Below are 57,671 nucleotides of genomic sequence, written 5' to 3'. Positions count from 1 at the left end.
ACGGCGGAACAGACGCTCGCCCTCGTGCAGAAGCTCTACGAGGCGAAGCTCGTCACCTATCCGAGAACATCAAGCCGCTACATCCCGGAGGACGTGTTTGACGAAGTGCCCATGCTGTTCGACCGTCTGGCAACCCATTCTTCCTTTGCGGAGAAGATTGGAGCCTTGGACGGACTGAACCGCCGCAGCGTGGACGCCTCGAAAGTGACCGACCACCATGCCCTGTTGGTGACACCCAACCGTCCATTGGCGCTCTACAAGGACGAGCAGACCATCTACGACATGATTGTGGGGCGCATGGTGGAAGCGTTCTCCCCGGAGTGCGTCAAGGACACGACCACCGTCCGGGCGGAGTGTGAGGGCATAGCGTTCGAGACAAAAGGCTGCATCGTGCGCAAGGCGGGCTGGCGGTCGGTCTATGGCGAGGACAACATAGACACCGTTTTGCCCGACTGGAAAGAAGGTGATATATTGGCAATGAGCGGCTGTTCGATGAGTTCGGGCATGACACGCCCGAAGCCGTTGCATACCGAAAGCACCCTGCTGGCGGCGATGGAGACCGCCGGGCGCGAGGGCTTGGAGGACGAGGAAGCGCGGCAGGCGTTGAAGGACTGCGGCATCGGCACGCCCGCCACCCGTGCCGCCATCATCGAGACCCTGCTCAAAAGGGAATACATGGTGCGCGTGAAGAAGTCGCTCGTGCCGACGGAGAAAGGGCTTGCCCTGTATTCCATCGTCAGGGGCATGGACATCGCCGACGTGGAGATGACGGGACGCTGGGAGGCGGAACTGGCGGAGATAGAAAAAGGCAGGATGCCGCACGAGGCATTCATCCGCGACATTGAAAGCTATACCCGGAAAATCACCACGGAACTGCTTGCCTCGGACAAGTTGTTCGGGCACAAGGCATCGGACTGTGCCTGCCCCAAGTGCGGCAAGGGTACGATGCAGTTCTACGGCAAGGTGGTGCGCTGCGACAACCCGGACTGCGCCCTGCCCGTGTTCCGCCAGATGGCGGGCAGGACGCTCACCGACGCGGAAATGAACGAACTGCTGGCAAAAGGCAGCACGGGTGTCCTCAACGGCTTCAAGAGCAGGCAGGGCAAGCCGTTCAGCGCAATGGTCACATTCGATGCGGATTTCAATACAAAATTCGTGTTTCCCGAAGCCAAAGGCACAAAAAAATTCACTAACAGGAAAGGAGGAAGAAAATAATACGTACCTTTTAATAAAGTAAGCTGCATCTCGGAATAAAAAATAAGCGAGCTTATTTTGTTCTCCCCTCGATTTGCATTACTTTTGCCACTGATTCATGTCATAATCTGTTTCAATTCGTTGATACTCGTTATTCACATGGATTTAGTGGCGGCACTCGGAGGGATACCGGGTGCCTTTTTTCTTCTTTCCTATCCATTCCACAATCTGATTTTTCACCACTAAATCCATCAGAAAATGAAACAGAACAAGAAAACCGTCCCAGCGGAACTGTCCTACTACGGGCTGTACCTGCTGGACTACCTGAGAAAATACCATCCCGACAAAGTTTCCGACACGTACCTTATTGCAGAGAGGGAGGAAGCTGCCGCCACCACCTTTGAAAAAGAAAGGTCGGCAGGAAGTACGGTCGAGTATGCCCACGAGGAAGCCATGCGCGTCCTGCTGCACGGGCTGCACTTCTCGCCCTACGCCCTGCTGCGCGAGGTCGTGGAAAACGAGTTCGCCGACGAGGTGGCGGAATCCGGCCGCGAGGCGTTCTGCAACGAGCTTTATCCCTACTTGACAAACCTGTTCGCCGGTTACGACACGTCGGACGACACCTTCGCCCTGTCGCCCGGACACGACCTGCTCTACACGGAGCTGGTGGGAACCGTCATGCTTTATCTGGAGTCCTATGGCGTTCAATAGGAAACAGAAGATGCGCGACAACATCGAGGCGGTACGCACGGCGTTCACGCTGGACCGGGAGCGGCGCACACCCACCGAGAGGGAACGTGCGCTATTAGAGCGTTACTGCGGCTTCGGGGGCCTGAAGTGCATCCTGAACCCGGCAAGGGAACTGGCGGACGCCGCGCGTTGGGCGAAGTCCGACCTCGAACTGTTCGCGCCTACGGTGGAACTGCACCGAATCATTAGAGAGAACAGCAAGGATGAAACGGAGTACAAACGCTACGTGGACTCGCTTAAAGCCTCGGTGCTGACGGCGTTCTACACCCCGAAAGCAATAACCGACACCATCGCGGACGTGCTGCACGACAAGAAGGTGCGCCCCAACCTCGTGCTGGAGCCGTCAGCGGGCATGGGCGCGTTCATCGGCTCGGTGCTGTCGGACAACCCGCAGGCGGAGGTGATGGCCTTCGAGAAAGACCTGCTGACGGGCAAGATGCTGGGACACCTGTACCCGCAGCAGAAGATACGCACGGAGGGCTTCGAGAAGATAGAAAAGCCGTTCCTGAACCGTTTTGACCTTGCCATATCCAACATCCCTTTCGGGGACATCGCGGTGTTCGACCCGGAATATGCCAACGGCTCGGTGTTCAAGAAGATAGCGGCAAGGAAGGTGCATACCTATTTCTTCCTGAAAGGGCTGGACGCGGTGCGTGACGGCGGCATCGTGGCGTTCATCACCTCGCAGGGGGTATTGAATACGGAAAGCAACGGCGGCACACGCTACATGATGACAAGGAAAGCGGACTTGGTGTCCGCCATCCGCCTGCCGAACAACCTGTTCACGGAAGATGCCAACACGGAGGTGGGGTGTGACCTGATAATCCTGCAAAAGAATGAAGGCAAGGAGGAACTTTCCGAGGAAGACAAGAGGTTGGGCGATGTGGTAAAGAGCAACCACACGAACATTGTTTCCAACGGGTATTTCCTCGACCACCCGGAACGCATCATCCATACCGACGCGAAAAGGGACACCGACCCTTACGGTAAGCCCGCTATGGTTTATACGCACAGCGGTGGTGTGGAGGGCATCGCAACGGATTTGTACCAAATGCTGTCGGCGGACTTGTCGGCACGGCTGGACTTGGAACGCTATAATGGCATCAAGGAAAAAAGGCAGGAGACTCGGCAGACGATTGTCGTACAACCTATGCAGACGGAGGCGAAAAAAGAAGAAAAGTCGGTACAGTTGAAAGCGGAACCGGTGCAAGCCGTGGCTCAGGAGGTGGAAAGCAAACGCCCCGAAGCCCCGGTTATGGACTTGTACGACCTGTTCGGCTACACGCAGGAAGAGCGGCGGTTGGCGGAACGGGGGCTGAAACCGGAACGGAAGAAAAGCGGTAAGTCCAAAGGGAAGAAAGCCGTACAGCCAACATTGTTCTCCCTCCCGAAGAGCGGAAAGGAGGAAGCGGCGAAAAAAGAAAGCGGAAAAGTGAAAGCCAAATCCACAGAAGCGGCTTCCGACATCACGTCCTTGACTCCGGAAGAAGCGCAGGAAATGGAGGAAATTATCCGCAACAGGATGGATGTGCCGCAAGCGTCCCGACAGGAAACCGTTTCTGCCACTTCACCCGATGTGAAAGACGCTTCCGAAACCACAGAGGACGATGACCCGGAGGATGCCATCTACCGCAGTCTGGACTGGGAGACCAACCCGCCCATCAACGGCTTCTATGAAATGATGATGTCGCTCACGCCGGAACGCCGGGCGGAACTGCGCCGCCTCGGTCGGGAGAAGATGGATGCCAATGCAGCCAAACAGGCGGAAAGGGCGGCGGAGGCGAAAAAAGAAGAAAGACAGGCTACGGAAATGGAGCAACCATCGTCCGTGCGCCCATTTTATCCCGTTGAGAACGGTTTTGAGGCGGAAGGGAAAGCGCAAATCGAGCGTGTGGAAAGGGAAATGCGCGAGGAAGAAGCCGCCTTGACACCCGAAGAACGGCAACGCCGGAAAGAGGAAGCGATGATGCCACGCCCGTTCAAGGGCATCATGGAGCCGCACTTGAAAGACGGCTCTCTGGTATGGGAACACACAGGCGGCGTCCGCTTCCAAATCGGGGTGCTGAGGGATGTCACCAGGTACGGGGCGACTTTCCAGCCGCTCGACATGGAGGGGATGCAGGCGCAGAAGGCACAGTTGTACATCGACCTGCGTAACACCTACGAGCGGCTCTACGTCCACGAAGCGGAGAACCACGAGGAAAACGCCCTGCTGCGCCGCAACCTGAACACCTACTACGATGAGTTCGTCATGCGCTACGGCAACCTGAACGCCAAGCACAACGCAAAGTTCATCCTGATGGACGCTTCGGGGCGCAACATGCTCTCGTTGGAGCGCGGCGAGGACGGGCAGTTTGTCAAGGCGGACATCTTCGACCGTCCCGTTTCCTTTTCGCAGGAAACATTGGTCGAAGTGGAATCGCCCGAAGAAGCCCTGTCCGCCTCGCTCAACCTGTACGGCGGCGTGAACCTGCCCTACATGGAATCCCTCTGCGACCTGCCGCAAGCGGAGATGCTGGAAGCCCTGAAAGGGCGGGTGTTCTACAACCCGTTGGCGGAGGGCTACGAGATTGCCGACCGCTTCATCGCCGGGAACGTGGTGCAGAAAGTCGCCGACGTGGAGGGCTGGATTAGGGAACACGAGGGACACGCAATGCTGCCGCAGGCGCAGGAGTCATTGGCGGCTTTGCGCGAGAATGTGCCCGAACAAATCCCCTTCGAGGACTTGGACTTCAACTTCGGGGAGCGTTGGATACCCACGGGCGTGTATGCCGCCTACATGAGCCGCCTGTTCGACACGGACGTGCGGATAACCTACTCGGAAAGCCTTGACGAGTATTCCGTGAACTGTGCCTGCAAGACGATGAAAATCACAGACGAGTTTCTGGTAAAGGGCTATTACCGCAACTACGACGGCATGAACCTGCTGAAACACGCGCTGCACAACACCTGCCCGGACATGATGAAAAGCATCGGCAAGGACGAAAACGGGAACGACATCAAGGTGCGCGACAGCGAGGGCATCCAGCTCGCCAACGCGAAGATTGACGAAATCCGAAACGGCTTCACCGAATGGCTGGAAGAACAGTCGCCGGAGTTCAAGAAACGCCTGACAGATATGTACAACGGCAAGTTCAACTGCTTCGTGCGCCCGAAGTACGACGGCTCGCACCAGAAGTTCCCGGGCTTGGACCTGAAAGGCTTGGGCATAAAGGACTTGTACCCCTCGCAGAAGGATTGCGTATGGATGGTGAAACAGAACGGCGGCGGCATAGGCGACCAGGAAGTTGGCGGCGGCAAGACGCTGATAATGTGCGTCGCCTCCTACGAGATGAAGCGTCTGGGCTTGGCGCACAAGCCGATGATTATCGGGTTGAAAGCCAACGTGAGGGAGATTGCCGAGACCTACCGCAAGGCTTACCCCAACGCCCGCATCCTCTACGCCTCGGAGAAGGACTTTTCCGCCGCCAACCGGGTGCGCTTCTTCAACGACATCAAGAACAACGATTGGGATTGCGTCATCATGTCGCACGACCAGTTCGGAAAGATCCCGCAGTCGCCGGAGTTGCAGCAGCGCATCTTGCAGGCGGAACTGGACACGGTGGAGGAAAACCTTGAGGTATTGCGTAGTCAGGGCAAGGACGTGTCACGCGCCATGCTGCGGGGCTTGGAGAAACGCAAGTTCAACCTGCAAGCCAAATTGGAAAAGGTGGAACACGCCATCAAGACGAGGGCGGACGACGTGGCGGACTTCAAGCAGATGGGCATCGACCACCTCTTTGTCGATGAGAGCCACCAATTCAAGAACCTGACGTTCAACACGCGCCACGACCGAGTGGCGGGGCTGGGCAACTCCGAGGGGAGCCAGAAGGCGCTGATCCTGCTTTTCGCCATCCGCACCATACAGGAACGGACGGGCAGGGATTTGGGAGCCACGTTCCTCTCCGGCACGACCATATCCAATAGCCTCACGGAGTTATATCTGCTGTTCAAGTACCTGCGCCCGAAGGCGTTGGAGAAGCAGGACATCCGCTGTTTCGACGCATGGGCGGCGATATTCGCTAAGAAGACGACCGACTTTGAGTTCAACGTAACGAACAGCATCGTGCAGAAGGAACGTTTCCGCTACTTTATTAAAGTACCCGAACTGGCGGCGTTCTACAACGAGATAACCGACTACCGCACGGCGGAGGACATTGGCGTGGAACGTCCGAAGAAGAACGAGATACTGCACCACATTCCGCCCACGCCCGACCAAGAGGTGTTTATCGGAAAGCTGATGCAGTTCGCCAAGTCCGGCGATGCGACTATCTTAGGCAGGCCGCCGCTGTCGGAAACAGAGGAAAAGGCGAAGATGCTCATCGCCACGGACTATGCCCGGAAGATGGCATTGGACATGCGCATGATTGACCCGAATTACGAAGACCACCCCGACAACAAGGCGAGCCATTGCGCCAAGATGATAGCGGAATACTATCATAAATACGATGCGCAGAGGGGTACGCAGTTCGTGTTCAGCGACCTCGGTACATTCCAGCCGGGCGGCGGATGGAGCGTCTATACCGAAATCAAGCGCAAGCTGGTGGAGGACTACGGCATACCCGCCCATGAAATCCGCTTCATTCAGGAGTGCAAGACCGAGAAGGCAAGGAAGGCGGTCATCGAGGCGATGAACGAGGGGCAGGTGCGTGTGCTGTTCGGATCGACGAGTATGCTCGGCACGGGTGTGAATGCCCAGCGCAGGGCGGTCGCCATCCATCACCTCGACACGCCGTGGCGGCCGTCCGACCTCGCCCAGCGTGACGGACGGGCGGTCAGGAAAGGCAACGAGATTGCCAAGCTGTACGCGGACAACAAGGTGGACGTCATCATCTATGCCGTGGAGAAGTCGCTGGACTCGTACAAGTTCAACTTGTTGCACTGCAAGCAGACGTTCATATCGCAGTTGAAGTCCGGCGCGATGGGCGCACGAACCATCGACGAGGGGGCGATGGACGAGAAGTCGGGCATGAACTTCTCAGAATACATGGCGATACTGTCGGGCAACACGGACTTGCTGGACAAGGCGAAGCTCGAAAAGAAAATCGCCTCGCTGGAGGGTGAGCGCAAGTCGTTCAACAGGGGCAAGCGCGATTCTGAACTGAAGCTGGAAAGCAAGACAACCGCTCTGCGCAACAACCAAGCCATTATCGCCGCCATGACGGAGGATTGGGAGAAGTTCACCGCTGCCGCACAGATCGACAAGGACGGAAACCGGCTCAACCTGATAAAGATTGACGGGCTGGACACCACCGATGAAAAGGCCATCGGAAAGCGGTTGCAGGATATAGCCAAGAACGCCACGACAGGCGGAGTACCCCAGCGTATCGGTGAATTGTACGGCTTCCCCATCAAGGTGGTGAGCGAGCGGACGCTCAGCGAGGGGTTGGAGTTCATCGACAACCGTTTCCATGTCGAGGGTAACTACAAGTACACCTACAACAACGGGCATTTGGCGATGGCGGACACCCATGCCGCCGCCTTGAACTTCCTCAATGCGTTGGAGCGTATCCCGGCGATTATCAAGCAGTACGAGGAAAAGAACGAGGTGCTGGAGCGTGAGATACCGCAGTTGCAGGAGATAGCGGGCAAGACGTGGAAGAAGGAGGAGGAACTGAAACAACTGAAATCCGAACTTTCCGCTCTTGACCGCAAGATACAGTTGGAACTGGCTCCTAAACAAGAGCCAGTACTGGAAGAAGACGGAAAGGGAAAAGAATCCCAGAAAGAAAGTCTCCATGCCGGGGTATCTCATGAAATCGTCCCGACTCCGCCATCAGACAGGCACACTTGGCATATCCGTCCGGAAATGCAAACGGAGGCACCTTTACCGCAGGTAAAGAAAGTGAGGATTTGAGGCGCTTGGATAAAAACAGTTAAGGGGCATACGGGAGGACAACCGTATGTCCCCGGCTCACTTATATTTTATCAGCAAAAAAAACGATTATTATGGCAACAATAAAAATCAAGTTCAGGTCCTCTTCGGTCGCAGGCAAAGAGGGCACGTTATGTTATCAAGTGATACACGGGCGGCAGACCCGCCTGATTAGTACGGGGTATAAATTGCACCTTTATGAATGGGACAAGGAAGCGGGCAAAATCCGCAGCGTGAAAGGCAATCCGGACCGGGAACGCTATCTGGAAGCCTTGCGTTTCCGTATGGAGGAAGACCAGAAACGGTTGAACGGCATTATCCGGAAGCTGGAACAGTCAGGGAAACTTTCTTCCGAGCAGATAGTCCTTGCCTATCACAGTCCGGAAGGACATGACGACTGTTTCTTTGTCTATGCCCGGAAAGTCATCGACCAGACCAAACGCATGGGGAAAGAGCGGACATCCGAAGTCTATGCCAGTTCACTCAACAGTTTCATCCGTTTCCGGGGCGAAGCGGGAGATGTACCTTTGGATGCGATGGATTCCGTCATGATGATGGAATACGAGGCTTACCTGAAGCAGAACGGGAAATGCCCGAATACGGTATCTTTTTACTTGCGCAATCTGCGTACCTTATATAATAGGGCATCGGAGGAAGGATTGGTGGAAAACCGCAGTCCGTTCCGCCATGTCCATACGGGAGTTGAGAAGACGGTCAAAAGGGGCGTATCCTCAGAAATCATCGGACGGATCAAGAATCTGGATTTGGAATTATATCCGGCCTTGGCTTTCGCCCGGAACCTGTTCCTGCTCTGCTTTTATCTTCGCGGCATGTCTTTCGTGGACTTGGCTTTCTTGAAAAAGAAAGATTTGCAAAACGGCGTGCTTGTCTATCGGCGGCACAAGACCGACCAACAGCTTTGCATCAAATGGGAGCAGCCCATGCAGGAAATTGTCCGGAAATACACAAATCCGGATTCTCCTTACCTTCTTCCCATCATCAAGGTGCCGGGAGAAAAGGAAAGACGGCAATACCTGAATGCCTCGCATGTGATGAACAAGCGGTTGCAAAAGATTGGCCGGATGGTTGAATGTCCCATCAAGCTCACGTTTTATGTCGCAAGGCATGGGTGGGCCAGCATCGCCAAGAGTCAGAATGTGCCCGTGCCTGTCATCAGCGAGGCGTTAGGGCATGATTCGGAAGATACGACCCGCATCTATTTGGCCCTACTGGATTCTTCGGTGGTGGACAAAGCCAACAGCAAGGTCATCCGGTCTATTGGCAGATAAGAATGATTGGGTACCCCCAAACACATTTTGTAAGTTGAGAGATTCCCCTTGAACCTTTCCCGTTCAGGGGGATTTTTGTTGGACAAAGTGGTAAATCTCTCTTTAAGAGATGTTTCGCACGCCGCAAAATTACAAAAAATACTGCAATCCACACAGGATGAATCCTGAAAATTACGTTTTGGGCGAACCTTCCCACAGGATTTGTTCGACAAAAGAAGAAGAATTGTTTGACAAATAAAAGTGTATGAATTAACAAACTGTTTATTTTCAAATAAATAGCAGGTTGGATACATCTCTTAAAGAGAGATGTACCGATTCAAGGCCTGAGAGCGCGATGTACATTCTGTAGTGGTAGCCTCATTAAAGGTACAGCTATCCTTTGTATATAAGCGGATTAGGGGGGGAATAAAATGCGAATCGACAAGAAAACCGTTGGGAAAAAGGCTTGGCGGTAGAAAGTGGATTTGTTCGACAAATCGGTGTATCTCTCCGTAAGAGATGTATTTCGCATGCAAAGTTACACACAATTGTTGGGAAAACGGTGATAAATACCAAAAAAGTTAAGAAATGAATAGTTTCCAATACGTCCTTAAAAAGGATTTGTCGAACAGTTGTTTGACAAATTGTAATTATTACATTTTATACTTCATTGGATATCACCTAATTATCTCCAATTGCTAAACATGATACATCTCTTACGGAGAGATGTACCGATAATGTACATGATTTCGAGTCTACCAAAGTACGATTGAGGTCATGCCGAAATAAGATAATGATAGCATATATAATGCTGGGGAATTTCCCCGAACTTTTGGATAATACCGTTGTAACTACATGTGTTTCAATATATAATAAACACTTGGAGGAGTCGGAAATGTATCCCTTCACCAACTAAGGCGTAAGGCTATCCATTTATTATCATGGACGAAATACTACCTATAGAGGATAAACTGCACTGGTATGCCATGCGTGACCTCAAACGCAGACATGCCAAATTGCCCGCCTACAAGATGTTCGAGAACTTGAAGGTGCAGTGTTTCACTCCTATGGTGCATCGTTTGGTCGTAGTTGGTGGCAAGCGGGTGGATCAGGAAGTGCCTTTCATGCAGGACTTGCTTTTCGTGAAAGACACGAGGGAGCATCTTGATGCCATTGTGGAGAGTACCCCCAAGCTTCAATACCGTTACAAGCTCGGTGTACAGCACACTCCTATCATCGTCCCTGTCGCAGATATGGAACGTTTCATCAAGGCGGTAGAAGCCAGTGATAATCCTAAGTTCTATTCCCCTGACGAGGTGACACCGGAGATGAGAAACCGGAAAATCCGCATCATCGGCGGGCAGTTGGACGGATATACGGGCACATTGGTGACCACACGTGGTTCGAAGACAAAAAGGCTGCTGGTGGAACTGCCCACCTTGTTGGCTGCCTCCATAGAAGTAGAAGCGGAGTATATTCAGCTTATTCCATGAGGATATGAACCGATTGTAAATTTTTCCCTAACAAACAGGAAAAATCAATCCCCCTTGCGACCGAAAACTAATGCTATTATAAATTGATTTAATCACAATTTCAATGAACAGGTTCGGCATAGAGCTTGGCAAGTTGATGGAGAATCATCTGTCAGACATACTTTTCAGTGAGCGTTCCAATAGAGAGCATATTCATCTGTACCGTGTTGATAATTATTGGGTGGCATTCGAACGTTCTGCTTTTCACCTTTGTCACATCTATACGAAATCGGTTATTAATGCGATGAAAGTGTTTCGTGTGCCCCTCCCTATTGTTGTGACAAGTGTAGAGGACAGGGAAATGCCATTTGCCGTAGGTGACATGGAGTGTATGAAAAGAACATTTGTAGAAAGGATATACAAGACAGGAAAGCCAGTTGACGGCAAATCATTCAATGAATGGCACTACCAAAACACCATAGTATTTCAAGACACAGGCTATAGAAGGTCTTAAACAAAGAAAAATCAGGAATATGAGTATAAATAAAGTATTTTACATCTTGCTCATTGTCGCAAGTACAGTGACACTGGGCTCGTGCGGTTCTTCCAAGGAAGTAGTTTATTTCCAGGATTTGAGACCCGGGGAAACAGAAATCAAGTTGCCTGAAGTGAAAGCCATTACAGTCCGACCGGAGGATAAGATTTCCATTATCGTCAACAGCCGTGACCCCCAGTTGACGGACTTGTTCAACCTGCCTTATGTGTCCAGGCAATTGGGTCAGTCTTTAAGGACAAATGGCGTGACGGCTTCAAGCAATCAAGGAGTATCCGCTTATACCGTAGATGCCAACGGTAAGATAGATTTTCCTGTACTTGGCAAGATACACGTGGCCGGAATGAAGCGGGAAGAAATCGCCGAATGTATCAAGAACGAATTGATAAAGGAGAATTTGGTGAAAGACCCTGTCGTGACCGTGGAATTTGCCAATCTCTGCATATCCGTGTTGGGCGAGGTGAACAGTCCGGGACGTTTCAGCATTGACCGGGACAGGCTGACCATACTCGATGCACTCAGCATGGCAGGCGACCTGACCATCTACGGAAACCGTTCCAAGGTGATGGTGTTACGGCAAGAAGGGGATGTGCAACGGGTGTACGGACTGAACCTCACTTCCGGCGAACACATCTATTCTTCACCCGCCTATTATCTGCAACAGAATGACGTGGTGTATGTGGAACCCAATGAAGTGAAAGCCCGTCAATCTACCGTCAACGGCAACAACGTGCGTTCCACCTCGTTCTGGATTTCGCTGGCATCGTTGCTGACTTCTGTGGCCATCCTCATTTTTAATTAATCACGTCCAATCTAAATATTGTATATCGTGGCAACTCAAAACAATATATCCAAACCTAAACAGGCGGATGACTTTATCCGTATACAAGATTTGTTCTACCTCTGTCTCAACAAGTGGTATTGGTTCGTCATATCGTTGGCTGTTACCGTCGGAGTGGCTGTCGTCTATCTTTTGACCACCCCGCCGGTATATACCCGTTCAGCATCGCTCCTTATCAAAGAGGATTCCAAAGGGAACTCATTGGGTGATGCGGCTGGTCTGATGGGAGACTTCGACCTCTTCCAGACCAACACCAACGTAAACAATGAAATACAATCGTTGCAGTCTCCTGCGGTAATGCTTGATGTGGTGAAACGCCTTCATTTGGACATCAGTTATCACACGGACGGAGGGTTTTACAAGAAAGTCTTGTATGGTCGAGATTGCCCCTACACGGTAGACTTTAACGAATTGCAAGACAACGAGAGCGTGGCTTTTACCATTAACCCCGGTCTTGATGGCCAAGTACTTCTGACGGATTTTTCTCGTAATGGTGAAGATGTGGCAGGAAAGATAACGGCTGTGTTGAATGACACAGTTGACGCCCCTATCGGAAAACTTGTTGTAAAGGTTGCGAACGATTCCGCCACCCATGATTCACCTGTTTATGTCTCACGCAGAGGATACCAAGATGCCACAGGCGACTATGCTTCCAACTTGTCAGTTACGTTGAGTGATGAGAAATCCACTGTCATCAATCTGTCATTCAAAGACGTGTGCATCCAACGGGCGGAGGATGTGCTGAATACGGTGATAGCCGTTTACAATGAGAACTGGATAAAGGACAAGAATCAAATCGCAGTTAGTACCTCGGCTTTCATTAGTGACCGTCTCGGTGTGATTGAGCAGGAACTTGGCAATGTGGATGAAAACATCTCCTCTTACAAGAGCGAACACCTTCTGCCCGATGTACAGGCCGCTGCCAGCATGTATATGGAACAGAGCAGCGAGACCAATGCGCAAATTCTGGCATTGAACACGCAGCTTTCCATGGCACGGTATATCCGCAATTACCTCACCAATTCCACCAGCAAGAACCAGCTGCTTCCGGCCAACTCGGGCATTGAAAGCCCTGGCATCGAGCAACAAATCCTGGCTATCCTGCGGGATATTAAGAAAGATATTGACAACGGGGAACAGCCGGGGGAAGCTGTGACCGCCGCTATGTTCCAGACCATGCGGGGCGCATTGGCGAAACAGAAACAAAACACGATTTCCGTTGATGATGTAACAGCAATGATTGCCGGACAGATCGGACAACTTGCGCCGATGGACGAAGAAACTGCCGACCTGTTCCAGCAGTTGGCAAAAAAGATGATTGAGAATGTAGGAAAAAACCATGAAGTTTAAGAAATATGTACCACCGCTTGTTATGTGGCTTGTTTTTGAAACGATTGCACTAACATTATGGCTTGCACTGGATAACATTTTTTATTTTTTCAATTTCTCTTATATTGGCACTGCGATTGCCGTTGGATTAGTTTTATATGGGCAGAAGAAACGATATGCCCGAAATGTAGTGCAGTTTGCAGTTGGCCTATGGGAAACGTTTTTTGGTTACCGGTATTATGCTGGATGCGGAGCCGGTGCTGGATCTGTTGGAAGAGCTCGATATTGCGGTAGTGGATGACTTGCTCTGCCATGAATCCATGCAGTTCCGCACGCCCACCCGAGCAGAAGGAACCGTATCGTCACGGCTGGCCTACCGTTTCCTGGATCTGAAAAGCGCCTCGCCTCTGTATGAACCGCAAAAGCCGCGGGGGGCACAGCTGAGTCAGATGGCGCGGGAGAATACGGCAGACGGGGTGCTGTTCTGTTTGATGAAGTTCTGTGACCCGGAGGCCTTTGACCAGCCTTTGGTGAAAAAAGACCTGGCCGCCCAGGGTATTCCCATGGTCAGCATCGAACACGACCAATTGGTAGAATCTGTCGGGCAGCTGCGTACACGCTTACAGGGATTTTTGGAAACCCAGTTGGCCTGAGAAGGGAAGGGGGTACCATGGTGTATTTAGGATTGGATATCGGCTCCTCCTCCTCAAAAGCAGTTCTGTTGGATGAGGACGGACAGATGATAGCGGCCCAGGTGGTAAACCTTGGCACTGGGACACGAGGACCCGGGCAGGCCCTGGAAGCTGCATATGCGCAGGCGAACTGTAAGCCGGAAAGAGTCCGGTATACTGTGGTCACAGGGTATGGAAGAATGACCTTCCAAAAGGCAGACCGTCAGATTACAGAAATCAGCTGTCACGCCAAAGGGGTGCGTCATCTGTCTTCTCAGGCTCGAACCATCATTGACGTAGGCGGCCAGGACACTAAGGCCATCCGTTTGGACGCCATGGGCGGAGTCGAGAATTTTGTCATGAACGACAAATGTGCTGCCGGTACCGGGCGGTTTTTAGAGGTGATGTCCCGCGTGCTGGACTGCCCGATCCAGGCGTTGTCTGACTTGGCACAGCAGGGAAAAGACCCGGTTTCCATCAGCAATTTGTGCACCGTGTTTGCTGAGTCAGAAGTGATCTCTCATTTATCCACCGGTGCTTCCCAGGCAAACGTCGCAGCCGGTGCAATCGATTCTATCGCAACTCGTATTGTTGGAATGGCAGGCCGGGTTGGGGGGGTGCCACAGGTGGTCATGACCGGCGGCGGCGCTTTGAACGGCGCCCTGGTTAAAGCATTGAGCCATCACCTGGGCTGCCCTGTGCAGGTGTTGGGAAATCCCCAAGTTATGGGTGCCTTGGGCGCAGCCGCTTTTGCAAGAGAGATGGCAAAAAAAGAATAGAACATTTAAAATGATCCGCCGGCAAGCAGAAACACGCTTGCCGGCGGATAGTTCTTTTTGATATTTCGTTGGAATCAGAGTTTCTGCATAAACTGAGAAGCTGCCTTCAGCATCATGCGCTTGGTGCCGATGTTGTCAAAGGCGACTTCCAGCAAGGCGTCTCCGCCCATTTTTTGTACCGACAGCACCATGCCGTTGCCAAAGGCCGTGTGCCGCACCATATCTCCCTTTTTCAGTTCCGGGAGCGGCTGGGCCTTGGGCGCCGGGGTCCGATATGCCGCACGGGTCGTCGGTCTGGCCGTCGCTGCGGGTCTCGCAGGCTTCTGGATCTGGGAAAAAGAGGTTTCTTCTGCGCCCCAGGGTTCGTCCAGGAAGGGATCCCGTCTCGGACGCAGGGGCCGTCCGCCAAACTGAACCAACTCTTCCGGGATCTCCTTCACAAACCGGGAGGGGAGGTTGGCAGAAGTCCGGCCAAAGAGCATTCTCTGGGCAGCGCAGGTCAAGTACAGCTTTTCCTTTGCCCTAGTCAGAGCCACGTAGCAGAGGCGACGCTCCTCTTCCAGCTCCTCCTCTTCGCCGATGGAGCGGAACCCGGGGAAGACCCCTTCCTCCATACCCACGGTAAAAACCACCGGAAATTCCAGCCCCTTGGCTGCGTGCATGGTCATGAGGGTCACGCAGTTATCGGTGTCCTCTACGCTGTCCAGGTCGGTATACAGGGCCACTTCATCCAGGAACCCACCCAGACTGGGTTCTTCTGCGTGCTCCAGGTAGCCGCTGATGGAAGAACTCAACTCGTGGACGTTTTCCAGCCGGGATTTGCTCTCGTTGTCTTTCTTGGCAGTGAGCATATCTGCGTAGCCGCTCTCTTGCAGCAACGTCTCGTAGAAAACAGGGAGGGGGGCCTCCTGGGACAGCTTCTGCATGGCTTGAATCAGGTCGGTAAACTTCCGGAACTTCGCCACGGATTTCTCCAGGGGTTTCCAGCGCTCTGCCTGGACCAGGACTTCCCAAAGGCTAAGGTCCTCCTGTACCGCAATTTCCCGGGCGGTTTCCAGGGTCTTGGCGCCAATGCCCCGGGGAGGGTTGTTCACCACCCGGAGCAGACGCAGGTCATCGTCGGGGTTGTGGATCACGCAGAGATAGGACAGCATGTCCTTAATCTCCGCTCGCTCGAAGAAGCGGAAGCCACCCACCACCCGGTAGGGGATACTGTTGCTTTTGAGCGCCATTTCCACCTGGTTGGACAGGGCGTTCATCCGGTAAAGTACCGCACAGTCCTTCCACTGTTTGCCCTCTCCATACGCCCGCAGCAGCTGGGAAGCAATATACATGCCTTCTTCCCGCTCGTTGGCGGCTGTATAGCACTGGACCTTTTCTCCGTCTCCATGATCGGTCCAGAGGTTTTTGCCCTTTCGTCCCCGGTTGTTGCGGATCACGGCGTTGGCCGCCTCCAGAATGTTTCCGGTAGAGCGATAGTTCTGTTCCAGACGGATCACTCGGGCGTTCTGGTACTCACTCTCAAAAGAGAGGATGTTTTCAATGGTGGCGCCACGGAACCGATAAATGGATTGGTCATCGTCGCCCACCACACAGATGTTTTTCCGGCCCCCTGCCAGGAGGCCGGCCAGAAGATACTGCAAGTGGTTGGTGTCCTGATACTCGTCGATGAGGACATAGCGGAACTTCCTCTGGTAGTAGGCCCGCACTTCTTCCTCCTGCTGCAGGAGGCGAACCGTGTGCAGGATGATGTCATCAAAGTCCAGTGCGCCGGCAGCCCAAAGTTTTTTCTGGTAAGAGAGATAGACGTTGGCGATCTTCTGCAGTCGGAAGTCATCTTTGGCTTTACACTGCTCCATGTAGTCCGGGGCCAATAGCATATCGTCCTTGGCCCGGGAGATATAGCCCAGGATAGAGCGGGGAGGGAAGGTCTTGTCGTCCAGATTCAGCTCTTTCAGACACTCTTTGATCACCCGAATGGAGTCATCAGTATCATAAATGGTAAAGGAGGAGGGGAAGCCTAACTTTTCAATGTCCCGCCGGAGGATTCTCACACAGGCGGAATGGAAGGTAGCCGCCCAGATATCCTGCGCTTCAGGCCCGATCTCCGCTTCCAGCCGCTGCTTCAGTTCTCCGGCTGCCTTATTGGTGAAGGTAATGGCGATCACCTGCCAGGGCATGGCCGGTTCCATGGCGCAAAGGAGACGAGCCCGGCTTTTTTCCTGCTGGGTAGGGGAAGGGGTATGAAAATAGCCCTCCAAAAATGCCAGGTCTTCCTCCGAGACGTAGTCCGGTACCTCTTGGGAGTCAGACCCCCGCCCATAACGGAGCAGGTTGGCAATGCGATGGATCAAAACCGTAGTTTTTCCGCTTCCGGCCCCGGCCAAAAGGAGGAGAGGACCTTCTGTGGTCAGTACCCCTTCCAGCTGCCGCGGGTTGAGGCGGCCAAATTCCCGGGCGATGATCTTCCGCCGCAGGGCTGCAAACTGCAGTTGTTTTTCTTGTGACAACATAATTTCACCATATCTTTCCGTAGTTCAATGGGTACCATTGTACCGCAAATCGCTACGGTTGACAACCGGTAGGGAACCTGGATTCTGTTCTCTTTTCGTTGCTGTTGCAACGATATTTTTTCGGCAATATGTTATACTAATTGTTTAGCAAACCCTGTAACAGGAGGCTCCTATGGAGAAACACACCCGAAAAAACATGATATCGCATCAACAGACCTTACAGAGGATCGGCGCTGTTTTGCTGGCCCTTGTGATCTGGCAGCTGGCTGCCATGAGTGTAGGGCAGCAGCTTCTGGTTCCGACACCCCTCTCTGTTGCGCAGAGGCTGTGCGGCATTTGGCTGGAGGACGGCTTCTGGTCGACCATTTGGTTTACCTTTCGAAAAATCGTCGCTGGTTTTCTTCTGGGCCTTCTGTTGGGTCTGATCCTGGGTGCCGCAGCAGGTCGCTTTCCACTCTTTGAGATCCTATTCCGGCCCTTTGCCGTCATGATTAAATCGGTCCCTGTGGCCTCCTTTATTGTCATTTGCCTGATCTGGATGTCCTCTTCCAAGCTGTCCGTCTTTATCTCATTCCTGATGGTGCTCCCCATTGTGTATACCAATATCCTGCAGAGCATCAAAAGTGTGGACCCTCAGATGCTGGAGGCGGTCAAGCTCTTCCGGCTGTCCTGGGGAAAGCGGCTGCTCTACCTGTGGCTGCCCCAGATGAAGCCCTACCTGATCTCCGCTTGTACCGTGAGCTTGGGTATTTCCTGGAAGGCCGGGATCGCTGCGGAAATCATTGGCATTCCCCCTGGGTCCATTGGTCAGATGTTCTATGATGCCAAGGTCTACTTTAACACCGTTGACCTGTTTGCCTGGACGGTCATTGTGGTGGCCGTCAGCGTGTTGTTTGAAAAACTCTTCCTTGCCCTGCTGAAAGGTTGTTATAGGAGGTTGGAACGACTGTGACAGATTTGGTTTTACATGAAATCAGGAAAACATACGGAGACAACGTAGTGCTGGATGGTTTCTTTGCCACGTTTCCGGCTGGCCTGTGCACCTGCATCATGGGACCCTCCGGCTGCGGAAAAACAACGTTACTACGCATCCTCCTGGGATTAGAGATACCCGACGCCGGAACCGTAACCGGGCGGCCGGACCGCTGCTCCGCAGTCTTTCAGGAAAATAGATTATTTGAGTCCTTTTCCGCCCTCTCCAATTTGTCCGCCGTAGCAAAGAGAGGGGATAAGGCCCTGCTGCTCCAGCATCTGGCGGAGCTGGGTCTGGAGGAAAGTGCCCATGCACCGGTCAGCACCCTCAGCGGCGGGATGAAACGGCGGGTCGCCATTGCCCGGGCAGTGCTGGTACCAGGCGAGCTGTTGGTGTTGGACGAACCCTTCACCGGGTTGGACCGGGAGACGAAGGAGCTGGTTCTCTCCTATGTAAAGCGGCACACCAAGGGAAGAACCCTGGTCCTGGTAACCCACGATCCAGCCGAACGGGATGCCTTGGCAGACCAGGTCATTGATATGACACCCCAATAAGCAAAAAACAGCGGTTCTCATTTCCGAGAACCGCTGTTTTTATCGATTATTCTTAGCGAACCAGGATGCCCGCAGCCAGATAGAGCACCGTGCTCAGGACAAAAGGAATGATGAGCAGGGGAATGGAGGTCTGGGCATACCGCACATTTTCAATTTCCGCCGCGGAGCAGGCCAAGGTTGCCTCCGAACCAAAAAAGCAGATGTGGGAACCGGCAGCAGTCGCGGAAATGATGGCCCCGGCAGTCAGCAGGAGGTTGCCTCCCAGAGCTTGGGCAATGGGGATGATAACAGGGAAGGAGATGGCGCAGATCCCCCAGAAGTTACCTGCCGCAACCGCCATCACTGTTACGATAAGAAAGGCGGCCACAGGGAGGATCTCTCCGGGCGCATGGCTGCCTTGGCGGCGCCGATCACAAACTCCGGCATGCCTAAGAGGTTGTTGATGTCCCGAAGAATAAACGCACTGGTCACAATAAACAGGACACCGATCATGTTTTTAAAGCCCACCATTACCGTGTCCAGATAAGCTCCGGCAGACATCAGTTTTTGCGGCAGATAGAGAACCGCACAAAAAACCAGACAGGCCAGGGTTCCGTAAAGGATCTCCCCCGTTGCGATGGTAATGGCCGTAACCAAAATCACCGGGAGAAGGAAGTTCAGTGCGTTCCCTTTGGCCTCTTCCTGCTTCTGATTCTGTATAGGTTCTGGCGTTTCCTTTCGCAGGGCTTCATATGCCTTCTTCATGGGTCCAAACTTGGGCAGGACTCCGGCAGAATACAGCAGTCCGCAGAGAAGGGCCGCCAGAGGATAAAACAGGAAGGGGAGGGCCTGCAAAAAGGTCTGCATGCCGGTCTCCGGTGTGCAGATACCGGTGGCCACCAGCTGGCTGATCATAAAGACACCCCAGGTGGATGTAGGAACGATCACGCAGACCGAGGAGGCGGTGGCGTTGCTGACAAAGGCCAGCATTTCCCGGGGAATCCGAAACCGGTCCGCTGCGTGCCGCATGGCGGTCCCCACAGAAAGAATGGACAGCCAGTCATCTACAAAGACAATGACCCCGAGGATCTATGCGCCGATCAGAGTACGGCGGACCCTTGCAGCGATGCGGGTAAACCCGTCGATGCCGCCGGAGGCTTCAAACAGGGCCACAAGACTTCCAAAGAATCCGCAGACCAACACCAGCCAGATCCAAAGGTCGCTGGCCATGACCCCGTATACCGTATCGATCCACGGTTTCATAAATCCCGGTCCGTAGAGCATCACCGCACCCACTACGGTACCGGCCAGAAGGGACGCTGCCGTCCGCCTGGTCAGAAAGACCAGGACAATGACGACCGCAACGGGCAGCAAACTGAAGATACCATACGATTCCATTGTACCTCACATCCTTCTTTCTATCTCTTTAGAACCATAGTACGGGAAAGAGGTCCTTTTCGTCAAGGAAAAGAACGAAAAGCAGAGGAAAAGAGGCAGAATCTTTCCTGTTTTTTCTTGACTTTTTCCCTCGATTTGCTATTGTGGATTCGCTTTGCGTTTCGACTGGAAAACCCCAGTCAATTCATTCTACGAGGCGGTCACCATGCGTTCCAAATGTTATGCTGCGTTTCGGCAGGAACCGGTCCTGATCATAGCTGCCATAGCAGCTTGTCTGTCCTGCTTTCTGGTTCCCTCCAGCGCGTCCTACCTTTCTTATATTGACCTGCGGGTACTCTGCCTGCTCTTTTGTCTGATGGCAGTGGTAGCAGGGCTGCAGTCCTGCCGTCTGTTTGATGTCCTTGCGGAGAAAATGCTCCGGGGGACCCACCGGCTGCGCACACTGGTGGTCATTCTGGTGCTCCTTCCTTTTTTCTCCGCCATGTTGGTCACCAATGATGTTGCCCTGATCACCTTTGTTCCCTTTGCCATCCTCATTTTGAAAACCATTGGGCACCAGGAACTGATGATCCAGGTGATCGTGCTGCAAACCATCGCCGCCAATTTAGGCAGCATGGATACGCCAGTGGGCAATCCGCAGAACTTGTTTCTCTATGCTCACTATGATTTGTCTGCCCCCCATTTCTTCCTGGCGATGCTTCCATTTTCCATTCTGAGCCTTGTGGGGCTTTTGGCTGCCTCTCTGCTGGTCCCCAAAACCGCCATCCAAGTCTCCTTTCCGGACTTTACCACCATTCCAAGCCGCAGAAAGCTGGCTATGTACCTGGGACTGTTCCTTCTGTGCCTCCTGTCTGTGTTTCGGGTGCTTCCCTATGGTGCGCTGACTGGAATCGTCCTGTTGGCTTTGCTCCTCATGGACCGTAATATGCTGGGGAAGGTGAACTACAGCCTCCTGCTCACCTTTGTCTGCTTCTTTATTTTTGCGGGAAATATTGGCGCCATGGAGCAGGTGAGGGACTTTCTCTCCTATCTCATGGGGCGCAGTGCCCTTCTGTCCTCCCTGCTGGCCAGCCAGGTCATCAGCAATGTTCCTGCTTCTGTTCTGCTGGCAGAATTCACCCAGGACTGGCAGGGGATGCTGGCAGGGACCAATCTGGGTGGCCTCGGCACCCTCATCGCCTCTCTGGCCAGTCTGATCTCCTTTCAGTTCTACGCTGCGCAGCCGGATTCCAAGCCCCTTCGCTATTTGCTCATCTTTACGCTGGCTAATATAGCCGGGCTGATCCTCCTGGTTCCTCTGGCCATTTTCCTGTAACACACAGATCAAAAGATGTCCCCTGGAGCAGAACCTATTGCGTTCTGCTCCAGGGGGCTGTTTTTTCCTTAGGAAAGGAGGTTCTGCTGTTTCATCGCCTCCCGCAGAGCAGAGAGGGGAGCGGGGTCCATAGAGACCAGCGGTGAACGGAGCACACCGCTGTCCAAGCCTGCCTCCCGCATGGCTGCCTTGATGGGAATGGGGTTTACCTGAGAGAACAGTGCCCTGGTCAGAGGCGCAGTACGAACCTGTAACTCTCTGGCGCCCGTCAGGTCTCCGCTTAAGAAGCGATGGGTCAGCTCCGTCATCTCCCGCGGCATCAGATTCGAGAGCACAGAAATGAGTCCTTTTCCACCCATAGACAGAATGGGAACGGTTTGATCGTCGTTGCCGGACCAGATATGGAGATGGTCGCCGCACAGGGCTAAGGTGTCTGCCAACAGGGAAAAGTCTCCGGAAGCCTCCTTGATGCCGTTGATCCGAGGATGCTGGCTCAAAATATGATAAGTCTGCGGGGTAAAGGAAAGCCCTGTACGGGAAGGAACATTGTAGAGAATGATCGGCAGGGAAGTCCCTTCCGCCAGGGTCTCATAATGGTGCACCAGCCCGCTCTGGGTGGTTTTGTTATAGTAGGGGGTAACCACCAGCAGACCATCTGCCCCAGCGTCTTCTGCGTGCTGACAGAGAAACAGGGCGGCAGCGGTGTCATTGCTGCCCGCTCCGGCGATCACCTTGCACCGTCCTCCCACCTGAGAAACGCAGACCTCCACCAGGCGACTGTGTTCTTGGGCGGTCAGGGTGGCGCTTTCTCCTGTGGTGCCGCAGACGCACAGCGCATCAATACCCGCTTCTACCTGCCGGTCGATCTGACGGCGGAAGGTATCGTAATCCACTTCGCCGGAGAGGTGGAAGGGCGTAATGAGCGCGGTGCAGGTTCCGGTAAAAACAGGGGGTTTCATAACGTCTCCTTTCTTGCGGGCGGGCCTGAAAAAAGCAGGCCCGGGCTGCTCTCCTACGAACTCATTCGTAAAGAAAACAACCCGAGCCTGCAAAATGGCGTTTCCTCAGCGGGGGAGGATGTACCCTTCTGCGCACAGAAGTTCAGCCAGCAGCACACCGCCGCCAGCGGCTCCCCGGAGGGTATTATGGGACAGGCCCACAAACTTGTAATCATACTGGGTATCGGGACGCAGACGGCCCAGGGTAATGGCCATACCACCTTCCAGATCCCGGTCCAGCTTAGCCTGGGGACGATCCGGCTCCTCAAAGTAGTTCAGGAACTGCTTGGGAGCGCTGGGCAGCTCCAGCTCCTGGGCCCGGCCACGGAAGGACTGCCAGCAGTTCTTGATCTCCTCTTCGGAAGGCTTATTGCGGAAGGACATAAAGACCGCCGCAGTGTGTCCGTCAGAGACCGGCACACGCAGGCACTGGGCCGTGATGGAGGGGGAGGAAGCGGAGACGATCCGTCCATTTTCCACGGTGCCCCAGACCTTCAGCGGCTCCTTTTCGGACTTTTCTTCCTCGCCGCCGATGTAGGGGATCAGGTTATCCACCATCTCAGGCCAGGTCTCAAAGGTCTTGCCGGCGCCGGAAATGGCCTGATAGGTGCAGACCAGAACCTTCTCCAGCCCATACTGGCGCAGGGGATGGAGGGCAGGAGCATAAGACTGGATGGAGCAGTTGGACTTAACGGCAATGAACCCGCGGGTGGTACCCAGACGCTTTTTCTGGTCTTCGATCACACGGATGTGCTCAGGGTTCACCTCGGGGATCACCATGGGGACATCTTCGGTCCAGCGGTGGGCGCTGTTGTTGGAGATCACGGGGCACTCCAGCTTGGCATAGGCCTCTTCCAGGGCGCGGATCTCTTCCTTCTTCATATCCACCGCACAGAAGACGAAGTCCACTGCGGCAGCGACCTTTTCTTTCTCTGCCTGGGCGTCCAGAACGATCAGGTTCCGGGCCTCTTCAGGCATGGGCGTCTTCATGGCCCAACGGCCGCCTACGGCTTCCTCGTAGGACTTCCCGGCGGAGCGGGCGCTGGCCGCCACCACCTTCAACTGAAACCAGGGATGGTTTTCCAGCAGGGTGACAAATCTCTGTCCCACCATACCGGTCGCACCAACCACACCAACAGCGTACTTTTTCATGAGAAGGACCTCCTGACATTTGTTCAAATTACCTGAAAACGGCGAATCCTGCCAGCGCGGGAAAACAGCAGTTGAAAAGCCGATGGTATTTGTACTATAATAAAAAAATCAATGCAAACCGTAATTTTTAAGATAGCATAGAGTATTTTTAATGTCAATGTACAGAAGGGCTTCCGATGGAAAAAGAGACCGTCAGCCGGCCTCTGCGTTCCCTGCCCCCATTCTATGCCGGAGAAGAGGTTCTGTGCTTCTCTGTGCCGGTATGGTTTGCAACTCTATAACAAGGATTGATCTCTATTAAAACATCAGATTTTTACTATGATTTACCCCCTGAGCTCATTGCGCAGACCCCCATTCCTCAGCGGGATGGTTCCCGTCTCCTGACGCTGAACAAAGAAACCGGAGAAACAGAGCATCATCATTTTTACGAGCTGCCCTCCTTCCTCCGGCCCGGGGACTGCCTGGTGCTCAATGACTCCCGAGTCCTGCCTGCCCGACTCATCGGCAAGCGCCAGCCAACCGGCGGTACCTGCGAAGTGATGCTCCTCATCGACCGGGGAGAAAAGACCTGGGAGTGTCTGGTACGCCCTGGCAAAAAGCTGCGGGAAGGGGCCGTCCTTTCCTTTGGAGAGGGCCGTCTCACTGCCCAGGTCACCAAAGTTCTGGACAACGGGAACCGGCTGGTCCGGTTTGACTACGACGGAATTTTCCTGGAAATTCTGGAACAGCTGGGAAAAATGCCCCTGCCTCCCTACATCAAGGAAGAACTTGAAGGCGCAGAACGGTACCAGACTGTCTACTCCAGGGAGGTTGGCTCTGCTGCCGCTCCCACCGCAGGCCTGCATTTCACCAAGGAACTGCTGGCCTCCATTGAAGCCATGGGTGTCCGCCTGTGCTACGTGACCCTCCACGTAGGCCTGGGTACCTTCCGCCCGGTGAAGGTAGACGATGTAGACCAGCATGAGATGCACAGCGAATACTGTACCATTTCCGCAGAAACTGCCGCGATCATCAACCAGACCAAGCGGGAAGGGGGACGGGTCATCTGCGTGGGGACAACCTCCTGCCGCACCATTGAAAGCTGGGCAGGGGAGGACGGCACCTTGCAGGAGTCCGCAGGATGGACCAACATCTTTATCTATCCCGGCTACCGGTTCAAAGTGATGGACTGCCTGGTCACCAACTTCCACCTGCCGGAATCCACCCTTGTGATGCTGGTGTCCGCCCTGGCAGGGAGAGCGCATGTACTGGCCGCCTACCAAGAAGCGGTGCAGGAACGCTATCGGTTCTTTTCTTTTGGCGACGCCATGTTCATTTACTAACTAAGAGGAGGAAACCTCGTGTTCACATTATTGAAAACCGAAGGGCGGGCCCGGCGGGGCACCCTGACCTGTGCCCACGGCACCGCACAGACCCCCGTCTTTATGAACGTGGGCACCCAGGGTGCCATCAAAGGTGCGGTATCCGCTCATGACTTAAAGGAAATCGGATGCCAAATCGAGCTGTCGAATACCTACCATCTCCACCTTCGCCCGGGAGACAAGCTGGTGAAGGAAATGGGAGGACTGCACTCTTTTATGCGCTGGGATGGTCCCATCCTGACGGACAGCGGCGGCTTTCAGGTCTTTTCTCTGGCTGGGCTGCGGAAGATTAAGGAGGAGGGTGTCACCTTCGCCTCCCACATTGACGGCCGCCGAATTTTCATGGGGCCGGAAGAAAGTATGCAGATCCAGTCCAACCTTGGGTCAGACATTGCGATGGCCTTTGACGAGTGCGTGGAAAACCCCGCCCCCTATGACTATGTGAAGCAGTCCTGCGAGCGAACCCTCCGCTGGTTGGAGCGCTGCAAAGTGGAGCACGACCGGCTCAACCAGCTGCCAGATACGGTGAATCCCCAGCAGATGCTGTTTGGCATCAACCAGGGTGGTACCTTCCCTGATCTGCGCATCTGGCATATGCAGAAGGCGGCCGAAATTCCCTGTGACGGCTATGCCATCGGCGGCCTGGCCGTAGGGGAGCCCACGGAGACCATGTATGAGATCATTGACGCAGTGGAACCCTATATGCCAAAGGACAAACCCCGCTACCTGATGGGTGTGGGAACCCCGTCCAACATCATCGAAGGAGTAGCCCGGGGTATCGATATGTTTGACTGCGTCATGCCTGCCAGAAACGCCCGCCACGGCAAACTGTACACCTGGGAAGGCACCTTGAATATCAAGAACGAAAAGTATAAAAATGACAGTCAGCCTATCGACCCCACCTGTGACTGCCCGGTCTGCCGCTCTTTTTCCCGGGCATATCTGCGCCACCTCTTTGCTGCCGGGGAAATGCTGGCCATGCGCTTGGCCGTTCTGCACAACCTGCACTTCTACAATACCCTCATGGTGCGTATCCGAGATGCGCTGGACCAGGGGAGCTTTGAAGACTTCCGGCGGGTGTATTCCACCAAGCTGAGCGGCCGCCTGTGAGCGGGAAAAAGCAGAAAAAAGGACTTGTCAAACCAGAGAATCTCTTTTATAATAAAGGGTAAGACTTATATTATCATCGGAGGGAAGAACCTTGGAAATTATACTGATACTGCTTGTGGTCTACATTGCGATTTTCTACTTCCTGAAAATGCGCCCTGAAAAGCAGCGCAGAAAAGAGCAGGAAGCCATGAAGAAAGCGCTGGTCCCCGGCGATTCTGTTACCATGATCGATGGTATGATCGGCAACATCTGCGCCGTGAAGGAAAAGACCGTGGTCATCGAGACTGGAGCAGACCGTGTACGTCTGGAATATGCCACTTGGGCTATCATGAATAAGGGTGTTTCTGTCGACCAGACCCAGCAGTAAGCATTTTCTGCATAAGGGAATCCCCTCCTCGCATAGAATCCATCAGTGATCCTGTGTGAGGAGGGGATTTTTTGAACAAAATAGAAAAGGAAGCCAAAGCAAGCCCGGAGATCCTCCGAGGAGCGGTCCTTCCGGTGTGTCTTGGGGCAGGGAGTGCGCTCTTGCTGCTGCTCTTGCTGTTGCTGCTCATGGCAGCTCTCATTTTAGGTGGAGCCATCCCGGAAACCGCTGCAGGACTGGGTATGAATCTTTACGCCGGGTGCTGTGCCTGGCTCGGTGGCCGGTTCGCCGTGCAGGCAGGGGCCGTTCATCCTTCCGTTGGCCGGGTGTGCTGGCTGGTCTTTCGCTGGCCAGCGACCTTGCTGCTCTTCCGATGGCTGCCCTTTGCCGGGGTTTCCATTCCGGTTCTGTTTTTTCTGCGAGGATGCTCTCTGTCCTACAGTATCGCAGCCCTGGCCTCTATACCCAGCGGTTTGCTGTATGCCGGAGTCCTCTTCGGCCCCTCCTGTCTGCTGGCTGTCCCAGCGTTCTTCCTGCTCGGTTCGGAGATCCTCCTGCGGAAAGCCAGCACGGAAGGGGAGACCCAGAGCCTGCTTCGTCGGGGTCTTCTTTGCGGGGGACTGTTTCTTCTCTCTGGGGTTGCAGAGTACGAGGCTTATCTTCCTTCTGTTATTTTTCGTTGCTTGCATCAAAGGGGGAGTGTGGGTATCATGGGGCAGGAAAGAAGGCGATCACATGATTGGTACAACGATCAAGCGTCTGCGAAACGCTGCCGGCATGAGCCAGGAAGAATTGGCAGCCCGCCTTTCGGTGGTGCGGCAAACGGTCTCAAAATGGGAGACCGGACGGTCGGTCCCTGATGCGGAGATGGTCATTCGTATCGCAGCGCTGTTCCAGGTCTCCGTACAAGAACTGCTGGGGATAGAAGAGGAAACCCATCCCGATGATCTGGCAAAGGAACTGGCCAGAGTCAATCAGCAGCTGGCCCAGCAGATGGAGGCAGCGCGCATTGGGAAACTGGCCGATCGAAAGCGAGGGATCATCCTGATGCTCTCGTTTCTGGCTCTGCTTGCAGCGCTGGCGCTTGACCGGCCTGTTGTCTCCGTGGTGCTGGTGGGGCTGTGTTTTCTTGGGGCGTTGTGGGTATTCTATCGCAACATAGGTCTGCTGACTCACGACACCACAAGTAGATCTTCCTTACCGTTCCTGCGGGCCATAACGGTTCTGAACGGCTTGTTTCTGATCCTCTGTGTAACGGGAGTCGTCCTGTGGCAAACAGGGGTGATCACAGGTTCTGAGCAGGAAGAGAAGCTTTTGGCCGCCGCTCTGATCAGCGGAGTCATGGTGTTTTCCAGCATCATTGCGCCCAAACTACCGTTTAACCGCTACGTAGGGCTGCGCTTGCCGTGGACTGTTCAGGATGAAGAGACCTGGAATATTGCCCACAAAACACTGGGGATCACGGCGCTGCCCGTGGCTGCGTTTTATCTTGCAGCAGCGTACATCACAGAAGCCTTTGACTTGGTCACGCTCATTAGTGTGTTGGTATGGATCGGCTGTCCGGGGCTCATTTCGCTCTGGTTTTTCCGGCGAAAGTATCACGGATCCTGATGATCCCGCAGCCCCCGCAAGTTTTCCTTGTGTTTTAGACTGGGGAGGGATATAATAACCCAAACGCATACCAGGATATGCTCCCATTGTGGAGTATATCTTTTCTCGCACATAACTTCGCAAAATATGTATTTTGCGAAGTTGGAGGTTAGAAAAGAAAAGAAAGGAATACTCTATGACAGACCATCCCACGTCCATTTCACCCTTATTGCAGGAATTTCTGGACTACCACGAATCCATTCTGTCCCATTCCGCAAAAACGGTCAACGAATACTACTTTGACCTCCGTGCTTTTTTTCGTTACATCAAACTGCGGCGAGATCCTTCGCTGGCAGAGATACCGTTTCAAGAGATCCCCATTGACGACGTAGATCTGACCCTGGCGGCCAGCGTACAACTCTCCGAGATTTATGGATTCCTTACCTTTTTAGAAGGCAGCAACGGTTCTGCGAAAGCGGCAGCTTCCACCCGGGCCAGAAAATGTGCGTCCATTCGCTCCTTCTATCACTATCTTTGCGTCCATACCAATCGGATTGCAGAAAATCCTACTCAAGCACTGAACAATCCAAAACTCCGGAAATCCCTCCCGCGCTACCTCTCCCTGACGGAAAGCATCCGTTTGCTGGAAGCTGTATCTGGGCCCAATGAGGTGCGGGACTACTGCATCCTTACCCTGCTGCTCAACTGCGGCCTCCGGGTCAGCGAAGTGGTTGGGCTGAACCTCCGGGATATCCGGGACGATACTGTGCGGATTCTTGGCAAAGGAAATAAGGAACGGCAGCTCTATTTGAATCAGGCCTGCCTGGATGCGCTGCAAGCCTATCTCGCCCAACGGCCGGACCCAAAAGACGATCCCAGACATAAAGATGCCCTCTTCGTCTCTCGGAATAAGACCCGCCTCACCACAAGGGCGGTAGAAAACATTGTACGGAAAACAGTCCTCAAAGCGGGGCTGGACCCGGCTTACTCCCCTCATAAACTCCGTCACACCGCCGCTACTCTGATGTTAGACCACGGCGTAGACATCCGCACCCTACAGGATGTTCTGGGCCACGAAAACCTGGGCACCACTCAGATCTACACTCACGTCTCCGATTCCAGCCTGAAAACCGCCATGGACGCCAATCCATTGGCCAAAGTGAAAAAAAGCGATCACGAATCAATCCCCAACGACTGAAAAAGCCCCCTGCCTCCGTATGAAACGGAGGATAGGGGGTCTAACTTGATTATAAAGAAGGCGATTGTTTTCAAAGTGAAAAGAATAAATTCAGATGGTCAGACCATAGTCTGTAAAGAGGGTCTGTAAAATCTCCTCTGTGCTGCGGGGTGCTGCGCAAAGGGACTGAATATAGTCAGCCGTCTCCCTCACTTTGTCGATATTATACTGGGCCAGTTCTCCCACGTCTTCTGCTGCCTCTGCGTGAGAGGGGACAAAAAGGGCCGCCTCCATTCCCTTCACCAGCTCCAGAGTCTTGAGATAGGCATCCACATCGTAGAGAACGCCGATCCGGTATTTTTCCAGGGTCTCTCGGCTGGACAGACAATCCGCTAAAAACACCACATTGTCCGGAGTTCGGTAGCCCACCATATCAAAAAAATGCCCCGGCAGCGGTATGATCTCAAAGCCCTCCGGCATGCAGTCTTCGGTCAGGGGTTCTGCGCTGCTTCCCTGTGCCAGCAGGAATTTGTGTCTCAAGTCTTTGCAGGGGAAACCACCGTAAAGAAATGCCGGCTCCAGGATGGTGTGGCGGGTAAAGTCGCACTCGATCCCCGGGGCATAGATCTTGCACCCAGTCTGGTCCTGTAAGTATTTGTTGCCCCCGATGTGGTCGGCGTTGGAATGGGTGTTATAGATGGCCGTCAGCCGCCAGCCTTTTTCCTCCAAGAGTTTCCGTATTTTTCTCCCGGCGTCCTTGTCGTTGCCGCTGTCGATCAGGCAGACATCCGTATCATTCAGGCGGACCAGTCCAATCTTGGCGGGAGACTGGATATAGTAGGTCCGTTCTGCCACTTGAATCAGCTCATACATAGCCATGCTCTCCTTCCGTGGTTTGTTTGTCCCTCCCCTCTCAGGTCTGAGGGGGGACAGATAAGGAAAAGCCCTGAACCGTTGCGGTTCAGGGCTTTTCATTCTGGCGGAGAAGGAGGGATTCGAACCCTCGAGACCCTTTTGAGGCCTACACGATTTCCAATCGTGCGCGCTCGACCAAACTACGCGACTTCTCCATTTCTGATTTTTTCTTGTTCCCTTTCGAAAGGCAACATCGATAGTATAGCAGACATCCGGAAAAAGTCAAGAGGAAAATGAAAAAAATTGAAATTTTTTTGCCTTACCTCTCCCCTTGCATCCTGTTTGGATTCAAGTTACAATACACCTGTGCAACGATATAAAGGAGAACCCTTATGGAACAAGAACACAAGCGAAGAATCCGCTATAAAGGAACCCACCCTCGCACCTTTCAGGAGAAATACAAGGAACTCGATCCTGAGCGGTACCAGGAGGATGTGAATAAAATCATAGAAAAAGGAAAAACCCCCGCTGGAATGCACATTCCCATCTGTGTCAATGAGATCCTTTCCTTTCTCAATGTACAGCCTGGACAGGTTGGTCTGGACGCCACCCTGGGCTACGGCGGCCACTCCAGGAAGCTGTTGGAATGTCTAAATGGCCAGGGGCATCTCCACGCCACCGATGTGGACCCCATTGAGATCGAAAAAACCAAACGCCGGCTGGAAGGGCTGGGATATGGTCCCGGCCTTTTTTCCGCCCATCGTATGAACTTCTCCGCTGTGGATCAGATCGTTCCCCCGGAAAAATTTGATTTCGTTTTGGCGGATCTGGGCGTTTCCTCCATGCAGATCGACAACCCGGAACGGGGCTTCACCTTCAAACAGGACGGTCCTTTGGATCTTCGTCTGGACCCGACAGCTGGCGTCACCGCCGCCCAGCGGCTCCGGGAACTGAACCGGGAAGAACTGGAAGACATGCTGCGGGAAAACGCTGATGAGCCCTACGCCAGTCAGATCGCAAAAGCCATCGCCGCTGCGCTGAAAAGAGGCGGGGCCATCGAAACCACCCGACAGCTGGCGGCGTGCGTGGAAGGGGCCCTCTCCTTCCTCCCTGCTAAGGAACAAAAAGAAGCGGTCAAGAAGTCCTGCCAGCGGACCTTTCAGGCTCTGCGGATCGATGTGAACAGTGAATTCGAGGTTTTATATACCTTTTTGGAAAAGCTCCCCTCCATTGTCAAACCCGGTGGGAAGATCGCCATCCTCACCTTCCACTCCGGAGAGGATCGTCTGGTCAAGCAGGCCTTTCGGAGCGGATACCGGGAAGGGGTCTATTCTGACTTTGCCAGAGAAGTCATTCGCCCCTCCCGGGAGGAATGCAGCAGAAATCCCCGGGCCCACTCCACCAAGATGCGTTGGGCCATCCGGGCGTAAAGGAGGTGCCAGCAACCTATGACCCTGAAAGAAATCAACCTGGGCGACACCGTTGTGATCACAGCGGTGGGCGGGGAAGGCTCCCTCCGCCAGCACTTTCTGGATATGGGCGTTATCCCCGGTGCAGAAGTCACCTTGACCAAATACGCTCCTCTGGGTGACCCTATGGAGCTGCGAATTCACGGGTATGAACTTACCCTGCGTCTGGCCGACGCAGAAAAGATCACCGTCTCCCCTCCCCAACAGTATCACCATTCCAAGGATGAATCATACCCTACCGAGTATTTCGGCCACGTAAAGCTGCGGGAACACCCCGGACTGGGCGAGGGCGGCAAGTACCACGTAAAGGCAGAGGAATGTCCCCTGCCCGAGGGGACTCAGCTCACCTTTGCCCTGGCGGGCAACCAGAACTGTGGAAAAACCACCTTATTTAATCAGCTGACCGGCTCAAACCAGCATGTGGGCAACTTCCCCGGTGTCACGGTGGATCGGAAGAGCGGCACCATCCGGGGGCACGAGAACACCCTGGTCACCGACCTGCCAGGCATCTACTCCCTCTCCCCTTACACCAACGAGGAGATCGTTTCCCGGCAGTTCATCCTGAATGAAAAGCCTACCGGTATCATCAATATCGTGGACGCCACCAACATTGAGCGTAACCTCTACCTGACCATGCAGCTCATGGAGCTGGACGTGCCCATGGTGCTGGCTCTCAACATGATGGATGAAGTGCGCGGAAATGGCGGCTCGATCCATATCAATGAGATGGAAGATATGCTGGGAATCCCCGTGGTTCCCATTGCTGCGTTTAAAAATGAAGGCGTAGCAGAGTTGGTAAATCACGCCCTGCACGTGGCCCAGTACCAAGAGCGTCCTGGCCGGACCGACTTCTGCGATAAGAATGACCACGGCGGCGCAGTCCATCGATGTCTCCACGGTATCATGCACCTGGTGGAGGACCATGCAAAAGCAGCCGGTATCCCGGTGCGGTTTGCCGCCAGTAAGCTGGTGGAGGGTGACCCGCTCATTCTGGACGCCCTGCACCTGACCCAGAACGAAAAGGAAATGCTGGAGCATATCATCGCTCAAATGGAAGAGGAGCGGGGCCTGGATCGGGCCGCCGCCATTGCGGATATGCGTTTTTCTTTCATCCAAAAGCTCTGTCAGCTCACAGTAGTTAAGCCAAGAGAGAGCAAAGAGCACGAGCGGAGCCGGAAGATCGACCGGCTGCTCACCGGTAAATACACCGCCATCCCCTCCTTTGTCTGTATCATGGGTCTGGTGTTTTTCCTCACCTTCCATGTCATCGGCGCCTGGCTCCAGAAGTGGCTGGAAACCGGGATCGGCTGGCTGACCGACTGGGTGGATGGGCTTCTTACTGCCTGGAACATCAACGACGTGCTCCACTCCCTAGTGATCGACGGCATTTTCAACGGAGTGGGCAGCGTGCTGAGTTTTGTACCCATCATCGTAACACTCTTCTTTTTCCTGTCCATGTTGGAAGACAGCGGATATATGGCGCGCGTGGCGTTCGTCATGGATAAGCTCCTGCGGAAAATCGGTCTGTCCGGACGAAGCATCGTACCCATGCTCATCGGCTTCGGCTGCACTGTCCCCGGCGTTATGGCCAGCCGGACCCTTCCTTCCGAACGGGACCGAAAGATGACCATCCTTCTGACTCCCTTTATGAGCTGCTCGGCCAAACTTCCCATTTACGGGTTCTTTACCGCTATCTTCTTTCCAAACTATGCCGGCCTCATCATGGTAGCCCTCTATTTCTTCGGTATTCTGGTTGGAATTCTGGCTGCTCTCCTTTCAAAAAGTACCATCTTTAAAGGGGAAGCCGTTCCCTTTGTCATGGAGCTGCCCAACTACCGGATGCCCGGAGGAAAAAATGTAGCCCATCTTCTGTGGGATAAGGCCAAAGACTTTTTGCAGCGGGCCTTTACCGTCATCTTCCTGGCTACCATTGTTGTGTGGTTCCTGCAGACCTTTGATTTCCATCTGAATATCGTGACAGACTCCCAGCACAGTATGCTGGCTGTCATCGCAGGTCTGATCGCACCTCTCTTTGCCCCTCTCGGGTTCGGAGACTGGCGGATCTCTACCGCCCTGATCGCCGGGTTCATGGCCAAGGAGAGCGTAGTCTCTACCCTGTCTGTGCTCTTTGGCGGGGCAGAACAGCTCCTGGCTGCACTGACGCCCCTGGCTGCGGCCTCCCTTTTGGTGTTCTGTCTTTTGTATACTCCCTGCGTGGCTGCCATTTCTTCCATCAAACGGGAGCTGGGGACCAAATGGGCAGCAGGGGTGGTCTTTGGACAGTGCGTTATAGCCTGGATCTGTGCGCTGGTCATCCGTCTTCTGGGGATGGCATTGGGGCTGGGCATATGAACCCGCAAAGTCTTGCGCTTCTGCTGCTGATCGTAGTGGGGGCCATTGCTGCGCTGCGCTTTCTCCGAAAACGGAAAGGGAGCTGCGCTGGCTGCGGCCACAGCTGCAGTCATTGCGCCGAGTGTTCCGTCTGCCGCCAGAGGAAGAACCAGGACCCTGACCGCCAGGACAATGTATAAGGAATCCCCTTTCCTGTCTCTGTACCGGAGGGACAACGTACAGACGTTGCTCCTCCGGTTGCGTTTGGTTTTTCCGGATCATTCCAGAACCAGCGGCTGAAATTGCATCATTGACAGCGCCCAAAGGCAGACGGTATGATAGGAACAAAGGTCACCGTTCATAAAGAAGGTGTCATATGAAGGTCATTTGTATCGGCATTCCAACACATATGGTTACGATCCTCGCTCCTGGCTGGGCGGCCGCTATGACCCTGACAGCCGATGGGTGGATATTCTGGCCGCAAAAACCGGATGGACGGTCTGGAACTGGGGTGAAAACGGCCAGGAGATCCCTTTGTCTGCCCCTGTTCTTCCCAAAGATACGGATCTCTTGATCCTCATGCTGGGCAGCAATGATCTGCTGCAGGGCCGCAGCCCGGAAGAGGCTGCAAAACGGTTAGAGGGGTTCCTGCAGGGCCTTCCCCTGGCAAGGGAAAAGATCCTGCTGATTGCACCGCCTCCCTTCTCCCCAGGGGCATGGATACAGGAACAGCAGCTGATCGATCGTTCTCACCGGTTTGCCCAGCTCTGCCGGGCCCTGGCTGGTCAGCTTGGGCTGCGCTTTGCCGATGCTGGAAGGTGGAAGATCTCTCTGGCCTATGACGGCGCACATTTTACGGAGCAGGGCCACCAGGCTTTTGCTTCTGGACTTTTGGAGGTACTAATATGAAACGACTCCTTTCCCTTCTTCTCTCTCTTCTCCTGCTGCTGGCCGGATGCGGCAGCGGCTCTGCCGGCACTGGATACCAGCAGATCAGCCAGGAGGAAGCAAAAGCAATGATGGACATGCAGGAGGTCATCGTTCTGGACGTACGGGAACAGAACGAGTACGACAGCGGCCATATCCCCGGCGCTGTCCTCTTGCCCGTGGGGACCATCGACGAAACCACCGCCGCTGATGCCATCCCTGCAAAAGATGCCACCGTGCTGGTCTACTGCCGCAGCGGAAACCGAAGCAAGACTGCAGCCGCCGCTCTGGCAAAGCTTGGCTATACCAATCTCTATGAATTCGGAGGCATCAACACCTGGCCCTATGAGACAGAGCCATGAGTGAACAGTTTGAATGTGGAATCCTTCCGCCTCAGGCAGCAGAGTCCCCCATGACACTGCTGGAACTTTTCGCCAATGGCTGCCAAACAATTCCCAAGGAACCAGGGATCTATTGGGTTTTGCTCCCGGAAGGAAGGTCAGTCCATTTCCATTCGAAACGCTATCACCCCAGAGCAAAGCTCTACTCTATCCCAACACTTCGTAAAAAATTTGAGCGCTGTGCTGACCACAGGATCCTCTATATCGGGAAAGCGGAAGGAAGGCGTGGGCTTCGTCAAAGAATCAAACAGTACATGGCATACGGACAGGGGATTGGAATGGTCCATCAAGGCGGTCGGGCGATTTGGCAAATCGAAAATGCTGAGCATCTTTTATTGGCATACGAGGTCTGCGAGAACCCAAGCCTGCGTGAAGGACAACTTTTACAGGCATATCGAAAGAAAAACGATACTTATCCTTTGGCCAACTGGCGTGGATAAGAGACAGGATGTGAGGAGACCGTTTATGATTCGGGATATTTGCAAAGATGAAACCTTTCTGGCCCAGAAGGCCGAGCCTGCTACACCAGACGACCTGCCCGTTGCCGCAGACCTGCTGGAAACTTTGGCACACCACAAAGCGGGCTGTGTGGGTATGGCAGCAAACATGATCGGCGTGAACAAGCGTATCATCGCCTTTGACAACGAAGGCAGCTACATGGTGATGTTTAATCCGGAGATCATCAAAAAGTCCGGCCCTTACTCAGCAGAAGAGGGCTGCCTCTCCCTTACCGGAACCCGCACGGCCAAGCGGTTTCAGTCCATCAAGGTCCGCTGGCAAAACGAAAAATTCCAGGAGCGTCTGAAAACCTTCACCGGCTGGACCGCCCAGATCATCCAGCACGAAATCGACCACTGTGAGGGAAGGATCATATGAAAAAATGCAGGATCACCGTTATGCGTATCACCCGGTACGAAGACTTGATGGCCCAATACGAGAATCCCATCTCCCACGCCTGCGATATGGAGGTGGGACAGGTCTTCCTTGCCAACGGCTGGGAAAAACCGGAGGGATTTTGTCCCAGTGCATGGGACACCCTCTCTCCTTTCGTATTGGCCTTGAGCCACGGGGCAGAAAACTTCTACGACGGGTGGATGAAGGATCCCAGATCCGCCATGCTCTCCTGCAACGATGGTTTCCGGCCTGTGAGTTTTCTGGTGGAGGCCCTGGACGAGGATGCAGAGTAAGGAGGAACTGTCATGTTTGAACACAAAGTGGCTGTCGTTACCGGCGGAGCCAAAGGCATCGGCAAGGCCATAGCCGAAGAATTTCGCAAGGCCGGAGCCATCGTCTGCGTCATTGATCTTCTGCCCAACGACTACTATGTGGGAGACCTGGCTGACCAAACCGTTTTAGAAGCCTTTGCCCGCCAGGTCATCAAGGACTATGGCCACGTGGACTATCTTATCAACAACGCCCTGCCCCTTATGATGGGCCTGGATGAATGCACCTATGAAGCGTTCAACTATGCCCTGCGGGTAGGGATCACGGCCCCTTTTTACCTTACCAAGCTGTTCGCTCCCCACTTTGCCCCTGGTGCGGCCATCGTGAACATTTCTTCCTCCCGGGACCGAATGAGTCAGCCGCAGACTGAAAGCTACACCGCAGCCAAAGGCGGTATCGCTGCCCTGACCCATGCCCTGGCCGTGAGCCTGGCGGGCAAAGTGAGAGTCAACTCCATTTCGCCTGGCTGGATCGACGCCGAATATACGGTCTACCAGGGGCCCGATGCGTTCCAGCAGCCTGCCGGACGGGTTGGCAACCCCATGGACATTGCCAATATGGTGCTCTATCTCTGCTCTGAGAAAGCGGGCTTTCTCACCGGGGAGAACATCTGTATCGACGGCGGCATGACCCGTCAAATGATCTACCACAACGACGGCGGATGGACACTGAACGAGCCCAACGGCTGACCAGCCGCAGCTGAAACCGATCACAAGGAGGTCTCCCTTATGTTTGGACCAAACCCGGACGATATCCACCCCAACGAGAATATCCCCAGCGTCTGCTATATCAAAAACGTCATCACCCGGCCCACGATCCAGGTCGGCGACTATACTTACTATGACGATGCCGCCACCGGCGGCGAGGACTTTGAAGTCCATGTGACCCACCACTATGACTTCATCGGAGACAGGCTTATCATCGGAAAATTCTGCGCCATTGGAAAAGGGGTAGAGTTTATTATGAATGGCGCCAACCATCCCATGAAAGGACCCACCACCTATCCCTTTTATATTTTTGGGCATGGATGGGAAAAGGTGATCCCCGGCCCGCAGGATCTGACCTTCAAAGGCGATACCATCGTGGGCAACGATGTATGGATGGGGCAAAATGTCACGGTCCTGCCCGGTGTCCACATTGGCGACGGCGCTATCATCGGTGCCAACTCTGTGGTGGCCAGCGATGTCCCGCCCTATGCCATCGCAGCGGGAAACCCCTGCCGTGTCATCCGTCCCCGCTTCGACCCGGAAGTGACCCGCTGCCTGCAAGAACTCCGGTGGTGGGACTGGGACCCGGAAAGGATCTTTCGGAACCTGGAAGCACTGTGCAGCGGTGATCTCACGAAACTTCTCTGCATCGCACCGTGAGGAAAGGGACCCGGATGGGACGCCCCCTTCTCTCTGGTACCCACGGACTGCTGCGCCCTGAATCGGTGGCCCGGCTGGCGCAGGCTGGTTTTTTCGTGAAAAGAATCCCCCTTGAGCCGGCGGGTCTGCCGGTTCAAGGGGGATTGTTGTGACACACTGAGTCCCCTGGAAAAGGGGTTACTGTGCGCTTCCTCTCTCGCAGGAGAGGATCACGCCGCCTTCCAGTTCAAATGTATCGGTTTTCACGATGTGAGACTTGCCCACCCGGATCTCCTGGGTGCCCAATTCACTGGTCAGGTTGTTCTTGACTGTTCCCTCGATGGTGAAGACAAGGTCATAGTCTCCTGCTTCCCGGAGCTTCAGGGTCGCCGCCGTGGTCCCAGGCTGAACCTCCAGCATGTACTCTGTTTCCGTCACCGGGGTGGCTTCCACTTTGGTGATTTTGGCATCCAGCATTTCATTGGATGCCATCAGCTGGCTGGGCAGCTGGCTCTCGATGAATTGGTAGACCTCTTCGTCTACACCCTTTACCTCTACGGTGTAGACCACGGGGACGCCTGCGCCGCCGATGGGTCCGCGGTTGGATGTCAGCTTATATCCCAAGAGAGCGATCACTGCGAGAATCAGGATGATCGCAATCAAGTCAATGATATTCAGTTTGCCGAACAACTTTCCTTTTTTGTCGATGACACTCATGGTAAACCTCCGTTGCTTGACCATTTTTCCAAACCATTGTATAATATTATCTCGTATTTCACAAGTCTTTTTTCGGAGGCGTCTGTATGAAAGTGCTCCATCTCATCAGCGGCGGAGATACCGGCGGGGCCAAGACCCATGTTCACACCCTGCTTGCCGGCCTTACGCCCAAGATCCAGGTCCGTATGGTTTGTTTTACAGAGGGCCCCTTTACCCAGGAAGCCAGAGCCCTTGGCATCGATACCCAGGTGATCACCGGGCATAACTTCCTCTCCACCCTCAAGAAACTGGTTCGGATGGTAAAAGAAGAGAAGTACGACATCATTCACAGCCACGGCGCACGAGGAAATATGATGTCTGCCCTGCTGGCCCGGAAGACCGGCCTGCCCACGGTCTCTACCGTCCACAGCGACTATCGCCTGGACTACCTGGGCCGCCCTGTTTCCCGGGTGACTTACGGGACCATCAACACCTTTGCTCTGCGCCGGATCGACTATCGCATCGGCGTATCCGACGCCATGGTGGATCTTTTGATCTCCAGAGGGTTTGACCCGGAACGGCTGTTTTCCATTTACAACGGTCTGGATTTCACCCCTCGCACACCTGCCATGGACCGCCAGACATTTTTCCGCTCCGTGGGGCTGGACGCCGACGACACTTGTGTGGTGGCCGGGATCGCAGCCCGCCTGAATCCTGTGAAAGACATTGCCACCCTCATTCGTGGCTTTGCCATCGCCCACGCCTCCTTCCCTGCCCTGCGCCTGCTCATCGCCGGTGACGGCGAGGAGCTGGAGAACCTGAAAAAGCTGGCCAAGGATTTGGGGGTGTCCAAAGAGGTCTGCTTTGCCGGTTGGATCTCGGACACCGACTCTTTTTATCACGCCATTGATATCAACACCCTGACCTCTATCTCGGAGACCTTCCCCTATGCTTTGACGGAAGGGGCCCGGGCTGCTCTGCCCACAGTGAGCAGCAAGGTGGGCGGCGTATCCTATCTCATCGATCACGGGTCCAACGGCTTCCTCTTCCCAGCAGGCAACGCAGAGGATCTGGCAAACCATCTGCTGACGCTGGCCAAAGACCTCGCCCTGCGGAGAACCATGGGGCAGCGTCTCTATGAAAAGGGCAAGCGGGACTTTTCCATCGACGCAACCATTCAGCGCCAGCTGGAGATCTACGAAACCATTCTTCGCTATGAGCGCAAGGGCAGAGACCGGGTGGTGATCTGCGGCGCCTATGGACGGGGCAACGCAGGCGACGACGCCATCTTACTGGCGATCCTCTCTGAGCTGCGGGAGATCGACCCTGACCTCTCCTTCCAGGTCTTCTCCAGAAATCCCCTGGATACCAGAATGAACTATCGGGTCAATGCCTTCTATACCTTCCATTTCTGGAAAGCCCTCTACTATTTCAAGCACGCAAAACTCTTCATTAACGGCGGCGGGTCCCTCATGCAGGACGTTACGTCCTACCGGTCCCTTTGGTTCTACCTCTGGACCCTGACTGCCGCAAAACGCAGCGGTTGTCCTGTGGTCATGTACGGCTGCGGCATTGGCCCTATCCGCAACAGCAGGAACCGGAAGCGGGCCACTCAGGTGATGAACCGCTGCGTGGATTCCATCACCCTCCGAGACCCCGACTCCAAAAAAGAGCTGGAGGTGCTGGGGGTGACCCGGCCTTCCATCTCCCTGTCCGCAGACACCACTGTGATCCTCCCTGCCGCGCCCTCTGATGTGGTGGATGGTATTCTGGACAGCTGCGGTATCCCGCCCCGGGGGAACTATATTGGCTTTGTTCTCCGCCCGTGGCCCGGCTTTGAGGACAAGGTGGACGCACTGGCGGCCGCGGCCGACTACGTCTATGCGACCTACGGTCTGACGCCGGTATTCTTCCCCATCGAGCCCCGTCTGGACGTTGCTGCGGCCCAGCGGGTCATCCAGAAGATGCAGCACCCCAGCCATATCATCAAGGATGCCTACACCGCTGCCCAGACCATCGGCATCCTCTCCCGGATGCAGGTGGTGGTCTCCATGCGTCTGCACGGTCTGATTTTCGCCGCCGGCCAGGGCGTGCCCCTGGTAGGGATAGTTTACGACCAAAAAGTGAGCTCCTTCCTCTCTTACGTGGGGCAGGATCTTTACGAAGATCTGAATACGCTGACCGAACCAAGACTGAAAGAACTCATTGACGGTGCAGTCTCCAGAAGCAATGATCCTCTCTTCCTCTCTGAAAGTGTGGACAAGCTCCGTCAGATGGAAGCGGTCAACCGGCAGGTCCTGACAGAGTACATCAGAAGAGACCGGGAAGAAAGGCAGGAATAACATGGAAAGCAAACTCCGAGAAGCGCTGAAAATGGAACTGCACCCGGTTGCTGTCCTGCGCTTTCCCGCCCTCCCCCTTGGGTATGCCGCGCTGCACAAATCCCGTCCCGGCTGTGTGATCGCCGGGATCGAAGAGGCAGCACGAGGAGAAACCGTTGTGTTCATGGCAGAAGAGAAGGGGTGTTCCGGTGGGAAGGTCGGGTTGGGCTTTGTTTCCGATCCTCCGGACTCTCTGGCTTACTTTCTCTCCAACGGAAACCAGGCCCTGCCCGGGCTCCGCTATAAGAAGGATCATGCCCTGGGCGATGCCTACGTCCAAAGCCTGCCGAAGGCATCGCCTGCGCCCTGCCTCGTGTTCAAACCTTTGCATGAACTCACACCCGAAGAGACGCCGGTCTCGGTCATCTTTCTGGTCAATGCAGACCAGCTTTCCGGCCTTGTCACGCTGGCAAGCTACGACCAGCCCATACAGGACAGCGTAAAGATCCGTTTTGGCGCCGGCTGTGCCCAGTCTGTCCTCTACTCTGTGTGCGACAGTGAGGAGGGCAATGACTGGTGTACCATTGGTATCACCGACCCTTCCGGCCGGGTCCACCTGAGCAAAGACCTGCTGTCCTTCTCTATGCCCTATCAACGGTTTTTGACCATGGAGTCCCATGTAGAAGGGAGTTTTCTCTCTCTTCCCCTTTGGAAGACCATCCAAGACCGTATATAAGCCCCCTGTTTTCGGCGCTGCCGGTTGCGTTCCGGCAGCGCCGCTTTTTCCTCTTCCTCCAACCTATTGACAGGCAGAAGCCATTGAGTTATAACAGGTCCTAAGCAGTCATGAAAGAAGGTGGATCCCTTGCAGATGGAAACCGATCGTTTGATTCTCAGACCGTGGGAGCCCTCCGATTCGGAGGCTCTGTACAGATATGCCAAAGATCCGCGCATTGGCCCTGCAGCAGGCTGGCCTCCCCACAGCAGTGTGCAGGAGAGCAAAACCATCATTGAAACAGTCTTCTCGGCTCCGGAGATCTATGCGGTTGTCCTGCGCCAAACCGAAGAGCCGGTGGGATGCATCGGCGTTCTCTGGGGGGACCAGGCCAATCTCCCCCTCTCCCCGGGGGAGGGCGAGCTGGGCTATTGGGTCGGGGGGCCCTACTGGGGGCAGGGACTCATTCCGGAAGGGGTACAGGCTGTGCTCCGCCATTGCTTCCTGGAGCTTGGCTGCCCTGGACTTTGGTGCGGGCACTACGACGGCAACCGAAAATCCCAACGGGTCCAGGAGAAGTGCGGTTTTCTCCCCCAGTACAGTCGGACCGTTCCGGTCCCGCTGCTGCATGAGGTACGCACCGAACATGTCTCCTACCTCTCCCGTACCCGCTGGATCCAAAAATGGGAAGGGGGACAACTGCGATGAGACAGAAGCATCCCCTGTCAGAACCATGGAAGAAACGGCTTGCTCTGGGCATCCTGCTCCTTCTGGCCGTGCTCAGTGTTTTGGTTTTCTGGAAGATCGGCGTTCCCATGGTCACCCTGGCCTCTGATCCGGAGAAATTCCGGCTTTGGCTGGCTGAGCGCCGCACGAGCGGCCGCTTTCTCTACATGGCTATGGTGTTTCTTCAGGTGATCGTGGCCGTCATTCCCGGCGAGCCTCTGGAGATCGCCGGCGGATATGCCTTTGGCGCCCTGGAAGGGACACTTCTCTGCCTGGCTTCCGCCACGGTGGGCAGCATTTTGATCTTTTTCCTGGTGCGGCGGTTTGGTGTGCGGCTGGTCACTCTGTTTTTCTCTCAGGAAAAACTTCACTCCGTGCGTTTTTTGCAGTATTCGCCTCGGCGTACCTTCCTGTACCTGATTGTATTCATGATCCCCGGTACCTCGAAGGATCTTCTCTGCTATTTTGCCGGTCTCACCGAGATCCGTTTCCCGGCTTTTCTCCTGATCTGTTCCCTGGGCCGCCTGCCCTCTATCGTCACCTCCGCCGTGGGCGGCGATGCCCTGGGCACCAAAAGCTATTTCTTTGCTGTCGTTGTTTTTATCCTCACCTTTGCGATCAGCGGGCTGGGTCTGCTCTGCTACCAGAGGATCTGTAAGAAGCACGCGGTCTCGGTCCACAACCAGGAGGCGCAGGACTGATCTCCCGGGAAACCCCGCTCCCTTTCTGCAAAAAGGTCTGCACAAACCCCGTTTTTATGCTATAATGACTTTGTTTTATGTCACTATCCCGCGGGGGTCTCTCCCGCTGATTTGGAGGGTCCGTATGGATCATAAACTGGAACGCATCCTGGCGCGGGTTCAAAAGCCAGGCCGCTATGTGGGCGGAGAATACAACGCCATCCACAAGGACAAAGAGACCGTAGACTGCCGCTTTGCCTTCTGTTTTCCGGATACGTATGAGATCGGAATGTCCAACCTGGGCCTTCGCATCCTCTACGGTGTCATGAATGAGATGGAAGGCGTCTGGTGCGAACGGGTCTTTGCCCCCTGGGGGGATATGGAAGACGAAATGCGTAAGGAGGGGCTCCCCCTTTATGCTCTGGAGAGCGGCGACCCTGTGGCCGACTTTGATATCATCGGGTTCTCTCTGGGCTATGAGATGGCCTATACCAATGTGCTGAACCTGCTGGATCTGGCAGGGATCCCTCTGCGCAGCGAGGACCGTCCCGGCCTGACCCCCCTCATCATCGCCGGGGGGACCAGCACCTATAACCCTGAGCCTCTGGCCCCCTTTCTGGATGTTGTGATCCTGGGGGAAGGAGAAGAGGTAAACGTAGAGCTCATCCAGCTCTATCGGAAAGCCAAGAAAGAGGGCTGGACCAAAGAACAGCTGCTCACCGCCGCCGCCCAGATCTCCGGCATTTACGTTCCCTCCCTCTATACGGTTTCCTACCACGAGGATGGGACCATTCGGGAGATCCTTCCCCGGGACGTCGCCCCCAAGGTGGTCACCAAGCGCCTGGTATCGGATATGGATGCCTCCTACTATCCCGTGAAAACCATCGTTCCCTCCACGGAGATTACCCACGACCGGGTGATGCTGGAGCTCTTCCGGGGCTGTATCCGTGGCTGTCGGTTCTGCCAGGCCGGGTTTGTGTATCGTCCGGTCCGCGGCAGAAGCCACGACCTGTTGGCCCAGCAGGGGATCGATGCCTGTCAGGACTCCGGATATCAGGAAATGACCCTTATGAGTCTGTCCTCCAGCGACTATCCAGACCTGCTTCCTCTCTGCGACGAACTGTTGGATTTTTGCCAGCCCCGCAAGATCAGTATTTCTCTTCCCTCCCTCCGGGCGGACAATTTCTCCATGAACCTCATGGAGAAGCTCCAGCAGGGGGGAAGAAAGAGTGGGCTCACCTTTGCGCCGGAGGCGGGCTCTCAGCGTCTGCGGGATGCCATCAATAAAAACGTCACGGAAGAGGATCTGCTTAACTCCTGCCGCACTGCCTTTGAAGGGGGATGGAGCAGCGTCAAGCTCTACTTTATGTTGGGTCTGCCTACGGAGACCGACGAAGACGTCCTTGGGATCGCTGACCTGGCCAACAAGGTTTACCACGTCTGGCGCAACAGCACCCCTAACCGCTCCCGGGGCGTGCGGATCACAGTCTCTACCTCCTGCTTTGTGCCCAAATCCCACACCCCCTTCCAGTGGGAAGCCCAGAACACCATGGAGGAATACCTGCGGAAAGTGACCCTCCTTCGGGAGCATCTCCGGAACAAATCCATCACCTATAACTGGCACGATCCGGAGACCAGCTTCCTGGAAGCTGCCCTCTCCCGAGGGGACCGCAGAATGGCCGATGTCATAGAAACCGCTTGGAAAAACGGCGCAAAGTTTGATTCCTGGAGCGAGTACTTCTCCCTGCAAACCTGGCTGGACGCCTTTGATGCCTGCGGCCTCTCCCCTTCCTTCTATGCCCACCGGGTGCGGGACAAGGAGGAAATCCTTCCCTGGCATGTAATTTCTGACGGCGTCAAGGAGAGCTATCTCTGGAAGGAGCGGGAAGCTGCGTATCAAGGGGTCATTACGCCGGACTGCCGGGTGAAATGTTCCGGCTGCGGCGCCAATCATCTGTGCGAAGGAGGGATCTGCCATGGCCAATGATCAAAGAATCCTGTTTTCCAAATCTGGAACGGCCAAGTATATCTCCCACCTGGACCTGATACACACTATGGAGCGGGCCTTCCTCCGGGCAGGCATTGCCATCCGGCACACAGAGGGCTTTCATCCCCATCCCTATGTTTCCATTCCCCTCCCCCTGTCTCTGGGCTTTTCCAGCGACTGTGAGATTTTGGAGTTCGGACTGGTATCCGGATGCACCATGGAAGAACTGCCGGACCGGATGAACGCAGCCCTTCCCGCAGGGATCCATGTTCTGCGCTGTTACGATGGGGGGCTTCCCTTCCGAAAGCTCACTTCGGTCCGGTATGAGATCATGCTGGAGTTTGCAGAACCTGTGGCCGAAGCCGCCGGACAGGCCTTTCAGGAGTTGACCAGCCGAGAGCGCTTTGTGGTACAGAAGCGCAGTAAGAAAGCAAAAAGCGGGTTTACGGAAGTGGACGTGATTCCCTTAGTCGAAGCAGTGGAAGAGAGCCGTCCGGATGGAAACCTGTTGTTCCTGACCCTTCTGCTGAAAGCCCAGAATCCCGGTCTGAATCCAGACGTTTTGATGAAAGGTTTTTTAAAGGAGTATCCGGATTTCTCCCCTATCTACTCCGCCTATCACCGGAAAGAAATCTTCGATGACAATCAACAACCCTATCGATAACGATAAAAACAGCGGCGCTTCATAACCAGCGCCGCTGTTTTTCCTATTCCGTTACATTTCCAGGCGAAGCACGCCGTCTTTTTCCCGGAGCAGTTCCATGGTGGATACATCGCCCCGCATGGCCTGATCGGATTCCAAGTCCATCCGAACCGCCAGCACATCCTCACGGCCAGAGGGAAATTCCTTGACTTCCCGCACATGCCACCCAATCTCGTGAATGAACTGGATGGCGTCCCCCAAACCAACGTCCCGCCGCACTTCCAGATATAATGCAGTGCTGATGGGGATCTTCAGATACTTGTTGTCCAGAACACTGACAAAGATCAGGATAAAAATCAAAAGAATGTACATAATGAGGGCACATTCATAGAAGCCGACCCCAACAGCCAGCCCCATGCAGGCCGTGGCCCAGAGTGTGGCCGCTGTGGTCAGGCCTTTGATCTCGTTACGGCGAGTGATGATGATGGTACCTGCGCCCAAAAAGCCAATGCCGCTGATGACCTGTGCGCTCAAACGAGCGGGGTCCCCCACCCCATAGCTGGCATAGATGTATTGGCTCACCAGCATCGTAGAGGCGGAACCCACGCACAGCAGCATATGGGTGCGCAGTCCTGCCGCTCTTTGCCGGATGCCCCGTTCAAATCCAATGGTCCCTCCAAAGGCCATCGCCAGCGCCAGGCGCACAAAGACAGACAGTACATTCAAGTCGTGCAGGTTTCCTGTTAACTCCAGTTGAACCAAAGGTACGCCCCCTTTTTTCATCGCGCAATCAGAGTGTATGTTGTTATTTTGCCATGATTTCAGTAGGATGTCAAACTGAAACAATTGCTTTTTTCCATAGAATAGGCTATAATACCCATATTCATCCATTTTTATCGTTCTGAAAGGAGTCCATTATGTCAGATAGTCAGGCAAAACGAACGATGCCGCGCATGTTGATCAGCCTGCTCATCACTTTGGTCATTGGCGGGATCTGGTTCTACGTCTCCCTGCCGGCCATCAATCTCCACAACACAGGGTTTTACAGCTTTGTTCTGGTCCTTCTCCTGGTTTACATCCTGGTCTTTATGATCACCCTGGGGATCGACACGGGAAGCCAGGGCATCAACCTGAAAGACTACCTCTCCTTTGCAAAGAATCAGTGCAAAGTGGTGGTCATCATTGTGTTGGCCTTCATCGTTCTCTTCATCGTTGGCCAGATCATCTCTTTGCCTGTCTTCCGGGCCGGGTCCTACCACAATCTTTTGCAGGTGGAGCAGGGTGACTTTTCCACCGATATCGAACAGGTGTCTTACAACGAGATACCTATGCTCGATGAGTCTTCCGCCAGAACCATCGGCAACAGAAAGCTGGGCGAACTGTCTGATATGGTCAGCCAGTTCGAAGTGGCCTATGACTACACCCAGATCAATTATCAGGGCCGCCCCGTTCGCGTGGCATCCCTGGAATACGGAGACTTCTTCAAGTGGTTCATCAACACCAAAGAAGGCCTTCCCGCTTATATCACCGTGGATATGGTGACCCAGGAAGCCCAGGTGGTCCGTCTCTCCTCTCTGGGTCTGGAAGGGATGCGTTACTCTCCCTCGGAGTATTTTAACCGGGACTTGAACCGCGCCCTGCGCTTCCGCTATCCCACCTTCATGTTCAGCTCTGCCCACCTGGAAATCGATGAGGACGGTCAGCCCTGGTGGGTCTGCCCCCGAGAGACCCGCACCATCGGACTCTTCGGCGGCGCAGACATCGTTGGCGCCGTGCTTCTCAACGCCTGCACCGGTGAACACATGTACTACGATATTCAGGATATCCCCTCCTGGGTGGACCGTGTCTACTCCGCGAACCTGATCGCCAAGCAGTATGATTACTATGGCACCTATGTGAAGGGGTTCATCAACTCTCTCATCGGACAAAAAGACGTGACCGTCACCACCGCAGACTATAACTACCTGGCCATGAACGGCGATGTCTATATGTACACGGGCATCACGTCGGTGAGCGGCGACCAGTCCAATATCGGCTTCCTCCTCTCCAACCAGAGAACCAAGGAAACCAAATTCTATTCGGTGCCGGGCGCCATTGAAGCCTCCGCCCAAAGCTCGGCCGAAGGTGTGGTGCAGGACTTGGGCTATAAGGCCACCTTCCCCCTGCTCTTGAACGTGGCAGGACAGCCCACCTACTTTATGTCCATGAAGGACAGCTCGGACCTGGTGAAAATGTACGCCATGGTCAACGTCTCCCAGTATCGAGTCGTTGCCACAGGAGACACCGTGGCCGCCTGCGAAAACGACTATATCGCCAAGCTGAAACAATCGGGCATTCCCATCGAAACGGATGGCGATCAGGACATCGTTGACCAGACGGAGAAAACAGGGGTGATCGCAGAGATTCGTACCGCCGTTATCGAAGGAAACTCCTGGTATTATATCCGTCTGGACGGAGCGGACACCTTCTATTCCCTCCCGGCCTCCATGAATCCCAATGTCGTAATTTTGAACGTAGGGGATACCGTCACCATTCAGACCAGTCTGGATCAAAAGGACGAAAAAATCGTGAAGGCCCTCTCGCTGGCCATCGGCAGCCCCGACACCGCGGCGCCTCCTCAGGAAAACACAACCACCACAGGAGAAAAACCGGAAAAAACAGAATGATCTGATCTACCTCTCCAGCCGCCGATGTCTTTCATCGGCGGGCTGGAGGCTGGAAGAGAGGCTATCCCCCGGCTGGGCCGGGGGATAGCCTCTCTCTTATTTTTATAATCGCTTTTTCATAATGCTGGGAAAACAAGAGGCCTGGAACTGATCACAGGTCAGGCAGCGCGAGATCGCTGGGGCCTCTTCTCTGGGGACGGTTTCCCACTGGTACTGAGCATAAAACTCCGGTACTTTACCAACCAGCCAAATCTCCTGCGCCCCCCGGGCTTTGGCCTCCTCCTCTGCCAGCGCAAGAAGGATCTTTCCCAGTCCCCTGCCCCTCCATGGCTCACAGACCGCCAAATGGGCCAGCACAAAGTATCCGCTGCGCTTCTGCAGGGTAGCTGCCGCCAGTAAATCTCCTGTCCCGTTCTCTTCGCAGCGCCACAGCTTCTCGGTCCCTGCCGGGGGTTCCTGAGAGGGCTTTACCTCTAAGCCGCTCTCCTGGTAAAGAATAGACAGCGGATGAAAATCCTGCGTCTCTTTGATCGTGTACATCATCCCATCCCCTTTCAGGAAAAGAGCGGGTCTCACCATGTGGTAAAACCCGCTCTCGTTATGAAACCAAACTTACTTCTTTTCCAGCTGCTTTGCGATCTCTTCCGCAAAGTTCTCCTGCTTCTTCTCCAGGCCCTCGCCTCTCTCGAAACGATAGAAGCCCTTCACCTGGATGGTGCCGCCCATTTCCTTGGCGACTTCAGCAACATGCTTCTCCACGGAGACCTTGTTCTCCTTCACGAAAGCCTGCTGCATCAGGCAGTTCTCTTCGTAGTACTTGCCCAGCTTGCCCATCACGATGCCTTCCTTGACCTTGTCGGGCTTGGCAGCCATCTTGGGATCGTTGGCCATCATAGCCAGCTGGATCTCCTTCTCCTTGTCCAGAGTCTCCTGGCTCACGTCGGCCTTGTCCAGGAAAGCGGGGTTCATAGCAGCGATCTGCATAGCCAGATCCTTACCCAGCTCGACGACCTTCTCGTTCTCTTCCAGGCCAGCGGAAACTTCCATGTTCAGCAGAACGCCGATACGGCCGTTCATGTGGTTGTAAGCGATGCTCACGCCGGAGTCATAGCGCTCGAAACGGCGGATCTGGATGTTCTCGCCGATGGTCAGGACCATCTCCTGCAGAGCCTGCTGAACGGTCAGACCAGTCTTACGGTAAGGCAGGGTCATGAGGGTCTCCATGTCCACGGGGCCCCACTTGCCGACCACATAGCAGATATCCTTCACGAACTCCACAAACTTCTCGTTCTTAGCAACGAAGTCGGTCTCAGCGTTCACTTCGACCAGAGCAGCGCCGTCAGCAAACACTTCGGCGTAAGCCATGCCTTCTGCAGCAATACGGCCAGCCTTCTTCTGTGCAGCAGCCAGGCCCTTTTCTCTCAGCAGCTCAACAGCCTTGTCCATATCGCCGTCGGTCTCAGCCAGAGCCTTCTTGCAGTCCAGCATACCAACACCGGTCATCTCACGCAGGGTCTTAACATCAGCAGCAGTAAATGCCATGGTAACAAACCTCCAACTTATTTAAATCGATTGAATATTCAAGCGCAAGTGCCCGTTACCAAACGGGCACTTGCGAAAGGGTCAGTCTCAGGCCTCAGCGGGAGCAGCAGCTTCCTCTGCGGCAGCCTCAGCGGCGTCAGCGCCCTGCTTGCCTTCCTGGATAGCGTTAGCCATCACGGAGGAGATCAGGCGGATGGCGCGGATGGCGTCATCGTTGCCGGGGATCACGTAGTCGATCTCGTCGGGATCGCAGTTGGTGTCGACGATAGCAACGATGGGGATGTTCAGCTTGCGGGCCTCGTTGATGGCGTTGCGCTCCTTGCGGGGGTCAACCACGAACAGGGCGCCGGGCAGACGCTTCATTTCGACCACGCCGCCCAGGTACTTTTCCAGCTTGGCGATCTCGCCCATGTGCTTGATAACTTCCTTCTTGGGCAGCATGTCGAAGGTGCCGTCCTCCTGCATCTTCTTGAGCTGGTTGAGACGGTCCACACGGCCGCGCATGGTCTTGAAGTTGGTGAGCATGCCGCCCAGCCAGCGGGCGTTCACATAATACATGCCCACGCGCTCGGCCTCTTCCTTGATGGCCTCCTGCGCCTGCTTCTTGGTGCCGACAAACAGCAGGGACTGACCGGTCTCGCCCAGGGAACGGACGAAGTTATAGGCCTCTTCCAGCTTCTTGACGGTCTTCTGCAGGTCGATGATATAGATGCCGTTGCGCTCGGTGTAGATATAGGTGGCCATCTTGGGGTTCCAGCGGCGGGTCTGGTGGCCAAAGTGGACACCCGCCTCGAGAAGCTGCTTCATGGATACGACTGCCATAGGGATATTCCTCCTTTAATTGTTGATTCCTCCACCCGCATCTTCCGAAGCAGGCCGACCTCTGATCCCAGAGGCACCCGGCCCTCCGTCCGCGGGTGTGCGTAATCACATGCTGGAGTATTTTAGCACAGCATGCCCCTATTTGCAAGCTTTTTTTCATTTGGCCGGGCTTTTACTGCAGTTTATGGTCTTTCTCAAATACTCTGTCCTTTCCAATCTGATGCGCTGCCCATACAAACTATTTAATCGACAATTTTTTTGCACAATTTTTGTTTCTTTTTACAGTATCTTTAGGCTTTCTTTTTTATCTTATTGACCTATTATATAAAATATTAAAGAACTTTTTGGCGTTTTCTACAAAAATATGTATTTGTTACTTTGTTAGCACATACCACAAAGTTATTTGCTTACATATTTGTACGTATTGCCTGTCAGCTATTTCTTAATTAAACTATTGGCATAAAGCAATGTTAAGTTGATCAATTGGAAACTAGCTGCAACACATCCCAGCATATTAAAACTGCGTGTTTTTACTATAGCGGCACCATCATACATGCTTTATTTCATAAAGCATGATATCTATCTTTAAAGGTTATCATGGAAGGCGCGCCTTCCATGCCGTTGGACGTCCAACGGCAAAAATTTTGCCGCTACCTCAGAAAATATCCTTGGGTACAATTTTGAAAGCACCCTGCCTAGCAAATTACTTAAACGCCTAGCGTCAAATGTGCAAAGTATGACCACATACCATCACATAACACGAGATCACTTCATAATTGCAGAGGTTCCAATTAGGCCGTGGTTCCTAACCCGGTCTATGTCGAACGCATAGACAAACGGCCTGTTTAATCCCAATGTTTCTACATCGGCAAAGGGGTTATCCAGTAGAAAGGGAGGTGAAACGTGAGCTTACAAATACAAATATGGAGACAACTACAAGCAAGTGAAGGAGCCAAAAATCTTTTTACCAAAGGAGCGATTTCATTATGGTCAAGCGTACTGTTGCAGATTTGAAGCCTTATAACGCCCCTGGTCATTTCAACATGGTCGCCATGCGGATCCATGGCAAGGAAGAGACCGGAGCCGAGAAGTTCTGGATCGGCGTTTCCACCTTCCTGCCCGGCGGCGGAGCAGCGTGGGATGAGTCCAGCCCCCAGGAGAAGGTCTATTATGTACTTGAGGGTTCCATGACTGTTACCGACAAGAACAACGAGAAGCATATTGTTAATGCCGGAGAAGCTATTTCTTTCCGTCCCAACGAGGGACGCAGTCTCCTCAATGAGACCAATCTGCTTGCGCGGATGTTGGTTATCGGTAACTACACCTAAGATCGGATCTGTTTTACATTGTGCAACCTTTTAGGGATGAACTGAAATAATGAGTAAGGATGTGGATACTTATGAAAAAAGCTATTGCCCTGTTTCTGGCCCTCTCAATGGTCATTTCCCTCGCCGCCTGTAGCGGCGGTAGCCAAGGAACTTCCGGTAATACAACTCCCCCCACCAATAGCGGAGCCCCTAGTAATGACACCAATTCTCCTTCCGATGGTCCTACCTATCACTGGCAGGTTGGCAACGTCCTAGCTGCCGACCAGCCTTGGGATCTTGGCTTAGTGAAATTCGCTGAATTGCTAAATGAGTATTCCGGCGGCCGCATGGAGTTGACCGTTCAAAGCGGCGGCGTTCTAGGTTCCGAAATTGCGATGTTAGAGTCCGTTCAAATGGGGACTCTGGATTTTTCTATCTGTTCTACCCCCTCTATGTCGGGCTTTGTAGATAGTCAGAACTACTTTGATCTCCCCTATTTGTTCCAGTCCGTGGAGGATGCTTGGGCTATCATGGATGATTGGCTGGCTGCCGACCGTTGTGCCGCTCTGGAAGGCAGTGGTTTTAAGGGGCTCGGTTATTTTGAAAATGGCACCTACATGGTAGGCAGCAACGTCCGCATCGAGCATCCCGAAGATATGCAGGGTGTCCGTGTCCGCTCTCACTCCTCCAACTTGCAATCCGATTCTTTTGCTGCCATCGGGGCAATGCCCCTGTCCGTGGCTTGGGGCGACATCTATACCTCCCTGCAGCAACATACCATTGACGCCGTGTCCGGCACTACTTTGACGAATATGTATGGCGGTAAGTTCTACGAGCAGGTCAAATATATCACCATGACCAACCACCACTTTATCCCTTCCTTGGTGGTAATGAACGAAGATTTGTGGAATTCTCTGTCCTCCGAGGATCAGGAAATCGTTCAAAAAGCTTTTAACGAGGCCGTTGTATATCAGCGCGAGATTGCCTTTGAGTATGCTGAAACTTATAAAAACAATATTGTAGACTCTGGTGTGGAAATCATCGATGTAGACACAGCTGAGTGGGCCGAGGCTATGTCCTCCGTGTACGATAAGTATGTGGGGACTGTCGGCATTGATGCCGATATGATTACCCGTATTCAGGAGGCTGAGGCAGCTCTCCAGTAACTCTGGTTTTACTTTGCCTACAATTTGTTCAAATACCGCGCGGAGGATATGTGGCTAAGACTAGCCGCTGTCCTCCGCGCACTAAAATGCGCATAGCATAAATAAGCCGCGTGGGGGAGTTGAGTGTTGAAATGTCCGTCGTAAAAAAGATAGGAAAAGTAATTGGCGGAGTTGAAGAGTGGGTCGCCATGATATCTTTTATTGCCATGGTAGTAGTCACTATCGCCATTGTGTTGTGCCGCTATGTCTTCAAGATTGAGTTCATGCAGGGCGAGGAGATTGCGCGTTATCTGATGATTTGGTGCGGCTATAGCGGAGCAGCTTACTGCTTCCGTACCCACGGCCATGTGGGTGTCGTGGTTTTTTCCGAGATGCTACCCGCATCTTGGCATCCATGTATTAAAAAAATCCGTAATATCTTTACAGCAGTTATTGTTATTGGGGTGTTCTTTTTCGCCTGCATGTGTTTCAACAAATATCTCAGTAGCGCCCAATTGACCACTGCTACCCGGATTCCCATTGCGTTCATCTTTATCGTTATCCCCATTTCTATGGCTCTAAGTGTTATTCACACTATTACAGATGTAATTTGCGACTTTATGCCCAACCGTAAGGAGCCGAAGGAGGTCACGGAATAATGGAATGTGCCATTCTCTTTATTGTATTTGTTGTTCTGTTGGTTTTTGGTGTACCTATCGCCTTGTGCCTAGTCGCGGCTGGGGCCCTTGTCATCTTGGCCGGAGGCGATATCAGCCCCATCATCATCGGCCAGCGCATGTTCGGCTCTCTGGACAGCTTCACAATTATGGCCATTCCACTGTTTATGTTAGCAGGCAACCTAATGTCCTCCGGCGGTATCTCCCGCCGACTAGTCAATTTTTGTAACGCTATTCTGGGGTGGATGCCCGGCGGGCTGGGCGTAGTAGCTGTTTTCGCCTGCATGCTCTTTGGTGCCCTGTCCGGTTCCCCCACTGCTACCTGTGCCGCTATCGGAAGTATTATGGTTCCCTCCATGATTGAGGCAGGTTATAGTAAGCGCTTTTCCCTGGCGACCGTGGCAGTGGCCGGTATACTGGGTTGTATTATCCCCCCCTCCACCGTCATGGTATCCTACTCGTCCGTCAGCGACGCCTCTGTAGGCTCCATGTTCATGGGTGGCATTCTTCCCGGTATTTTAATGGGGCTCGCCATGGCGGTTATTCCGATTCAGTATGGCATCAAGCACCAAGCAGAAATACCCCGTATTAAATTCAGCCTGCGCAATCTGGGCAAGAGCACTGTGGATGCCATTGGCGCTCTTTTGATGCCCATCATTATTCTGGGCGGTATCTACGGCGGTATTTTTACTCCTACTGAGGCTGCCGGTGTGGCCTGTGCCTATGGTCTCATTGTAGGTATGTTTATCTACCGCGAGTTGCGGCTCAAGGAACTGAAGAACGTTTTGATGGGCGCCTCTTCCTCCACGGGCATGGTTCTATTTATTATGGCCTGTGCTGCTGTATTCGGGTTTGTTATGGCTCGCTACCAAATCACCAATGCAATTGCAGAGTTTATCATAAGCATCTGTCCCAACAAGTATATTTTCCTGCTGTTGGTCAATATCCTGCTCCTCATCGTAGGCTGTTTCATGGAGACCACCGCAGCTATCCTGATTCTAGCTCCTATTTTCGCTCCTATCCTAACCGCCTTTGGCATACATCCCGTCCATTTCGGCGTGGTGATGTGCATCAACCTAGCTATTGGTTGCGCCACTCCTCCCTTGGGCCTCAATTTGTTTGTGGCCGCCGGGCTCACTAAGGACAAGGTGGAGGTTGTAATCAGCAAGCATACAGTTCAGTACATTTTGCTCAGTATTGCCATTCTATTTCTTATTACTTACGTCCCCGATTTGGTTATGGCTATCCCCAACTCCATGATGGGCTAACCGACTAGCTCCCCGCTAATAACGCACCTGCGGCAACTTTGCTGCAGGTGCGTTTTTTTGCAGCCTACTAGCCCTTGGCTTCCTTCGCGGATGAAAATCTGCAGATGCCGATTGCTTTCAAGCCAGTATAAATTACAGATAAAGCATCACATACCGAATAGGTAATATCCGTGTTTGGTCCTGTTGACACTACTGTAGAAATCCAGTTTATTCTTGACTAATCTCAAAAATTTTTGCCCCCATAAAAGAGGTTGGCTCCCCTCACTCCTTAGCCAGCTGTCTCCCGTTCATTCTTGCTAAAATTTTTCAAAATGTTTCAAAATGCACCGCGATCTTCACCATGGACTCCTGCACGGCCTCCTCGGCCAGCAGCATCAGGCACAGCGTCAGCATATCCGCCCTCCTCTTCGCATCCGTTTAGCCTCAGTATAGCACATCCCGCCCGGCTGTAAAACCGTTTCGTCTGTCTCTATCCATTTGTTCAAAAGTAATACAACTGTATCTTTCCCTGCGGGGACCCTGCGCCCAAACCGGCCCGTCCTGTCGTGGGTCAGGGGCGCAAATCCCGCTTTTTACGATTTGGCACGATTCTTGCAATATATGCAGCGCAAGAGAGGAGGTTTCACTGTATGGGAAGGAAAATCCCCATCACCCCGGAGCAGGAGGCCCTGCCGATCAGCAAGTATTACCACAGGGAGCCGGCCCCGATCCCGGCGGAAAAGCTGGCGCTGCTGGCCAAGGGCCCCTGCGATCCCGGCTGCGCGCTGGACATCCACCACCGCAACGACCTGTTTCTGTCCGGCTACCTGCCGGTAGAGACCGGCTACTGCGTGCTGGAGGACGGCACCGGCTTCGTTGCGAATCATACGGCCATGCCCGGCGTCACAGCGGAGATGTTCGACTGGTGGTTCGCCTGGCACGGCTGCGGCCCCCTGCGCTATACCATATGGGACCCGGAGGACCACACCGGCGCCGTGTCCCTCAACTATGGACAGGCCCGCTGCGCCGCCCTGTCCATGAAGGAGCGCTACTGGGGCACCACCCACATCATCCGGGAGGACATCGGCATGGGCGCCGACGAGCTCTTTGCCAGCTTCCGGGAACCCCGCGAGCTGGGCTATGAGCAGGACAAGATCGGCACGGACGCCTGCTCCACCATCGTCTGCGCCAACTCAGGCACCACCAGGTCCGCCCAGATGAGCGTGGTGATGACCCATTTCCTGCGCAGCGTCCCCGGCGGCAGCGAGCTGCGCACCCGCTTCTGGATGGGCTGGCACATCATCTCCGGCAAGGCCCGCCGGATGCTGCCCGAGGGGGCGGCGCTGCCCATTGAAGTCCCCCGCGCCCTGGTCTACCACAACGCAAAGGAATTCACCAACCTGGCCGCCATCCTGCCCCAGGTCTACGCCGAGGAACGGGACCGTTTCTGAGCGGGCGGATGCTCCAACGTTTTTCACTCTACCGTCTTTTTACTACACGACAGGAGGAATCGTTCATGAATCAAGCACCTGACAAACAGCTCACCAACAGCAATTTCGGCAAGTGGGGCTGGAGTATGATCCTTTACTCCATGCTGCTCTACTACTTCTGGGCCGGCCTGGCCGTGGACGGCCTGAACGTCTACCCGGGCGCCTTCGCCGCTCTGCACGGCTGGGATCCCAACGTACTGCTGGGCTTCGCCACCCCCGCCGGCATCATCGGCGTGCTGGGCGGCATCGTCTTCGGCCGCCTGGTCATGAAGACCGGCGTGCGCATCCTGTGCACCTTTACCCTGGTCCTCACCGGCCTGCTCTACATCTGGTTCGGCCACGTGAACTCCCCCGTGCTGTTTTTGGTCTGCCTGACCCTGTTCACCTTTATTTCCAACGCCTTCGGTCTGATCGGCACTTCCACTCTGATGAACAACTGGTTCCCCCGCAAGAAGGGCATCGCCCTGGGCTGGGCCACCATGGGCGCCCCCCTGTGCACCGCCACCTTCGTCGCCATCCTCTCCGGTCTGTTCGGCAAGTTCGGCGTCCCCACCGGCTGCACCATCGTGGGCGTGGTCGTCGTCATCTTCGGCCTGGCCTCCCTCGTCTGGGTGAAGGACTATCCCCACGACGTGGGCGCTTACCCGGATAACATCAAAGCCGAGGGCGTGGACTTCAAAGCTCAGGCGGAGGCCGTCCGCAGCCACAAGAGCGCTTTCACGGTATCCAAACTGCTCCGGGACAAGGACATGTGGTGCATGGGCCTGGGCTTCGGCCTGCTGTGGATGGTCACCGTCGGCATCGTCAGCCAGTTCGTGCCCCGCATGATCAGCGTGGGCAATTCCCAGCCCGCCGCCCTGATGATGCTCACCGCGGCCGCCGTCGTGGGCCTGTTCGGCAGCTATTTCTGGGGCTGGCTGGACCAGAAGGTCGGCACCAAGCCCGCCAGCGTGGTCTACTCCGCCTCCTACATCATCGCCCTGCTGCTGCTCATCTTCGCCAAGCTGCCCATCTTCACCTACATCGCCATCGTCTTTGTGGGCCTGGGCATCGGCGGCCTGCTGAACCTGATGCCCTCCATGGTCATCTCCGTGTACGGCAAGTATGACTTCACCGCCGCCAACAGCCTCGTCTCTCCCATCGCCTCCCTGCTGCAGAAGTTCGCCTTCCTCATCATGGCCGTGCTGCTGGGCAAG

53 protein-coding genes, 1 tRNA gene and 2 pseudogenes (1 of these 56 running past the window's edge) are annotated in these 57,671 nt (G+C 54.3%); 43 read left to right on the top strand and 13 right to left on the bottom strand.

All coding sequences use genetic code 11. The features are described 5' to 3' along the window. The 11 genes and pseudogenes from SOR61_RS00295 to SOR61_RS00245 form a co-directional block, all read left to right on the top strand. Positions 1-1,215 carry the 3' portion of a type IA DNA topoisomerase gene (locus SOR61_RS00295; protein WP_004322053.1) on the top strand. 888 nt of this gene lie to the left of the window's left edge, so the window shows 1,215 of its 2,103 coding nt (coding positions 889-2,103); the start codon falls outside the window, past its left edge; its stop codon occupies positions 1,213-1,215. Between the two features lie 237 nt (positions 1,216-1,452). Beyond that, positions 1,453-1,905, top strand: a complete 453-nt coding sequence (locus SOR61_RS00290; protein ID WP_004292755.1) for a DUF1896 family protein — start codon at positions 1,453-1,455, stop codon at positions 1,903-1,905. After that, on the top strand, positions 1,892-7,840 hold the full coding sequence (locus SOR61_RS00285) for an N-6 DNA methylase (RefSeq protein WP_320610716.1): 5,949 nt from the start codon (positions 1,892-1,894) through the stop codon (positions 7,838-7,840). Before SOR61_RS00290 ends, SOR61_RS00285 begins: the two co-directional genes overlap by 14 nt. A 92-nt stretch (positions 7,841-7,932) precedes the next feature. Continuing rightward, positions 7,933-9,147, top strand: coding sequence for a site-specific integrase (locus SOR61_RS00280; protein ID WP_004292757.1), 1,215 nt, complete (start codon positions 7,933-7,935; stop codon positions 9,145-9,147). A 920-nt stretch (positions 9,148-10,067) separates the two neighbouring features. Next, on the top strand, positions 10,068-10,619 hold the full coding sequence (locus SOR61_RS00275) for a UpxY family transcription antiterminator (RefSeq protein WP_004292758.1): 552 nt from the start codon (positions 10,068-10,070) through the stop codon (positions 10,617-10,619). Between the two features lie 512 nt (positions 10,620-11,131). Continuing rightward, entirely contained in the window at positions 11,132-11,953 is an 822-nt protein-coding gene (locus tag SOR61_RS00270) for a polysaccharide biosynthesis/export family protein (RefSeq protein ID WP_004292760.1), read from the top strand. 27 nt (positions 11,954-11,980) lie between these two features. Continuing rightward, a pseudogene (locus SOR61_RS00265) lies at positions 11,981-12,298 on the top strand (Wzz/FepE/Etk N-terminal domain-containing protein); the annotation flags it as partial. 771 nt (positions 12,299-13,069) lie between these two features. Continuing rightward, positions 13,070-13,342: pseudogene (locus SOR61_RS00260) on the top strand (XRE family transcriptional regulator); the annotation flags it as partial. Continuing rightward, on the top strand, positions 13,332-13,622 hold the full coding sequence (locus SOR61_RS00255; protein WP_320610715.1) for a hypothetical protein: 291 nt from the start codon (positions 13,332-13,334) through the stop codon (positions 13,620-13,622). The pseudogene SOR61_RS00260 and the gene SOR61_RS00255, both read left to right, overlap by 11 nt. Continuing rightward, positions 13,546-13,974, top strand: coding sequence for a 2-hydroxyacyl-CoA dehydratase family protein (locus SOR61_RS00250; RefSeq protein ID WP_320610714.1), 429 nt, complete (start codon positions 13,546-13,548; stop codon positions 13,972-13,974). The genes SOR61_RS00255 and SOR61_RS00250 overlap by 77 nt, the downstream gene beginning before the upstream one ends. Positions 13,975-13,991: 17 nt before the next feature. After that, the gene (locus tag SOR61_RS00245) at positions 13,992-14,771 is read left to right on the top strand and encodes an acyl-CoA dehydratase activase (protein ID WP_320610713.1); all 780 of its coding nucleotides are present in this window, start codon (positions 13,992-13,994) and stop codon (positions 14,769-14,771) included. Positions 14,772-14,845: 74 nt separating this feature from the next. Here SOR61_RS00245 and SOR61_RS00240 read toward each other — a convergent pair whose 3' ends face one another. Further along, positions 14,846-17,284: a UvrD-helicase domain-containing protein gene (locus SOR61_RS00240; RefSeq protein WP_320610712.1), complete on the bottom strand. Its 2,439-nt coding sequence runs from the start codon at positions 17,282-17,284 to the stop codon at positions 14,846-14,848. Between the two features lie 196 nt (positions 17,285-17,480). Between SOR61_RS00240 and SOR61_RS00235 the strand changes: the two genes are divergently transcribed. Continuing rightward, the gene (locus tag SOR61_RS00235) at positions 17,481-18,236 is read left to right on the top strand and encodes an ABC transporter permease subunit (RefSeq protein ID WP_320610711.1); all 756 of its coding nucleotides are present in this window, start codon (positions 17,481-17,483) and stop codon (positions 18,234-18,236) included. After that, entirely contained in the window at positions 18,233-18,811 is a 579-nt protein-coding gene (locus SOR61_RS00230; RefSeq protein WP_320610710.1) for an ATP-binding cassette domain-containing protein, read from the top strand. The genes SOR61_RS00235 and SOR61_RS00230 overlap by 4 nt, the downstream gene beginning before the upstream one ends. A gap of 52 nt (positions 18,812-18,863) precedes the next feature. Here the strand turns inward: SOR61_RS00230 and SOR61_RS00225 are convergent, their stop codons facing one another. Genes SOR61_RS00225 through SOR61_RS00215 form a run of 3 tightly spaced genes read right to left on the bottom strand, consistent with a single transcriptional unit; the run spans position 18,864 to position 20,188 of the window. Next, a complete protein-coding gene (locus tag SOR61_RS00225) occupies positions 18,864-19,178 on the bottom strand; it encodes a hypothetical protein (RefSeq protein ID WP_320610709.1) in 315 nt (104 codons plus the stop codon). After that, a complete protein-coding gene (locus SOR61_RS00220) occupies positions 19,157-19,819 on the bottom strand; it encodes a hypothetical protein (protein WP_320610708.1) in 663 nt (220 codons plus the stop codon). The genes SOR61_RS00225 and SOR61_RS00220 overlap by 22 nt, the downstream gene beginning before the upstream one ends. Positions 19,820-19,879: 60 nt before the next feature. Next, positions 19,880-20,188, bottom strand: coding sequence for a hypothetical protein (locus tag SOR61_RS00215; protein WP_320610707.1), 309 nt, complete (start codon positions 20,186-20,188; stop codon positions 19,880-19,882). Between the two features lie 205 nt (positions 20,189-20,393). Here SOR61_RS00215 and SOR61_RS00210 point away from each other — a divergent pair, with 205 nt between their 5' ends. Further along, positions 20,394-21,503: an SLC13 family permease gene (locus tag SOR61_RS00210; RefSeq protein ID WP_320610706.1), complete on the top strand. Its 1,110-nt coding sequence runs from the start codon at positions 20,394-20,396 to the stop codon at positions 21,501-21,503. 68 nt (positions 21,504-21,571) lie between these two features. On the opposite strand, the gene dapA is transcribed toward SOR61_RS00210, so the two are convergent. Further along, entirely contained in the window at positions 21,572-22,462 is an 891-nt protein-coding gene (dapA, locus tag SOR61_RS00205) for a 4-hydroxy-tetrahydrodipicolinate synthase (protein ID WP_320610705.1), read from the bottom strand. A gap of 105 nt (positions 22,463-22,567) precedes the next feature. Then, a complete protein-coding gene (gene asd / locus SOR61_RS00200; protein ID WP_320610704.1) occupies positions 22,568-23,653 on the bottom strand; it encodes an aspartate-semialdehyde dehydrogenase in 1,086 nt (361 codons plus the stop codon). Between the two features lie 296 nt (positions 23,654-23,949). Between asd and queA the strand changes: the two genes are divergently transcribed. The 6 genes from queA to SOR61_RS00170 all read left to right on the top strand — a co-directional run bounded on the left by queA (position 23,950) and on the right by SOR61_RS00170 (position 29,279). Beyond that, positions 23,950-24,975, top strand: a complete 1,026-nt coding sequence (queA, locus tag SOR61_RS00195; protein WP_320610719.1) for a tRNA preQ1(34) S-adenosylmethionine ribosyltransferase-isomerase QueA — start codon at positions 23,950-23,952, stop codon at positions 24,973-24,975. An 18-nt stretch (positions 24,976-24,993) separates the two neighbouring features. Continuing rightward, positions 24,994-26,124 carry a tRNA guanosine(34) transglycosylase Tgt gene (tgt, locus tag SOR61_RS00190; RefSeq protein WP_320610703.1) on the top strand — a complete coding sequence of 377 codons (1,131 nt, stop codon included), beginning with the start codon at positions 24,994-24,996 and terminating at the stop codon, positions 26,122-26,124. A 91-nt stretch (positions 26,125-26,215) separates the two neighbouring features. Continuing rightward, the gene (gene yajC / locus SOR61_RS00185) at positions 26,216-26,491 is read left to right on the top strand and encodes a preprotein translocase subunit YajC (RefSeq protein WP_320610702.1); all 276 of its coding nucleotides are present in this window, start codon (positions 26,216-26,218) and stop codon (positions 26,489-26,491) included. Between the two features lie 71 nt (positions 26,492-26,562). Continuing rightward, positions 26,563-27,351 carry a hypothetical protein gene (locus SOR61_RS00180; protein ID WP_320610701.1) on the top strand — a complete coding sequence of 263 codons (789 nt, stop codon included), beginning with the start codon at positions 26,563-26,565 and terminating at the stop codon, positions 27,349-27,351. Beyond that, positions 27,269-28,102 carry an XRE family transcriptional regulator gene (locus SOR61_RS00175; RefSeq protein ID WP_320610718.1) on the top strand — a complete coding sequence of 278 codons (834 nt, stop codon included), beginning with the start codon at positions 27,269-27,271 and terminating at the stop codon, positions 28,100-28,102. Before SOR61_RS00180 ends, SOR61_RS00175 begins: the two co-directional genes overlap by 83 nt. A 175-nt stretch (positions 28,103-28,277) precedes the next feature. Beyond that, the gene (locus SOR61_RS00170; RefSeq protein WP_320610700.1) at positions 28,278-29,279 is read left to right on the top strand and encodes a tyrosine recombinase XerC; all 1,002 of its coding nucleotides are present in this window, start codon (positions 28,278-28,280) and stop codon (positions 29,277-29,279) included. Positions 29,280-29,369: 90 nt separating this feature from the next. Here SOR61_RS00170 and SOR61_RS00165 read toward each other — a convergent pair whose 3' ends face one another. Beyond that, positions 29,370-30,131: an MBL fold metallo-hydrolase gene (locus SOR61_RS00165; RefSeq protein ID WP_320610699.1), complete on the bottom strand. Its 762-nt coding sequence runs from the start codon at positions 30,129-30,131 to the stop codon at positions 29,370-29,372. A gap of 104 nt (positions 30,132-30,235) precedes the next feature. Next, positions 30,236-30,328, bottom strand: a tRNA-Ser gene (locus SOR61_RS00160). Positions 30,329-30,505: 177 nt separating this feature from the next. Here SOR61_RS00160 and rsmH point away from each other — a divergent pair. From rsmH to SOR61_RS00110, 10 genes are all read left to right on the top strand, one after another. Continuing rightward, positions 30,506-31,543: a 16S rRNA (cytosine(1402)-N(4))-methyltransferase RsmH gene (rsmH, locus tag SOR61_RS00155; RefSeq protein ID WP_320610698.1), complete on the top strand. Its 1,038-nt coding sequence runs from the start codon at positions 30,506-30,508 to the stop codon at positions 31,541-31,543. 18 nt (positions 31,544-31,561) lie between these two features. Further along, entirely contained in the window at positions 31,562-33,934 is a 2,373-nt protein-coding gene (gene feoB / locus SOR61_RS00150) for a ferrous iron transport protein B (protein ID WP_320610697.1), read from the top strand. Beyond that, entirely contained in the window at positions 33,931-34,113 is a 183-nt protein-coding gene (locus tag SOR61_RS00145; protein WP_320610696.1) for a hypothetical protein, read from the top strand. Before feoB ends, SOR61_RS00145 begins: the two co-directional genes overlap by 4 nt. A gap of 187 nt (positions 34,114-34,300) precedes the next feature. Continuing rightward, positions 34,301-34,822 carry a GDSL-type esterase/lipase family protein gene (locus tag SOR61_RS00140; RefSeq protein ID WP_320610695.1) on the top strand — a complete coding sequence of 174 codons (522 nt, stop codon included), beginning with the start codon at positions 34,301-34,303 and terminating at the stop codon, positions 34,820-34,822. Next, complete coding sequence (locus SOR61_RS00135) at positions 34,819-35,202, top strand: rhodanese-like domain-containing protein (RefSeq protein ID WP_320610694.1); 384 nt, start codon at positions 34,819-34,821, stop codon at positions 35,200-35,202. Before SOR61_RS00140 ends, SOR61_RS00135 begins: the two co-directional genes overlap by 4 nt. A 50-nt stretch (positions 35,203-35,252) precedes the next feature. Continuing rightward, the gene (locus tag SOR61_RS00130) at positions 35,253-35,681 is read left to right on the top strand and encodes a hypothetical protein (protein WP_320610693.1); all 429 of its coding nucleotides are present in this window, start codon (positions 35,253-35,255) and stop codon (positions 35,679-35,681) included. 25 nt (positions 35,682-35,706) lie between these two features. Further along, entirely contained in the window at positions 35,707-36,117 is a 411-nt protein-coding gene (locus SOR61_RS00125; RefSeq protein WP_320610692.1) for a peptide deformylase, read from the top strand. Then, on the top strand, positions 36,114-36,428 hold the full coding sequence (locus tag SOR61_RS00120; RefSeq protein WP_320610691.1) for a TIGR04076 family protein: 315 nt from the start codon (positions 36,114-36,116) through the stop codon (positions 36,426-36,428). The genes SOR61_RS00125 and SOR61_RS00120 overlap by 4 nt, the downstream gene beginning before the upstream one ends. Positions 36,429-36,440: 12 nt before the next feature. Next, on the top strand, positions 36,441-37,154 hold the full coding sequence (locus SOR61_RS00115) for an SDR family oxidoreductase (protein ID WP_320610690.1): 714 nt from the start codon (positions 36,441-36,443) through the stop codon (positions 37,152-37,154). A 39-nt stretch (positions 37,155-37,193) separates the two neighbouring features. Beyond that, positions 37,194-37,832, top strand: coding sequence for a Vat family streptogramin A O-acetyltransferase (locus tag SOR61_RS00110; RefSeq protein WP_320610689.1), 639 nt, complete (start codon positions 37,194-37,196; stop codon positions 37,830-37,832). A gap of 177 nt (positions 37,833-38,009) precedes the next feature. Here the strand turns inward: SOR61_RS00110 and SOR61_RS00105 are convergent, their stop codons facing one another. Beyond that, positions 38,010-38,528, bottom strand: a complete 519-nt coding sequence (locus SOR61_RS00105) for a DUF4330 domain-containing protein (RefSeq protein WP_320610688.1) — start codon at positions 38,526-38,528, stop codon at positions 38,010-38,012. An 86-nt stretch (positions 38,529-38,614) separates the two neighbouring features. Between SOR61_RS00105 and csaB the strand changes: the two genes are divergently transcribed. From csaB to SOR61_RS00075, 6 genes are all read left to right on the top strand, one after another. Continuing rightward, on the top strand, positions 38,615-40,849 hold the full coding sequence (csaB, locus tag SOR61_RS00100) for a polysaccharide pyruvyl transferase CsaB (protein WP_320610687.1): 2,235 nt from the start codon (positions 38,615-38,617) through the stop codon (positions 40,847-40,849). A 1-nt stretch (position 40,850) separates the two neighbouring features. After that, positions 40,851-41,564, top strand: a complete 714-nt coding sequence (locus tag SOR61_RS00095; protein WP_320610686.1) for a DUF169 domain-containing protein — start codon at positions 40,851-40,853, stop codon at positions 41,562-41,564. A gap of 135 nt (positions 41,565-41,699) precedes the next feature. Beyond that, positions 41,700-42,251 carry a GNAT family N-acetyltransferase gene (locus SOR61_RS00090; protein WP_320610717.1) on the top strand — a complete coding sequence of 184 codons (552 nt, stop codon included), beginning with the start codon at positions 41,700-41,702 and terminating at the stop codon, positions 42,249-42,251. After that, the gene (locus tag SOR61_RS00085; protein WP_320610685.1) at positions 42,248-42,970 is read left to right on the top strand and encodes a TVP38/TMEM64 family protein; all 723 of its coding nucleotides are present in this window, start codon (positions 42,248-42,250) and stop codon (positions 42,968-42,970) included. Before SOR61_RS00090 ends, SOR61_RS00085 begins: the two co-directional genes overlap by 4 nt. A gap of 124 nt (positions 42,971-43,094) precedes the next feature. Beyond that, positions 43,095-44,936 (top strand): TIGR03960 family B12-binding radical SAM protein, encoded by a 1,842-nt coding sequence (locus SOR61_RS00080; RefSeq protein ID WP_320610684.1) that lies wholly within the window; start codon positions 43,095-43,097, stop codon positions 44,934-44,936. After that, on the top strand, positions 44,926-45,600 hold the full coding sequence (locus SOR61_RS00075; RefSeq protein ID WP_320610683.1) for a TIGR03936 family radical SAM-associated protein: 675 nt from the start codon (positions 44,926-44,928) through the stop codon (positions 45,598-45,600). Before SOR61_RS00080 ends, SOR61_RS00075 begins: the two co-directional genes overlap by 11 nt. 51 nt (positions 45,601-45,651) lie before the next feature. On the opposite strand, the gene SOR61_RS00070 is transcribed toward SOR61_RS00075, so the two are convergent. Further along, complete coding sequence (locus tag SOR61_RS00070; protein WP_320610682.1) at positions 45,652-46,341, bottom strand: MgtC/SapB family protein; 690 nt, start codon at positions 46,339-46,341, stop codon at positions 45,652-45,654. A gap of 191 nt (positions 46,342-46,532) precedes the next feature. Here SOR61_RS00070 and SOR61_RS00065 point away from each other — a divergent pair, with 191 nt between their 5' ends. Continuing rightward, positions 46,533-48,245, top strand: coding sequence for a CvpA family protein (locus SOR61_RS00065; RefSeq protein ID WP_320610681.1), 1,713 nt, complete (start codon positions 46,533-46,535; stop codon positions 48,243-48,245). A gap of 102 nt (positions 48,246-48,347) precedes the next feature. Here SOR61_RS00065 and SOR61_RS00060 read toward each other — a convergent pair whose 3' ends face one another. The 3 genes from SOR61_RS00060 to rpsB all read right to left on the bottom strand — a co-directional run bounded on the left by SOR61_RS00060 (position 48,348) and on the right by rpsB (position 50,609). Continuing rightward, positions 48,348-48,785 carry a GNAT family N-acetyltransferase gene (locus SOR61_RS00060; protein WP_320610680.1) on the bottom strand — a complete coding sequence of 146 codons (438 nt, stop codon included), beginning with the start codon at positions 48,783-48,785 and terminating at the stop codon, positions 48,348-48,350. 72 nt (positions 48,786-48,857) lie between these two features. Then, the gene (gene tsf / locus SOR61_RS00055) at positions 48,858-49,787 is read right to left on the bottom strand and encodes a translation elongation factor Ts (protein ID WP_320610679.1); all 930 of its coding nucleotides are present in this window, start codon (positions 49,785-49,787) and stop codon (positions 48,858-48,860) included. Between the two features lie 87 nt (positions 49,788-49,874). Continuing rightward, positions 49,875-50,609: a 30S ribosomal protein S2 gene (gene rpsB / locus SOR61_RS00050; RefSeq protein WP_320610678.1), complete on the bottom strand. Its 735-nt coding sequence runs from the start codon at positions 50,607-50,609 to the stop codon at positions 49,875-49,877. 986 nt (positions 50,610-51,595) lie between these two features. On the opposite strand from rpsB, the gene SOR61_RS00045 reads away from it, so the two are divergent. The 6 genes from SOR61_RS00045 to SOR61_RS00020 all read left to right on the top strand — a co-directional run. Continuing rightward, positions 51,596-51,937, top strand: a complete 342-nt coding sequence (locus SOR61_RS00045) for a cupin domain-containing protein (protein ID WP_186909056.1) — start codon at positions 51,596-51,598, stop codon at positions 51,935-51,937. Positions 51,938-52,008: 71 nt separating this feature from the next. Next, positions 52,009-53,082, top strand: coding sequence for a TRAP transporter substrate-binding protein DctP (locus tag SOR61_RS00040; RefSeq protein ID WP_256176279.1), 1,074 nt, complete (start codon positions 52,009-52,011; stop codon positions 53,080-53,082). A gap of 131 nt (positions 53,083-53,213) precedes the next feature. After that, positions 53,214-53,720: a TRAP transporter small permease gene (locus SOR61_RS00035; protein WP_186909054.1), complete on the top strand. Its 507-nt coding sequence runs from the start codon at positions 53,214-53,216 to the stop codon at positions 53,718-53,720. After that, on the top strand, positions 53,720-55,006 hold the full coding sequence (locus tag SOR61_RS00030; protein WP_186909053.1) for a TRAP transporter large permease: 1,287 nt from the start codon (positions 53,720-53,722) through the stop codon (positions 55,004-55,006). Before SOR61_RS00035 ends, SOR61_RS00030 begins: the two co-directional genes overlap by 1 nt. Positions 55,007-55,635: 629 nt before the next feature. After that, complete coding sequence (locus SOR61_RS00025; protein ID WP_256176277.1) at positions 55,636-56,436, top strand: DAPG hydrolase family protein; 801 nt, start codon at positions 55,636-55,638, stop codon at positions 56,434-56,436. 65 nt (positions 56,437-56,501) lie between these two features. Next, on the top strand, positions 56,502-57,671 hold a 1,170-nt coding region (locus tag SOR61_RS00020; protein WP_320610677.1), incomplete at its 3' end, for an MFS transporter.

It is taken from the genome of Evtepia sp. (assembly GCF_034090835.1).
GTDB lineage: Bacteria > Bacillota > Clostridia > Oscillospirales > Oscillospiraceae > Evtepia.
Note: the sequence above shows the minus strand (reverse complement) of the source record. Positions and strands in the feature narration are given on the sequence as shown.

What these genes read in the sequence shown, in the direction of transcription:
- SOR61_RS00290 (WP_004292755.1), top strand. Translation starts at nt 1,453, where the DNA reads ATGAAACAGAACAAGAAAACCGTCCCAGCGGAACTGTCCTACTACGGG.
- SOR61_RS00285 (WP_320610716.1), top strand. Translation starts at nt 1,892, where the DNA reads ATGGCGTTCAATAGGAAACAGAAGATGCGCGACAACATCGAGGCGGTA.
- SOR61_RS00280 (WP_004292757.1), top strand. Translation starts at nt 7,933, where the DNA reads ATGGCAACAATAAAAATCAAGTTCAGGTCCTCTTCGGTCGCAGGCAAA.
- SOR61_RS00275 (WP_004292758.1), top strand. Translation starts at nt 10,068, where the DNA reads ATGGACGAAATACTACCTATAGAGGATAAACTGCACTGGTATGCCATG.
- SOR61_RS00270 (WP_004292760.1), top strand. Translation starts at nt 11,132, where the DNA reads ATGAGTATAAATAAAGTATTTTACATCTTGCTCATTGTCGCAAGTACA.
- SOR61_RS00255 (WP_320610715.1), top strand. Translation starts at nt 13,332, where the DNA reads ATGAAGTTTAAGAAATATGTACCACCGCTTGTTATGTGGCTTGTTTTT.
- SOR61_RS00245 (WP_320610713.1), top strand. Translation starts at nt 13,992, where the DNA reads ATGGTGTATTTAGGATTGGATATCGGCTCCTCCTCCTCAAAAGCAGTT.
- SOR61_RS00240 (WP_320610712.1), bottom strand. Translation starts at nt 17,284, where the DNA reads ATGTTGTCACAAGAAAAACAACTGCAGTTTGCAGCCCTGCGGCGGAAG.
- SOR61_RS00235 (WP_320610711.1), top strand. Translation starts at nt 17,481, where the DNA reads ATGATATCGCATCAACAGACCTTACAGAGGATCGGCGCTGTTTTGCTG.
- SOR61_RS00220 (WP_320610708.1), bottom strand. Translation starts at nt 19,819, where the DNA reads ATGCGGCACGCAGCGGACCGGTTTCGGATTCCCCGGGAAATGCTGGCC.
- SOR61_RS00215 (WP_320610707.1), bottom strand. Translation starts at nt 20,188, where the DNA reads ATGGAATCGTATGGTATCTTCAGTTTGCTGCCCGTTGCGGTCGTCATT.
- SOR61_RS00210 (WP_320610706.1), top strand. Translation starts at nt 20,394, where the DNA reads ATGCGTTCCAAATGTTATGCTGCGTTTCGGCAGGAACCGGTCCTGATC.
- dapA (WP_320610705.1), bottom strand. Translation starts at nt 22,462, where the DNA reads ATGAAACCCCCTGTTTTTACCGGAACCTGCACCGCGCTCATTACGCCC.
- asd (WP_320610704.1), bottom strand. Translation starts at nt 23,653, where the DNA reads ATGAAAAAGTACGCTGTTGGTGTGGTTGGTGCGACCGGTATGGTGGGA.
- SOR61_RS00175 (WP_320610718.1), top strand. Translation starts at nt 27,269, where the DNA reads ATGAGCCAGGAAGAATTGGCAGCCCGCCTTTCGGTGGTGCGGCAAACG.
- SOR61_RS00170 (WP_320610700.1), top strand. Translation starts at nt 28,278, where the DNA reads ATGACAGACCATCCCACGTCCATTTCACCCTTATTGCAGGAATTTCTG.
- SOR61_RS00165 (WP_320610699.1), bottom strand. Translation starts at nt 30,131, where the DNA reads ATGTATGAGCTGATTCAAGTGGCAGAACGGACCTACTATATCCAGTCT.
- rsmH (WP_320610698.1), top strand. Translation starts at nt 30,506, where the DNA reads ATGGAACAAGAACACAAGCGAAGAATCCGCTATAAAGGAACCCACCCT.
- feoB (WP_320610697.1), top strand. Translation starts at nt 31,562, where the DNA reads ATGACCCTGAAAGAAATCAACCTGGGCGACACCGTTGTGATCACAGCG.
- SOR61_RS00145 (WP_320610696.1), top strand. Translation starts at nt 33,931, where the DNA reads ATGAACCCGCAAAGTCTTGCGCTTCTGCTGCTGATCGTAGTGGGGGCC.
- SOR61_RS00135 (WP_320610694.1), top strand. Translation starts at nt 34,819, where the DNA reads ATGAAACGACTCCTTTCCCTTCTTCTCTCTCTTCTCCTGCTGCTGGCC.
- SOR61_RS00130 (WP_320610693.1), top strand. Translation starts at nt 35,253, where the DNA reads ATGACACTGCTGGAACTTTTCGCCAATGGCTGCCAAACAATTCCCAAG.
- SOR61_RS00125 (WP_320610692.1), top strand. Translation starts at nt 35,707, where the DNA reads ATGATTCGGGATATTTGCAAAGATGAAACCTTTCTGGCCCAGAAGGCC.
- SOR61_RS00120 (WP_320610691.1), top strand. Translation starts at nt 36,114, where the DNA reads ATGAAAAAATGCAGGATCACCGTTATGCGTATCACCCGGTACGAAGAC.
- SOR61_RS00115 (WP_320610690.1), top strand. Translation starts at nt 36,441, where the DNA reads ATGTTTGAACACAAAGTGGCTGTCGTTACCGGCGGAGCCAAAGGCATC.
- SOR61_RS00110 (WP_320610689.1), top strand. Translation starts at nt 37,194, where the DNA reads ATGTTTGGACCAAACCCGGACGATATCCACCCCAACGAGAATATCCCC.
- SOR61_RS00105 (WP_320610688.1), bottom strand. Translation starts at nt 38,528, where the DNA reads ATGAGTGTCATCGACAAAAAAGGAAAGTTGTTCGGCAAACTGAATATC.
- csaB (WP_320610687.1), top strand. Translation starts at nt 38,615, where the DNA reads ATGAAAGTGCTCCATCTCATCAGCGGCGGAGATACCGGCGGGGCCAAG.
- SOR61_RS00095 (WP_320610686.1), top strand. Translation starts at nt 40,851, where the DNA reads ATGGAAAGCAAACTCCGAGAAGCGCTGAAAATGGAACTGCACCCGGTT.
- SOR61_RS00090 (WP_320610717.1), top strand. Translation starts at nt 41,700, where the DNA reads ATGGAAACCGATCGTTTGATTCTCAGACCGTGGGAGCCCTCCGATTCG.
- SOR61_RS00085 (WP_320610685.1), top strand. Translation starts at nt 42,248, where the DNA reads ATGAGACAGAAGCATCCCCTGTCAGAACCATGGAAGAAACGGCTTGCT.
- SOR61_RS00080 (WP_320610684.1), top strand. Translation starts at nt 43,095, where the DNA reads ATGGATCATAAACTGGAACGCATCCTGGCGCGGGTTCAAAAGCCAGGC.
- SOR61_RS00075 (WP_320610683.1), top strand. Translation starts at nt 44,926, where the DNA reads ATGGCCAATGATCAAAGAATCCTGTTTTCCAAATCTGGAACGGCCAAG.
- SOR61_RS00065 (WP_320610681.1), top strand. Translation starts at nt 46,533, where the DNA reads ATGTTGATCAGCCTGCTCATCACTTTGGTCATTGGCGGGATCTGGTTC.
- SOR61_RS00060 (WP_320610680.1), bottom strand. Translation starts at nt 48,785, where the DNA reads ATGTACACGATCAAAGAGACGCAGGATTTTCATCCGCTGTCTATTCTT.
- tsf (WP_320610679.1), bottom strand. Translation starts at nt 49,787, where the DNA reads ATGGCATTTACTGCTGCTGATGTTAAGACCCTGCGTGAGATGACCGGT.
- rpsB (WP_320610678.1), bottom strand. Translation starts at nt 50,609, where the DNA reads ATGGCAGTCGTATCCATGAAGCAGCTTCTCGAGGCGGGTGTCCACTTT.
- SOR61_RS00045 (WP_186909056.1), top strand. Translation starts at nt 51,596, where the DNA reads ATGGTCAAGCGTACTGTTGCAGATTTGAAGCCTTATAACGCCCCTGGT.
- SOR61_RS00040 (WP_256176279.1), top strand. Translation starts at nt 52,009, where the DNA reads ATGAAAAAAGCTATTGCCCTGTTTCTGGCCCTCTCAATGGTCATTTCC.
- SOR61_RS00035 (WP_186909054.1), top strand. Translation starts at nt 53,214, where the DNA reads ATGTCCGTCGTAAAAAAGATAGGAAAAGTAATTGGCGGAGTTGAAGAG.
- SOR61_RS00030 (WP_186909053.1), top strand. Translation starts at nt 53,720, where the DNA reads ATGGAATGTGCCATTCTCTTTATTGTATTTGTTGTTCTGTTGGTTTTT.
- SOR61_RS00025 (WP_256176277.1), top strand. Translation starts at nt 55,636, where the DNA reads ATGGGAAGGAAAATCCCCATCACCCCGGAGCAGGAGGCCCTGCCGATC.